The 55,288-nt window shown below is 63.6% G+C and carries 58 protein-coding genes, 1 tRNA gene and 2 pseudogenes (2 of these 61 cut by a window edge); 25 read left to right on the top strand and 36 right to left on the bottom strand.

The annotated features are described in order from the left end of the window. From feoB to WG900_RS17840, 4 genes are all read right to left on the bottom strand, one after another. On the bottom strand, positions 1-784 hold the 5' end (the start) of the coding sequence (gene feoB, locus WG900_RS17855) for a ferrous iron transporter B (protein WP_339969328.1). Its footprint begins 1,058 nt before the window's first position; the window shows 784 of its 1,842 coding nt (coding positions 1-784); the start codon lies at positions 782-784; the stop codon falls past the left edge of the window. Next, complete coding sequence (locus tag WG900_RS17850; protein WP_339969405.1) at positions 781-1,020, bottom strand: FeoA family protein; 240 nt, start codon at positions 1,018-1,020, stop codon at positions 781-783. Before WG900_RS17850 ends, feoB begins: the two co-directional genes overlap by 4 nt. 96 nt (positions 1,021-1,116) lie before the next feature. Then, the gene (locus WG900_RS17845) at positions 1,117-1,782 is read right to left on the bottom strand and encodes a COQ9 family protein (protein ID WP_339969327.1); all 666 of its coding nucleotides are present in this window, start codon (positions 1,780-1,782) and stop codon (positions 1,117-1,119) included. A gap of 6 nt (positions 1,783-1,788) precedes the next feature. Next, positions 1,789-2,367, bottom strand: coding sequence for an ankyrin repeat domain-containing protein (locus tag WG900_RS17840; RefSeq protein WP_339969325.1), 579 nt, complete (start codon positions 2,365-2,367; stop codon positions 1,789-1,791). A 139-nt stretch (positions 2,368-2,506) separates the two neighbouring features. Here WG900_RS17840 and WG900_RS17835 point away from each other — a divergent pair, with 139 nt between their 5' ends. From WG900_RS17835 to WG900_RS17810, 6 genes are read left to right on the top strand one after another with little or no spacing between them, the layout of a single operon-like run. Further along, positions 2,507-3,145, top strand: coding sequence for an SCO family protein (locus WG900_RS17835; RefSeq protein WP_339969323.1), 639 nt, complete (start codon positions 2,507-2,509; stop codon positions 3,143-3,145). Beyond that, entirely contained in the window at positions 3,133-3,582 is a 450-nt protein-coding gene (locus WG900_RS17830) for a YcgN family cysteine cluster protein (protein ID WP_339969321.1), read from the top strand. Before WG900_RS17835 ends, WG900_RS17830 begins: the two co-directional genes overlap by 13 nt. Before the next feature lie 8 nt (positions 3,583-3,590). Further along, positions 3,591-4,316: a M48 family metallopeptidase gene (locus WG900_RS17825; protein ID WP_339969319.1), complete on the top strand. Its 726-nt coding sequence runs from the start codon at positions 3,591-3,593 to the stop codon at positions 4,314-4,316. A gap of 40 nt (positions 4,317-4,356) precedes the next feature. Next, complete coding sequence (locus tag WG900_RS17820) at positions 4,357-4,800, top strand: hypothetical protein (protein ID WP_339969317.1); 444 nt, start codon at positions 4,357-4,359, stop codon at positions 4,798-4,800. Beyond that, on the top strand, positions 4,787-5,776 hold the full coding sequence (gene ribD / locus WG900_RS17815) for a bifunctional diaminohydroxyphosphoribosylaminopyrimidine deaminase/5-amino-6-(5-phosphoribosylamino)uracil reductase RibD (RefSeq protein WP_339969315.1): 990 nt from the start codon (positions 4,787-4,789) through the stop codon (positions 5,774-5,776). The genes WG900_RS17820 and ribD overlap by 14 nt, the downstream gene beginning before the upstream one ends. Beyond that, the gene (locus tag WG900_RS17810; protein WP_339969313.1) at positions 5,761-6,378 is read left to right on the top strand and encodes a riboflavin synthase; all 618 of its coding nucleotides are present in this window, start codon (positions 5,761-5,763) and stop codon (positions 6,376-6,378) included. The genes ribD and WG900_RS17810 overlap by 16 nt, the downstream gene beginning before the upstream one ends. Before the next feature lie 271 nt (positions 6,379-6,649). Here WG900_RS17810 and WG900_RS17805 read toward each other — a convergent pair. The 13 genes and pseudogenes from WG900_RS17805 to WG900_RS17745 form a co-directional block, all read right to left on the bottom strand. Beyond that, positions 6,650-6,775, bottom strand: a pseudogene (locus WG900_RS17805) (IS110 family transposase); the annotation flags it as partial. 177 nt (positions 6,776-6,952) lie between these two features. Then, positions 6,953-8,428 (bottom strand): aldehyde dehydrogenase, encoded by a 1,476-nt coding sequence (locus WG900_RS17800; RefSeq protein ID WP_339969311.1) that lies wholly within the window; start codon positions 8,426-8,428, stop codon positions 6,953-6,955. Then, on the bottom strand, positions 8,425-9,267 hold the full coding sequence (locus tag WG900_RS17795) for an HTD2 family dehydratase (protein WP_339969309.1): 843 nt from the start codon (positions 9,265-9,267) through the stop codon (positions 8,425-8,427). The genes WG900_RS17800 and WG900_RS17795 overlap by 4 nt, the downstream gene beginning before the upstream one ends. Next, the gene (locus tag WG900_RS17790; protein WP_339969307.1) at positions 9,264-10,232 is read right to left on the bottom strand and encodes an SMP-30/gluconolactonase/LRE family protein; all 969 of its coding nucleotides are present in this window, start codon (positions 10,230-10,232) and stop codon (positions 9,264-9,266) included. The genes WG900_RS17795 and WG900_RS17790 overlap by 4 nt, the downstream gene beginning before the upstream one ends. Continuing rightward, positions 10,229-11,107, bottom strand: a complete 879-nt coding sequence (locus WG900_RS17785) for an NAD(P)-dependent oxidoreductase (protein WP_339969306.1) — start codon at positions 11,105-11,107, stop codon at positions 10,229-10,231. The genes WG900_RS17790 and WG900_RS17785 overlap by 4 nt, the downstream gene beginning before the upstream one ends. A 19-nt stretch (positions 11,108-11,126) precedes the next feature. Further along, a complete protein-coding gene (locus WG900_RS17780; RefSeq protein ID WP_339969304.1) occupies positions 11,127-12,260 on the bottom strand; it encodes a CaiB/BaiF CoA transferase family protein in 1,134 nt (377 codons plus the stop codon). Further along, positions 12,257-13,369, bottom strand: a complete 1,113-nt coding sequence (locus tag WG900_RS17775) for a CoA transferase (protein ID WP_339969302.1) — start codon at positions 13,367-13,369, stop codon at positions 12,257-12,259. Before WG900_RS17775 ends, WG900_RS17780 begins: the two co-directional genes overlap by 4 nt. A 20-nt stretch (positions 13,370-13,389) precedes the next feature. Then, a complete protein-coding gene (locus tag WG900_RS17770) occupies positions 13,390-14,592 on the bottom strand; it encodes an FAS1-like dehydratase domain-containing protein (protein ID WP_339969300.1) in 1,203 nt (400 codons plus the stop codon). Positions 14,593-14,729: 137 nt separating this feature from the next. Next, a complete protein-coding gene (locus tag WG900_RS17765; protein WP_339969298.1) occupies positions 14,730-15,062 on the bottom strand; it encodes a TfoX/Sxy family protein in 333 nt (110 codons plus the stop codon). Positions 15,063-15,073: 11 nt separating this feature from the next. Then, positions 15,074-15,655 (bottom strand): cysteine hydrolase family protein, encoded by a 582-nt coding sequence (locus WG900_RS17760; protein WP_339969297.1) that lies wholly within the window; start codon positions 15,653-15,655, stop codon positions 15,074-15,076. Further along, the gene (locus WG900_RS17755; RefSeq protein ID WP_310534124.1) at positions 15,652-16,308 is read right to left on the bottom strand and encodes a GntR family transcriptional regulator; all 657 of its coding nucleotides are present in this window, start codon (positions 16,306-16,308) and stop codon (positions 15,652-15,654) included. The genes WG900_RS17760 and WG900_RS17755 overlap by 4 nt, the downstream gene beginning before the upstream one ends. Positions 16,309-16,332: 24 nt before the next feature. Then, positions 16,333-16,731, bottom strand: a complete 399-nt coding sequence (locus WG900_RS17750; protein ID WP_339969294.1) for a DUF6157 family protein — start codon at positions 16,729-16,731, stop codon at positions 16,333-16,335. A 6-nt stretch (positions 16,732-16,737) separates the two neighbouring features. Beyond that, the gene (locus WG900_RS17745) at positions 16,738-17,961 is read right to left on the bottom strand and encodes a CaiB/BaiF CoA transferase family protein (protein ID WP_339969292.1); all 1,224 of its coding nucleotides are present in this window, start codon (positions 17,959-17,961) and stop codon (positions 16,738-16,740) included. A 166-nt stretch (positions 17,962-18,127) separates the two neighbouring features. Between WG900_RS17745 and WG900_RS17740 the strand changes: the two are divergent. The 3 genes and pseudogenes from WG900_RS17740 to WG900_RS17730 form a co-directional block, all read left to right on the top strand. Beyond that, a pseudogene (locus WG900_RS17740) lies at positions 18,128-18,750 on the top strand (transposase); the annotation flags it as partial. Between the two features lie 330 nt (positions 18,751-19,080). After that, entirely contained in the window at positions 19,081-21,849 is a 2,769-nt protein-coding gene (locus WG900_RS17735) for a TonB-dependent receptor domain-containing protein (RefSeq protein ID WP_339969290.1), read from the top strand. Between the two features lie 27 nt (positions 21,850-21,876). Then, positions 21,877-23,235 (top strand): MFS transporter, encoded by a 1,359-nt coding sequence (locus WG900_RS17730; RefSeq protein ID WP_339969288.1) that lies wholly within the window; start codon positions 21,877-21,879, stop codon positions 23,233-23,235. On the opposite strand, the gene WG900_RS17725 is transcribed toward WG900_RS17730, so the two are convergent. Genes WG900_RS17725 through WG900_RS17715 form a run of 3 tightly spaced genes read right to left on the bottom strand, consistent with a single transcriptional unit; the run spans position 23,223 to position 25,414 of the window. Further along, complete coding sequence (locus WG900_RS17725) at positions 23,223-23,753, bottom strand: nuclear transport factor 2 family protein (RefSeq protein WP_339969286.1); 531 nt, start codon at positions 23,751-23,753, stop codon at positions 23,223-23,225. The genes WG900_RS17730 and WG900_RS17725 overlap by 13 nt on opposite strands. A 4-nt stretch (positions 23,754-23,757) precedes the next feature. Next, a complete protein-coding gene (locus tag WG900_RS17720) occupies positions 23,758-24,606 on the bottom strand; it encodes an alpha/beta fold hydrolase (RefSeq protein ID WP_339969284.1) in 849 nt (282 codons plus the stop codon). A 13-nt stretch (positions 24,607-24,619) separates the two neighbouring features. Further along, a complete protein-coding gene (locus WG900_RS17715; RefSeq protein ID WP_339969282.1) occupies positions 24,620-25,414 on the bottom strand; it encodes an IclR family transcriptional regulator in 795 nt (264 codons plus the stop codon). Positions 25,415-25,545: 131 nt separating this feature from the next. Here WG900_RS17715 and WG900_RS17710 point away from each other — a divergent pair, with 131 nt between their 5' ends. From WG900_RS17710 to WG900_RS17670, 9 genes are read left to right on the top strand one after another with little or no spacing between them, the layout of a single operon-like run. Further along, entirely contained in the window at positions 25,546-26,679 is a 1,134-nt protein-coding gene (locus WG900_RS17710; RefSeq protein ID WP_339969280.1) for an acyl-CoA dehydrogenase family protein, read from the top strand. 3 nt (positions 26,680-26,682) lie between these two features. Further along, the gene (locus WG900_RS17705; protein ID WP_339969278.1) at positions 26,683-27,630 is read left to right on the top strand and encodes an acyl-CoA dehydrogenase family protein; all 948 of its coding nucleotides are present in this window, start codon (positions 26,683-26,685) and stop codon (positions 27,628-27,630) included. 13 nt (positions 27,631-27,643) lie between these two features. Continuing rightward, positions 27,644-28,081 carry a nuclear transport factor 2 family protein gene (locus WG900_RS17700; RefSeq protein ID WP_339969276.1) on the top strand — a complete coding sequence of 146 codons (438 nt, stop codon included), beginning with the start codon at positions 27,644-27,646 and terminating at the stop codon, positions 28,079-28,081. Between the two features lie 54 nt (positions 28,082-28,135). Further along, positions 28,136-29,074, top strand: a complete 939-nt coding sequence (locus tag WG900_RS17695) for a TauD/TfdA dioxygenase family protein (protein WP_339969274.1) — start codon at positions 28,136-28,138, stop codon at positions 29,072-29,074. Positions 29,075-29,094: 20 nt separating this feature from the next. Continuing rightward, on the top strand, positions 29,095-29,778 hold the full coding sequence (locus tag WG900_RS17690) for a hypothetical protein (RefSeq protein ID WP_339969269.1): 684 nt from the start codon (positions 29,095-29,097) through the stop codon (positions 29,776-29,778). A gap of 35 nt (positions 29,779-29,813) precedes the next feature. Beyond that, complete coding sequence (locus WG900_RS17685; protein WP_339969267.1) at positions 29,814-30,788, top strand: formylglycine-generating enzyme family protein; 975 nt, start codon at positions 29,814-29,816, stop codon at positions 30,786-30,788. Further along, positions 30,788-32,161 carry an aromatic ring-hydroxylating oxygenase subunit alpha gene (locus WG900_RS17680; protein ID WP_339969265.1) on the top strand — a complete coding sequence of 458 codons (1,374 nt, stop codon included), beginning with the start codon at positions 30,788-30,790 and terminating at the stop codon, positions 32,159-32,161. Before WG900_RS17685 ends, WG900_RS17680 begins: the two co-directional genes overlap by 1 nt. A gap of 14 nt (positions 32,162-32,175) precedes the next feature. Further along, a complete protein-coding gene (locus WG900_RS17675) occupies positions 32,176-32,757 on the top strand; it encodes a carboxymuconolactone decarboxylase family protein (protein WP_339969263.1) in 582 nt (193 codons plus the stop codon). Then, the gene (locus WG900_RS17670; RefSeq protein WP_417598441.1) at positions 32,754-33,677 is read left to right on the top strand and encodes an SDR family NAD(P)-dependent oxidoreductase; all 924 of its coding nucleotides are present in this window, start codon (positions 32,754-32,756) and stop codon (positions 33,675-33,677) included. The genes WG900_RS17675 and WG900_RS17670 overlap by 4 nt, the downstream gene beginning before the upstream one ends. Positions 33,678-34,146: 469 nt before the next feature. Here WG900_RS17670 and WG900_RS17665 read toward each other — a convergent pair. From WG900_RS17665 to WG900_RS17650, 4 genes are all read right to left on the bottom strand, one after another. Then, positions 34,147-34,222: transfer RNA gene (locus WG900_RS17665), tRNA-Lys, on the bottom strand. Between the two features lie 17 nt (positions 34,223-34,239). After that, a complete protein-coding gene (gene folK / locus WG900_RS17660; protein ID WP_339969260.1) occupies positions 34,240-34,740 on the bottom strand; it encodes a 2-amino-4-hydroxy-6-hydroxymethyldihydropteridine diphosphokinase in 501 nt (166 codons plus the stop codon). 5 nt (positions 34,741-34,745) lie between these two features. Further along, a complete protein-coding gene (gene aguB / locus WG900_RS17655) occupies positions 34,746-35,597 on the bottom strand; it encodes an N-carbamoylputrescine amidase (RefSeq protein WP_339969258.1) in 852 nt (283 codons plus the stop codon). A gap of 16 nt (positions 35,598-35,613) precedes the next feature. Next, positions 35,614-36,465 carry a class I SAM-dependent methyltransferase gene (locus tag WG900_RS17650; protein WP_339969256.1) on the bottom strand — a complete coding sequence of 284 codons (852 nt, stop codon included), beginning with the start codon at positions 36,463-36,465 and terminating at the stop codon, positions 35,614-35,616. Between the two features lie 115 nt (positions 36,466-36,580). Here WG900_RS17650 and msrA point away from each other — a divergent pair, with 115 nt between their 5' ends. Then, positions 36,581-37,105, top strand: coding sequence for a peptide-methionine (S)-S-oxide reductase MsrA (gene msrA, locus WG900_RS17645; RefSeq protein WP_339969254.1), 525 nt, complete (start codon positions 36,581-36,583; stop codon positions 37,103-37,105). A gap of 47 nt (positions 37,106-37,152) precedes the next feature. Here the strand turns inward: msrA and WG900_RS17640 are convergent, their stop codons facing one another. Continuing rightward, positions 37,153-38,385, bottom strand: a complete 1,233-nt coding sequence (locus WG900_RS17640) for an RsmB/NOP family class I SAM-dependent RNA methyltransferase (RefSeq protein WP_339969252.1) — start codon at positions 38,383-38,385, stop codon at positions 37,153-37,155. Between the two features lie 242 nt (positions 38,386-38,627). Between WG900_RS17640 and WG900_RS17635 the strand changes: the two genes are divergently transcribed. Then, positions 38,628-38,798: a DUF1674 domain-containing protein gene (locus WG900_RS17635; RefSeq protein WP_339969250.1), complete on the top strand. Its 171-nt coding sequence runs from the start codon at positions 38,628-38,630 to the stop codon at positions 38,796-38,798. Here WG900_RS17635 and hemH read toward each other — a convergent pair. The 3 genes from hemH to WG900_RS17620 form a co-directional block, all read right to left on the bottom strand. Next, on the bottom strand, positions 38,795-39,808 hold the full coding sequence (hemH, locus tag WG900_RS17630; protein ID WP_339969248.1) for a ferrochelatase: 1,014 nt from the start codon (positions 39,806-39,808) through the stop codon (positions 38,795-38,797). The genes WG900_RS17635 and hemH overlap by 4 nt on opposite strands. Continuing rightward, positions 39,805-42,045 (bottom strand): molybdopterin cofactor-binding domain-containing protein, encoded by a 2,241-nt coding sequence (locus WG900_RS17625; RefSeq protein ID WP_339969247.1) that lies wholly within the window; start codon positions 42,043-42,045, stop codon positions 39,805-39,807. The genes hemH and WG900_RS17625 overlap by 4 nt, the downstream gene beginning before the upstream one ends. Before the next feature lie 187 nt (positions 42,046-42,232). After that, on the bottom strand, positions 42,233-43,201 hold the full coding sequence (locus WG900_RS17620; RefSeq protein WP_339969245.1) for an Mrp/NBP35 family ATP-binding protein: 969 nt from the start codon (positions 43,199-43,201) through the stop codon (positions 42,233-42,235). Positions 43,202-43,342: 141 nt separating this feature from the next. Here WG900_RS17620 and hflK point away from each other — a divergent pair, with 141 nt between their 5' ends. The 3 genes from hflK to WG900_RS17605 all read left to right on the top strand — a co-directional run bounded on the left by hflK (position 43,343) and on the right by WG900_RS17605 (position 47,020). Then, the gene (hflK, locus tag WG900_RS17615; protein WP_339969243.1) at positions 43,343-44,521 is read left to right on the top strand and encodes a protease modulator HflK; all 1,179 of its coding nucleotides are present in this window, start codon (positions 43,343-43,345) and stop codon (positions 44,519-44,521) included. 2 nt (positions 44,522-44,523) lie between these two features. Next, on the top strand, positions 44,524-45,375 hold the full coding sequence (hflC, locus tag WG900_RS17610; RefSeq protein ID WP_339969403.1) for a protease modulator HflC: 852 nt from the start codon (positions 44,524-44,526) through the stop codon (positions 45,373-45,375). A 112-nt stretch (positions 45,376-45,487) separates the two neighbouring features. After that, positions 45,488-47,020 (top strand): Do family serine endopeptidase, encoded by a 1,533-nt coding sequence (locus WG900_RS17605; protein ID WP_339969401.1) that lies wholly within the window; start codon positions 45,488-45,490, stop codon positions 47,018-47,020. A 271-nt stretch (positions 47,021-47,291) separates the two neighbouring features. Here WG900_RS17605 and WG900_RS17600 read toward each other — a convergent pair whose 3' ends face one another. From WG900_RS17600 to WG900_RS17580, 5 genes are all read right to left on the bottom strand, one after another. After that, entirely contained in the window at positions 47,292-49,355 is a 2,064-nt protein-coding gene (locus tag WG900_RS17600; protein WP_339969399.1) for a transglycosylase domain-containing protein, read from the bottom strand. 146 nt (positions 49,356-49,501) lie between these two features. Continuing rightward, positions 49,502-49,897, bottom strand: a complete 396-nt coding sequence (msrB, locus tag WG900_RS17595) for a peptide-methionine (R)-S-oxide reductase MsrB (protein WP_339969241.1) — start codon at positions 49,895-49,897, stop codon at positions 49,502-49,504. A 39-nt stretch (positions 49,898-49,936) separates the two neighbouring features. Beyond that, positions 49,937-50,386, bottom strand: coding sequence for an NfeD family protein (locus tag WG900_RS17590; protein WP_339969239.1), 450 nt, complete (start codon positions 50,384-50,386; stop codon positions 49,937-49,939). Continuing rightward, entirely contained in the window at positions 50,383-51,303 is a 921-nt protein-coding gene (locus WG900_RS17585) for an SPFH domain-containing protein (RefSeq protein WP_339969237.1), read from the bottom strand. Before WG900_RS17585 ends, WG900_RS17590 begins: the two co-directional genes overlap by 4 nt. An 87-nt stretch (positions 51,304-51,390) precedes the next feature. After that, the gene (locus WG900_RS17580) at positions 51,391-52,266 is read right to left on the bottom strand and encodes a dienelactone hydrolase family protein (protein WP_339969236.1); all 876 of its coding nucleotides are present in this window, start codon (positions 52,264-52,266) and stop codon (positions 51,391-51,393) included. A gap of 49 nt (positions 52,267-52,315) precedes the next feature. Here WG900_RS17580 and WG900_RS17575 point away from each other — a divergent pair, with 49 nt between their 5' ends. Next, entirely contained in the window at positions 52,316-52,795 is a 480-nt protein-coding gene (locus tag WG900_RS17575) for a protein tyrosine phosphatase family protein (protein ID WP_339969234.1), read from the top strand. On the opposite strand, the gene WG900_RS17570 is transcribed toward WG900_RS17575, so the two are convergent. The 3 genes from WG900_RS17570 to WG900_RS17560 form a co-directional block, all read right to left on the bottom strand. Continuing rightward, entirely contained in the window at positions 52,796-53,194 is a 399-nt protein-coding gene (locus tag WG900_RS17570; RefSeq protein ID WP_339969232.1) for a VOC family protein, read from the bottom strand. A 35-nt stretch (positions 53,195-53,229) separates the two neighbouring features. Then, the gene (locus tag WG900_RS17565; RefSeq protein ID WP_339969397.1) at positions 53,230-54,210 is read right to left on the bottom strand and encodes an NAD(P)H-dependent flavin oxidoreductase; all 981 of its coding nucleotides are present in this window, start codon (positions 54,208-54,210) and stop codon (positions 53,230-53,232) included. 96 nt (positions 54,211-54,306) lie between these two features. Further along, entirely contained in the window at positions 54,307-55,116 is an 810-nt protein-coding gene (locus WG900_RS17560; protein ID WP_339969230.1) for a LytTR family DNA-binding domain-containing protein, read from the bottom strand. A gap of 157 nt (positions 55,117-55,273) precedes the next feature. On the opposite strand from WG900_RS17560, the gene WG900_RS17555 reads away from it, so the two are divergent. Continuing rightward, positions 55,274-55,288, top strand: partial view of a DUF2306 domain-containing protein gene (locus tag WG900_RS17555; protein WP_339969228.1) — the beginning only. 528 nt of this gene lie beyond the right edge of the window; the window shows 15 of its 543 coding nt (coding positions 1-15); its start codon is at positions 55,274-55,276; its stop codon lies beyond the right edge, outside the window.

The following is a 55,288-nucleotide window of genomic DNA, read 5'->3' as shown; positions in this document are numbered from 1 at the left end:
GCGCGCCGCGCACCAGATCGCCCAGCGCGGCAACCCCGGCATCGAGTCCGTCGGCAAATGGCGCGGCTCCGGCAAACACCGCCTGAAACACCACGAACAGCAGCGCGAACAGGATCAGCGGGCCGATCCACGGATGGAGCAGCACCCGGTCGAGCTTGGCATGCAGCCGGTGGCGCGCGGTTTCGGACAGGATGGCGCCGTCTGCAATGGCATGGGCGGTCAGCCGCCGTTCGGGCAGAAATCCGTGCGGATGGCGTTTTTCCGGCTCGCGTGCTCCGGCCTGGGCAATCGCCTCGGCCAGTTCGCTCAGCCCGCGCCGCCGAACCGCCACGGTCGAAATCACCGGCACGCCCAGTTCGCTCGCCAGTGCCGCCGGATCGATCACCAGACCATCGCGCTCGGCCAGATCGACCATGTTGAGCGCCACCACGGTCGGCTTGCCCAGCTCGATAACTTCGAGCGCAAAGACCAGATGCTGTTCAAGGTTCGAGGCATCGAGCACGACGATCAGCGCATCGGGCGCTTGTTCGCCGGGAAATTCGCCCATGATGACCTTGCGGGTCACTTCCTCGTCAGGGCTGGTGGAATCAAGACCATAGGAGCCGGGCAGATCGACCAGTTCGATCGGCTGCCCCGAGGGCAGCAGCAGGCGGCCCGCCTTGCGTTCAACGGTGACACCCGGATAATTGGCGATCTTCTGCCGCGCGCCGGTGAGCGCGTTGAACAGCGCGCTTTTGCCCGCGTTGGGATTGCCGACCAGTGCGACCTTGCGAAGCTGGCTCATGCAGCCTCAACCGTCATCGCGCAGGCGTGGACGCGGCGCAGGGCCACCGTCATGCGGCCCACGGTGATCGCCAGCGGATCGGCCCCGGCAAAGACGCCGCGATGCGCGACGGAAACTTTCGCCCCGGAATCAATACCCAGCGCGCGTAAGCGCTTGCCTTCATCGGGGGCGAGCACGGACCAGTCCACCGCAGCGATGCGGGCGGTCTGTCCAACAGGGAGCAGGTCGAGCGTCATATTGGTCCAATGCGCTTGCATGGCGCGAGCCTAATTGCAAGTCATTCGCAATAGATTGATATGAGTCAAATCCTCACAAAACCGGAGAGGGCGTTTTTATTGGGGCGGATATCGCAACCGGCCGAGGAACCGCGCCGGGCTGAAATGCATGTCGCGATTCGCCAGCAGGCGGGCCTTGGCCTTTTCGAACTTCATCACGCCTTCGATCCGGCGGTCGAGGAAGGCGCGCGTTTCGGCGAGGTCCTCGCTGGTGTCATGAGCGAATACGGTCAGCGTCGCGGCATAGATGGAACCGAGAGTCGCGCGCTTGGTATAATGGTTGTAATCGGTCGCGACATCACCGGCGAGACGCCACATGGCATCGGCACTGCGCCAGCCAAGCTGAGCGGCGCGCGCCAGGTTCTGCGGCATGGCCATGATGGAAAGCGCGCGGCGCAAGGCCTCGCGGTCAGCGCCCACCGCGTCGAGCCGGAACTGGACGAGCCGGCGGATGCGTTCGCGGATCGGCAGGTTGCCGATCCGGCCGGCTGGCAGGACGTCGGCCATTTGCCCATCGACCGACAACGTCCAGGCATCGATCATGTCCATCGCCCCGCCGGGAAAGGCAATCCGCGCTTTACCGGGATCGACGCCCGTTTCCTGCGCCGCCATTTCCACGGCAGCCATGGTCCAGCCATCGAAAGCCGCCGCCCGCGCGATTTTCGGCGCGAGCAACAGGCGGACTTCCGCCAGGGTCAGGTCGGTTGTGAGGTCAGCAGTCATCACGGATTACAGCGAGGGACCGTAGGTTTTCGTCTTTTTCGCCTTCGCGGCCTTGCCCGCTGCCTCGATCTCGTTGCCGAGCACCGTGCCCTTGATCGAGAGCTGGGCGTAATCGACCGCGGTGCGTCCCGAATTGTCCGCCTTGTTGGCATCGGCCCCGGCGGTGATCAGCGCGCGGGCGAGTTCAAGGTTCTTCTGATGAACGGCGGCGATCAGCGGCGTTTCGCCTGCCGGACCGGGATCGTTGACCTTCGCACCGCGCGCGATCAGTTCCAGCGCACCATCGGTGAAGCTGGTGTTGACCGAAAGCCACAGCGGGGTGGTGCCCTGATTGTTGCGGATGTTCACATCGGCCAGGTTGCTGATCAGATAGCGCAGCCAGCCCATGTCGCGCCGCTTGATGACGACGTGCAGCGCCGCATCGCCAGTGGTAATGTCGCGCGCGTTGACGATGATGTTGCCCGGCGTGCTTTTCGCACCCGAGGAGCTGAGCATGGTCTTTGCGGCTTCAAGGTCTTTCTTGCGAACGGCCTCAAGGAATTTGTGCCCCTGCGAGACCTGCGCCTGCGCGGTGCCCGCCGTCATCAATCCTGCGGCCGGTACCATTACCAGCGCAAGTGCCAGACCCATCACCCTGTTTCGCACGTTTTTCGTCTCCTGCGGGGAACTGCCCGCCATCGCTGTCTTGCGCGCCGGGCTTTAGCAGAGCATGAACCGCCGCGCCATGAGCAACAATGCATCCCATCGCCCGATGTTCGCCCGCCCTTTCCTTTTGGCCCTGACGCTCGCGCTTTCGGCATGCGGCAGCGGGGGCAATGCCCCTGCCCAGCCCGACCTTTCCACCGCGCCATTGGCCGGTGCGCGGATCGGCGGCGATTTTGCCCTGACGGACTCCGCTGGCAAGACCGTGCGGTGGACCGATTTCAAGGGCAAGTGGCGGGTGGTCTATTTCGGCTACACCTATTGCCCGGATGCCTGCCCGATGGACATGACCGTGCTGTCGCAGGGCTTGCAGAAATATGCCGAGAAGAACCCAGCGCTCGCCGCGAAGATCCAGCCGATTTTCATCACCATCGATCCCGAACGCGACGACAAGACCCGCGTCGGTGAATTTGGCGCGGCGTTCAAGCCAGCGGTTATCGGCCTGACCGGCAGCCGCGCGGATATCAATGCCGCGGCCAAGGCCTTTGCCGTCTATCACGCCAAGGGTGAAAGCGTTCCCGGCGGCTACCTGATGGATCACAGCCGGGGGGCCAACCTGTTCGATCCCGATGGCAAGCCGATTGCCGTCCTGCCGATCGATCGCGGCCTGAAGGACGGTCCGGCCGCAGTCGCAGCGGAAATGCAGCAGTGGGTACGTTGAGGCCCGGCTTTATCGACATGCCGATCGAAGCGCTGACCCGTGAGGAATGGGAAGCGCTGTGCGACGGCTGCGGCCAGTGTTGCCGGCACAAGGTGGAGGACGAGGACACCGGCCGCGTCTGGCCGACCAACGTCGGCTGCCGCCTGCTCGACCTCAAGACGGCGCAGTGCAAGGATTACCGCAACCGGCGGAAATACGTGCCCGACTGCGTGCAACTGACACCGGCGCTCGCCGGATCGCTCAACTGGCTGCCCGCCACCTGCGCCTATCGCCGGCGCGCCGATGGCAAGCCGCTGCCCGAATGGCACTACCTGCTCTCTGGCGACCGCGAAGCCGTCCACCGTGCCGGCGTCGGTGTGCGGGGAAAGTTGCTGCATGAGGACCTCGCCGGCCCGATCGAAAACCACATCGTCTGGGATGAAGCCTATGACGACTAGGGCCCGTCATGCTTGACTGGCTGCGCTCCGATCCACGGCAGGACCCGACGATCGAGGTCGGCGGGGTTCTGCTGCCGGTGCAGGTTCGTCGCAATGCCCTTGCAAAGCGCCTCACCCTGCGCCTAGCGCCTGATGGCAAGGCCGTGCAGGTAACGATCCCGCGCTGGACCCCGACCCGCGAGGCGCTGGCCTTTGCCCGGCAGGGTGCGCCATGGCTGGAACGCCAGCTGGAAAGGGTCGTGCCGGCCCGGTCGATTGCCGATGGCACGATGATTCCGTTTCGCGGACTGCCCCACGCCGTCCGCCACGATCCCGCGCAGCCCCGCCGGGTGCGACTGGAAGAAGGCGCGTTCCTGCTCGGCGGACCGGCGGACAGCCTGGCCTCCCGGCTCGAACGCTGGCTGCGCGGCGAAGCGCTAACCAAACTGCGGGACGACCTCGATTATTACTGCGCCCGCGCTGGTCGCTCGGTGCCCGATCTCGGCCTGTCGAGCGCGCAGCGCCGCTGGGGTAGCTGTTCGACTACCGGTGTGATCCGCATCAACTGGCGGCTGATCATGGCGCCCGATGCCGTGCGCCGTTCGGTGGTCGCACACGAGGTCGCGCATCTGGAGCACTTCGACCATTCGCCCCAGTTTCACTCGGCTTTGCGCGCGCTGTTCGAGGACAATCTGCACGACGCCGACCGCTGGCTGAAGCGCGAAGGGCGTTCGCTCTATGCGCATTTCGGCTGAGGCTCTGGTCTTGGCGGTCAACAATGCCTAGGTTCAGACGATGAAACTCCGCCGATCCTATATGCAGCATATCAACCCGCGCGGGGCGATTGCCGACTTTCGCGAGGTGTTCCGCCAGGCCGGCAAGAACCGCTGGCGCATCACGATCGCCGCAATGGCGGTCACCGCCACGTTGTTCTGGGCATTGACCAAGGATTCGTGGCGCGTGCCGCCAGCCAAGCCGCAGATCACCTATATCAACTCGTTCCCGCTCGATCGCACGCCTGAAGAGACCAAGGCGTTTATCGAAAAGAACCAGAAGCTCAAGGACAAGGTCGAGGCGCGCGAAAGGGAAATCGCCGAAGAGAGCAAGGCGATCTACCGCAAGCTCGGCGAGATTTCGGGCATGGACGTGAAGAAGATCGAGCGCGAGGCCAAGGAAGCCGAGGCGGCAAAAGCGGCGGAAGCGGCGCGCAAGCAGCAGGCGCCGGTTGCCTCCCGCTGATCCTTCTGCAGACCGCCGCTGGCTTGAAGCTGCGGCGCGGCTGGCGGCGCGCGGGGTGCCGCTGTCGCGCCCCAACCCTTCTGTCGGAGCGATTGTGGTGCGCGGTGGCATGGTTGTCGGGCGCGGCTGGACCCGGATTGGCGGCCGCCCTCATGCCGAGGCGGTGGCGCTCGAACAGGCCGGAGAGCTTGCGCGCGGTGCCACACTCTACGTCACGCTCGAACCCTGCGCCCACACCAGCCCGCGCGGCCGGGCCTGCGCCGATCTCGTCGCGACATCCGGGCTGGCCCGCGTAGTCGTCGGCTGCCTCGATCCCGACCCGCGCACTGCCGGACAGGGGCTACCCCGGATCGAAGAGGCGGGAATTGCCGTTGATCTGTTGCGGAACAGGGCCTGCGAAGCGAGCCTTGCCGGTTACCTCTCGGTACGGCGACTGGGCCGGCCGCACGTGACGCTCAAGCTCGCGCTGTCGCAGGACGGCGCTTTGGCCCGGCCACCCGGTGAAAGCCAGTGGCTCACCGGCGAAATCGCCCGCGCCCACGTCCATGCCATGCGGTCAAGAATGGACGCCATCCTGGTCGGCGGCGGGACCCTTCGGGCGGACAATCCCCGGCTCGACGTGCGGCTTGCAGGCATCGAGGACCGCTCGCCCGAACGCTGGCTTCTAACCCACGGCGAGCCTCCTGCCGGGTGGAAGTCCATCGCTTCGCCAAACGAAATCAGCGCCATTCTACCCGCCCAGTACCTGATGGTCGAAGGTGGCGCGCAGACCGCGCGCGCCTTCCTCGCGGCCGGTCTGGTCGACCGCCTGCTGCTCTACCGCGCGCCGATCACCATCCCCGGCGATGTCCCGCGCCTGCCTGAACTGACCGCACCCATATTGGCCGGCAGCGCGGCGTGGCAGCACATCGACAGCCGCCCGCTTGGCAGCGACACACTCGACGTTTACGAGGCCATCCCATGTTCACCGGAATAGTCACCGCCATCGGCACCATCAGCGAAGTGAAAGGCGGCGGCGATATCCGCGCCGTGATCGCTTGCCCCTTCGATCCTGCAACGATCGCCATCGGCGCATCGATCGCCTGTTCGGGCACCTGCCTGACCGTGGTCGAGCGCGGCGGCAGCGCCGGCGATGCGTGGTTCGCGGTCGACATTTCGGGCGAGACCGTATCGCGCACCGTCCCTGGGCGCTGGACCGAGGGTACGGCGCTCAACCTTGAACCCGCGCTCAAGCTGGGTGATGAACTGGGTGGTCACATCGTCACCGGCCATGTCGACGGCGTTGGCGAAGTGGTCGGCATTTGCCCCGCTGGCGATTCGCGCAAGATCGGGATTTCGGCGCCGGCAGAGCTGGCACCGTACCTCGCGCCCAAGGGCTCGATCACGGTCGACGGAGTTTCACTGACAGTCAACGAAGTTGCGGATCAGGCCGATGGCACCTGCCATTTCAACCTCAATATCATCCCGCACACCGGCGACGTGACGACGCTTGGCGCGATGGAAGCAGGCAGTAAGGTCAACCTCGAGATCGACGTGCTGGCACGCTATCTCAAGCGAATGCAGTCGCTGCGCGGATAGGTGCAACGAAAAGGGCGCCCCGGTTTCCAGAAGCGCCCTCCCCTGTTTCGCGGTCTGAATGACTTTTGTGGTTGCCGCCCGTGATGCAAGAGGTTTCAGATTGAATGTGCATGTGATCGAGTGCGGTCTTGTGTAAGGCCTTTGAACGCGGCATTTTCAGAAGCCGCTAGCCGGTATGGTGATCTGCGGATCAAGTCCAAATCTAACCGTCGAGCTCTATGCTCTCACACCAACCGCGCGATTACTCTATGTGTGACAACCCTTGCTGTAGCCCATAGCCCGGCGCGAGCGACGTTATCAGCCAGGTCGACTTACTCAGTTCCAAAGAAACGAAGATCGCGCCAAGATCGACGCGTATAGCGGCAAGTGCCTCGGATTGATCAGTCGGCAAGAGCATAATTGGCCTCCACAGAGAGTTTTCTAGCGAACCCACTCTGCAACGGCGCAGGTCGCTATCTACTCCTCATGGGATCTGAAGTCGGAGGGGGCACTCCCCAAGGGGGGCCCTAAAAGTGACACTGACTTGCTAGAAGCTTGTCGCTCCAGCCAGCTCGCTTGCTCTCACAGACCGCCGTCAGAACTTCATCGAGAACGGGTCCCGCCGGTCGCCGGAATAGTCGATGAAAACGGTCTTGGTCTGCAGCCATTCCATGATTCCGGCAGCCCCGCGCACCCGGCCATAGCCCGAATCCTTCATGCCGCCGAAGGGAACCTGCGGTGCCGCCTGCCGGTAGGTGTTGACCCAGACCACGCCCGATCTCACCGCGCGCATCATCCGCATGCAACGATCGATATTCTTCGACCACACGCCCGAGGCAAGGCCATAGGCGGTATCGTTGGCGATGCTCACCGCCTCTTCCTCGTCAGCGAAGGGGATAATCGACAGGACCGGGCCGAACACTTCCTCGCGCGCGACCATCATGTCGTTGCGCACGTCGGCAAAGATCGTCGGCTGGACGAAGAAGCCCTTTTCCAGACCCGGACCATCGGCTCGCGCGCCGCCGGTGACAAGGCGCGCACCATCGCTTCTGGCGGCATCGATGAAGGACAGGATCTTGTTGAACTGCGGTTCGTTGGCCGCCGTCCCCATCTCGGTCGCGGCCAGCCGCGGATCACCCATGACGATCTGCCCGGCGCGCGCGGCAAGGCCTTCGACCATGCGGTCATAGATGCCGCGCTGGACCAGCAGGCGCGACCCGGCGATGCAGGTCTGCCCGGTCGCGCCGAAAATCCCCGCCAGCGCGCCGATCAGCGCCCGGTCGAAATCGCAATCGTCGAACACGATGTTGGGCGATTTTCCGCCCAGCTCAAGGCAGACCGGCTTGAGGTTCGCCGCCCCTGCCGCCGCGATGGCGCGGCCAATGCCGGGGCTGCCGGTGAAACTGATCTTGTCGACCCGCGGGTCCGAAGTCAGAGCTGCGCCGGTGTCGCCTGCGCCGGTGACCACTTGGAACACGCCCGCGGGAAAGCCCGCCTTCTCGGCCAGCCGAGCGATTTCCAGCGTGGTGACCGAGGCATGTTCGCTCGGCTTGGCGATCACGCAATTGCCCGCCGCCAGCGCGGCGGGCATCGTGTTGCACAGGATGGCGACGGGCGAATTCCACGCCGTGATGCAGGCCACCACGCCGAACGGCTCATGGACGACAAGCCCTGCCGTATCGGCGACATCAAGAGGCACGACATCGCCCGTGACCTTGTCGGCCCAGCTGGCGTAATAGCGGAACAGGCGGGCGGCATAGCCCATCTGGTTGCTCGTCTCGCGGATGACCTTGCCGTTGTCGGTCGTTTCCAGCAGCGCGAGCCGGTCGGCATCACCCTCGATCAGGTCGGCCAGCCGGTTCAGCAAGCTGGCCCGCGCACCCGGCAGCGTCCGGCCCCAAGCAGGTGCCGCTCGCCGCGCCGCTTCAACGGCATCGGCTACGTCACTGCAAGCCGCAACGCTGATCCGGGCGTGAACCTCCTGATTGTACGGATTGACCGCAGGCAAGGTCTCGCCGCCAGCGGCGGGGCGCCACTTGCCGTCGATGAACAGCTGATAGGTCTGCATCATGCCGCGTCATCTAGAGCCGCGGTGCCGACACTCGCCACCATGTTCTTCTCGCCGCCCTGCTGCGTCCAGACCTCCGCGCCGTCCTCGCCGGGATTGCCGCAAACGTGCAGCGGCGCGCCCGAGAAGGCAGGGACTTGTCCGCGAAAGGAAAAGCTGGTGACCGGCGCGCAGAGGTTCCTGCTGGCAATGTCGATCAACAGGGTCGCCTGCAAAGGTCCGTGGACGACGAGCGCGGGATAGCTTTCCTCGTCGATCGCATAGGGGCGATCGTAATGGATGCGGTGCCCGTTCATGGTCAGCGCCGAATAGCGGAACAGCAGGACCGGATCGGGCTCGACCGTTTCAGCCCATGCCGCAGCGGGCGCGGGTGCGGCAACAGGTGCGGGGAGCATTGCCGAAGCGGGATCGCGGTAGACAAGGTCCTGTTCCTCGCTGACCGCGAGCCCGGCATCGGTGCTAAGGTCATGGCGCACGGTGACGAAGACGAGCGTGCCGCTGCGGCCGGTCTTTTCGGTCACCGAGGTGATGGTCGAGATCTTGGTCACGCGGTCGCCAAGGCGGAGCGGGGCGAGGAACTTCAGCCGTCCCCCCGCCCACATCCGGCGCGGCAGCGGCACCGGGGGGAGGAACCCGCCCTTAGCCGGATGGCCATCGCTGCCCAGTTCGGCCGGGGGTTTCACGTCCCAGAAGTAGAGCCAGTGGTGGAGCAGCGGCAGGGCATCGCCCACCTGCAGGTTGCCCTTGTCGCCCATCGCCACGCGCAAGGCATTGCTGCGCGCCGGTTCCAGCACGTCGGTGGAGGTCTGGCTGCGGCCGATCCAATCGTTGAATTCGCTCACTGTGCAGGTTCCTTGGGTTTGCGTTGGTGCAGCAGGGGCAAGCCGGGTCGCGGCCAGTCCACCGCGATCAGCAGGCCGTGGCCGGAAACGGTGATATAGGCGGTGCGCATGTCCGGCCCGCCAAAGGCGATGTTGGTGCAATAGGGCTCCGGCCCCTGCCAGTATTCGAGCTTCTCACCCGTGGGCGAGAACACGGTGATGCCGCCGGTGACGAGCGTGCCGACGCAGATGTTGCCGCATTCCTCGACTGCCATCGAATCGAACCGCTGATAGCCGCTCGCCTGCCCGATCATCGTTCCGCCGTTGGGTGATGGCCAAGCCAGCTTGCCCACCTCGCCCCGCCCGGTGATCGGCCATTGCCACAGTCGCCCGGTCTCGGTCTCCGAAGCATACAGCGTGCCTTCGTCCGCCGAGAGGCCGACGCCGTTGGGCGTGAGCATCGGGAACACGGCCTGCCGGATGCGCGACCCATCAATAGCCGCGTGATAGATCACGCCCTGATCCATCACCCCGTCATAGGTCTTGCCGTGATCGGTGAACCACATGTCGCCCTGCGCGTCGAAGATGATGTCGTTGGGACCATTGATCGGCTTGCCATCGCAGTGGGTGTAAAGCGTGGTGACCTCGCCCGTGGCCAGATCGACCCGCTGGATCGAACCGCCGCTGTAATCGTGTGCGCGGCCGTGGGGGCGGTCGTATCCCTTCACGCCGAAGATGTCTTCCTTCAGCCAGTGGAAGCCGCCGTTCTGGCAGACGTAGCAGGCCCCGTCCGGGCCAATCGCCGCGCCGTTCGGCCCGCCGCCGAGTTCGGCCACAACGTCCTTACGGCCATCGGGCTGGACGCGGATCAGCCGACCGCCCTTGATCTCGACCACCAGCACCGATCCGTCGGCCATGGCGATCGGGCCTTCGGGGAAGATCAGGCCATCGGTGACCACGCGGTCGTCAAGCGTCAGGTGCTTCACGCCTTCCCCTCCACAAGCTCTATGATCGCCGGAAAGTACTTCGGCCCGATCCCGGCATCGATCGCCGCCTTGTAATACTCGGCCGCACGGTTCGCCATGCGCGGCTCGACACCCATCTCGCCGGCCAGTTCGATAGTATAGCCCATGTCTTTCAGCACGTAGTCCATCGGAAAGGCCTTTTCCGGAAAGGCGCGCGGGGCCATCGCCTTGCGTCCGTGGTTCTGCAGCGCGAAGGAATTGCCCGAGCCGAGGCCCACCGCCTCGATCAGCTTGTCATTGGTCACGCCCGCACGCTCGGCCACGACCATCATTTCGGCGAGCGCGGCGACCTGTTCAAACAGCAGGGTGTTGTTGATGAGCTTGACCACCTGCCCGCAGCCGACATCGCCGCAATGGGTCACGTCGCTGGCCATATAGGCGAGTAGCGGCTGGATGCGCGCGAACAGCGCATCGTCCGCGCCGACCATGATGGAAAGCGTGCCGTCAACCGCCGCCTGCCGCGCGCGGGCGACGGGAGCATCGGCAAAGGCGATGTCGCTCTGGGCCAGCCGCGCAGCCACGGCGCGGGCATCGGCAACCGCTGTCGTCGAGAGGTCGATGACCACCGCACCGGGCTGGGCGTTACTGGCGATCTCCTCGCAGACCGCCGCCACCTGCCGCCCGCCGGGAAGCGAAAGGAAGATAACCTCCGCCTCATGCACCGCTGCGCCGACCGAACCGGCTGCCGATGCGCCATGCGCCACCTGCGCCATGACCGCCTCGGGGTTGAGGTCGAACACCTCCACGCGCCCGCCATGCTTGCGGACCACGTTGGCACACATGCCCGATCCCATGGCGCCCAGGCCGATGAAGGCGGCGGGGGACTTACTGTTCATGGCCTTCCTCTCTTGCGGACTAATAAATCACTTCCGCATCTTCCAGCGCGCAGCGTTCATTCCGCCCGATCCCGAGCAGTTCGCCGTAAACGTAATCCTCATCCTCACCGAGCTGTGGCGTTCCGCGATGGATGCCCACTTCCGGCCCCTTCGACAAGCGCATCGGGACGCCGACTGCGGCGCGGGTGCTGCCGCCCGGCTCGTTCACCTCGACAATCGCCCGGCGCGCGCGGAGGTGCGGATCGGCAGCGATTTCGGGCGTGGTCCAGCTGGCATGGGCAGCGATGCCAGCGGCCTGCAGGATCGCCGCCGCCTCGTTTGCATCGCGGGTGCAGGTCCAAGCGGTGATCGCTTCGTCCGACAGGCCGCCGACGATGTCCTCAAGCTTTGTCAGTTCGGCATCGCTGCGCACGGCTATCGAGAGCCAGCGCTCCTCGCCCATGCAAGCGAAGACCCCGTGCGGTCCGAGCCCTTCGGCTGCGTTGCCCATGCGCCGGGGCTCGCCCCCAGCAGCACTGAGCAGCAACGCCTCGCCGCAGAGCATCGAGGCAACCTCTCGGGCGGCGACGTCGACATGAGCGCCTTCCCCTGTCGCACGGCGGCGGTGGAGCGCGGCCATCAGCGCAACGGCAGCGTGCATTCCGCAGGTGTGGTCCATCACGTGGCGCATCTCGACCGGCGGGCCGTCGGCAAACCCGGTGAGGTCGGACAAGCCGCCCCATGCGCCAAACAGCGGGGCATAGCCGGCGAAGTGCGAATCCGGCCCGTCCTGTCCGCAGGAGGATACCGAAAGCAGCACAATATCGGGCTTTACCGCCTTTAGCGCCTCGTACCCCAGCCCCAGCCGCGCCAGCACGCCGGCGCGAAAACTCTCCGCCGCGACATCCGACACTGCGACGAGCCGCTTGGCCAGGGCCACGCCTTCCGGCTTCTTCAGATTGATCCTTACCGACAGCTTGGTCGCGGAGACCTGATCGAAGGTAGCCGGCCCCTCGCGGCCATAGACCGGGTGCGGCTTGCGGAAGGCATCGGGGCGCATGGCGCTTTCGATCTTGATAATCTCCGCGCCAAGCTGGCTGAGCAGGTGCGTGGCAAAAGGCCCGGCGTTGTGCACGGTGAAATCGGCCACGCGGATTGCGGCGAGGGGTTTCACGCTGGCGGCCCTCCGGCCAGCACCAGCGGCGCGCCGTCAAAGTGATAAGGCGAAACGATCACCGGCAGCTCGCCTGCGTCCGGCACGGCGACCGTCTGGAACAGCCCGCGATGCGCCTCATGGGCATCGGCAAGTACTTCGTCAGGCGTGTAATAGCGCGCCAATGGCACCGACAGCTTCTGCCCCGCCGCGACGACTTCATCGACGCGGCGCTCAAGAAACCACGCCCGGATATGGCGGTTGATTTCCGCCCCCCGTCGGCTGCGCCCGGCGCTGTCCGCCAAGTCCGGGTCCTGCGCCCATTCGGGATTGCCGAGCAGTTCGACCAGCCCCGTCCACTGGCGCTGCTCGAGCGTCAGCAATTCGACGAAGCCATCCGCGCATTCTATCACCCCGCCAAAGCGGAAGCTGCGTTCGTAGCGGTCTTCGACCTGCCCGTCGCCCAGCCGCTGTATGGCGAATGCGCCAACCGCAAGGCCCGCATCCTGACACGAAATATCGACAAATTGCCCGCCCAGCTCCGGCCGCGCCCAAAGCGCCGAGAGCGCGCCCAGCGCAGCCGCCGTGCCGCCCTGCATCTCGGTGAAGTGGCCGTAGATCTTGACCGGCGGGCGGCCGGGAAACAGCTCGGTGGTGAGGCCGTTGGGCAGGAGATAGCCTTCGCCCGAGGCGTGGAGGACGTTGATCTCCTCGCCCTTCCAACCGGCCTTTGCGCCGAAGGCTCCGTAGGGCAGGACCGACACGTGGATAAGGTCCGCGTGCTGGCTGGCGATCGTTTGCTCGTCGAGGCCCAGCGCTGCGCGGTCTGCCACCGGCGTGTCATCGATGAAGATGTCGCTTCGGGCGAGCAAAGCGCCGAATTTTGCGCGGCCATCTGGTGAGGCGAGGTCGTGCGTCTCGGCGCTCATCCCGGCGCAAAGCGAAGCGAAGGCCGCAGAAATTTGCGTGCCGGGCAGGAAAGGCGCTTCACGCCGCAAGGGTGAACCCTCCCCCCCTTCCGCCAGCACGCAGGCAGCCCCCAAGGTCGCCAGCTGCCGCGCGGCATAGGCCGCCGCCACGCCGGACGCGTGGACGACGACCTTGATGCCTGCGAGGGGAGCGAGGGACATGCCTTCGGCTCCGCTTCGGCTCAGCGCACCACCGGCAGTTCAAGGTCGCAATTGCGGCCATCGAAGAACACGTTGTGCTGCGGATTGAGGCTGGGCAGCAGGACCGTGGCCAGGCCCGGCGTGGTCAGTTCGCCGCGCTGGTTTTCGCCCCGGATCTCGATATCGACCAGCGCGTTGCCGTCCTTGATGTACTTGCGCGTCACCTTGCCGCGGGCCCAGGTGCAATCGCCCATGATGTTGAAGCCGCGCATCTGGGTACGGACGCGTTTGAGGAAGCCGGCATCGCCCATCCAGTTGGTGACCAGGCTGGCCATCCACGACGAGCGCTGCGGGCCGTAATCGTAGACTCCGGGAACGCCCACTTCCTTGGCGGTCGATTCGCGGTGGTGGCCGATGCCGGTATATTCGATGCCGCCGCCCGCTTCCGGATTGCGGAAGAAGTGGCCGGGGTGCTTGACCGCGTTTTTGAAGATCACCCCGTGGGTGTGGCCGCGCCCCGATGCGACGAGGAAGCCCATGGTGTCCATCAGGCTGAGCGGACCGCGCACGATTTCGGGCAGTTCCTCGCCTTCCTGCACTTCGTCCCAATAGCGAACGTTGGTGCCGCGCATGTTCTTTTCTTCCATCAGGATCGCGTTGTCGATCTTGGCGAAATCCTCGGCCGAATATTCGTGGGTCTTGATGTCGTCATACTTGCCGGCATCGCGCGCCGCCTTGCGTTCGTGGCGGGTGCAGGTGCCAAGCGCCTTGGCAACGACATCACCGAACTGGTTGGCGAAGGTTGCTTCAACATACTGCATGACCAGCGTGCCCGAGAACTTCGATTCCTTGACGTCGATGCCAACCACGCGCTCGATTGCCGTGATGCGGTCGCCAGGGCGGACGTGGCGGAAGAATTCCCAGTCATTGCCGGCATAGAAGCCGTGAACGCCCGGCAGGCCCCAGCGGGTGCGGCCGATCCAGCCGAAGGCCATCGGGAAGTTCGGGTGGGCCACGATCGAGCCATAGCGCGACAGGCGGCCATGCTCTTCATCGCGGTAGAGTGGATTGAGATCGCCAATGCCGTTGCACCAGTTGCGCATCGTGTCCGCCGTGGCGTCCTGCAGATAGGGGCCTTCGGGGCGCAGCTGCATGCCGATCATGTTTTCAGCCGCCTTGATCGCCTCCGGGGTAATCTTGCCCTCTGCCGGCGCGCCGCCGACATCGTTGTCACTGGTGCTCATGTGATGGGTTCCTTGTTCTGTTGAATAATGGATAATGCATTATCCTGACGCGGGTCAAGCCGCGTGGGCGATGGCGGGTCGCGTGAACGTTGCGGCCGCCTTGCGTCTGCGTTGCAGTGGCGTTGCAAATGAGGGCCCTATTTCGCCCTTGGCTTCTTGGGTTTCGGCATCGGCAATTCATCTGCCGACAGGCGGATCAGTTCCGCCAGCCAATCGGCATCTTCCAGACCATCCGCCGAAATCAGAAAGCTGGGCTTCGCGCCCGGATAGGGCGGAGCCTCCTCGGGCGTGCCAATGAAAACCCGGCCCGCGTTGGTTGGCTTGACGAACAACTGGTCATCACAGATCAAGGCGACGATCTTGCCATCGCAATAGACGCCATATTCGCCGAACATGGGACGAGCGGAAACCGATCCTGCAGCGGCCATCTGTTCAACGATAAAAGCGACCGTGCCTGCCTGTGTGGACATGTGTTTTCCTGTCAGCTGGACCAGAGTAATTCGCGGCTGTTCACGATCGAAGCATAGCGAGCGAGGCAGGCAATCGCGTGCATGTGCTCATCCGCCGTCACGCCCGCGCAGCAGTCCTCAAGGATCACCACTTCGTAGTCCCGGTCGTGAGCTTCGCGCGCGCCCGAGTGGACGACGCCGTTGGTTGAAACTCCGCACATGACAATGCGCTGGATGCCATTGGCGCGCAGGATCGCTTCTAGCGAGGTGGCGTAGAACGGGCTGACCCGGTGCTTGACCACGTCGAAGTCCTGAGACTGCGGCGCGAGTGCGGGATGGACCTCAGTCCCCCAGGTGCCAAGCTGGAAAATGCCGTTGGTCCGAGCGCCGGAGAAGATCGGCGAGGCGGGCGGACATTCGCGGTAATCGGCGGAAAACCCGACACGAACAAAGCCCACCTGCGCGCCGGCAGCCCGGGCACAGGCGATGGCGGTGGCGGTGTTTTCCAGCACGCCGCGCTGCTTCACCTGCACAGCGTATGTGGCCTTGCTGAAGCCGTCTTCGGCGACAAGATCGTTCATCATGTCCATGACGAGGAACAGGGTCTTTTTCATTTTCCCACCTTTGACACGTCGGCTTTCAGCGAATCCCTGAGTTCGACAAACCCCGCCTCGATATGCTGGCGCGTGGCGAGCATGGCGGCGGCGGTATCGCCGGCGATGATCGCGGCCAGCATGTCGTCATGTTCCTGCGCGGCGCGGCTGACCCGGCCGGACAGGCGGTTGATCAGGTCAAAGGGATAGCGCGCCCACAGAATCTGCACGAAATGCAGGGTCTGGGGCATGGCGGCCACTTCGAACAGGCGGTGGTGGAAGCGGTAATTGGCGGCGCGCGCGGTCTCGTTGTCACCCGCGTCAAAAGCGGCGGCGAATTCCTCGGCCATGACTTTCAGTTCGGCAATGTCGGCGCCCTTCGCCCGCTCCACCGCGCCCTTTACCAGCTGCGTTTCCAGCAGGATGCGAAGGCTCAGAACCTCGCTCGACGCCTCGATATCGAAGGGTGCGACAACCGCGCCCTTGAAGCTGTCGCCAGCGACATAGCCTTCGGCCTCAAGCAGCTTCAGCGCCTCGCGCACCGGGGTGATCGAGGTGTTGAGCAGGGTCGCGATTTCCTGCTGCTTGAGCCGTGCACCGCGCGCAAAACGACCGGAAATAATCCCTTCGCGCAGGAAATCGGCGACCTGTTCTTCCTTGGTCTTGAACTGCATCGCGTGCTTGCTCCTTGCGCGCCGTCAGGCCCGGTTGCTGCGCATTCCGGGGATGACCTTAATGTCGTCGCACTGCAAGAAATGGCGATATTCGGCGCTTTCCACGCCGTAGAGCGCCACTTTGCCATCCTTGTCAAAGTGCAGGCCCCAGCCGTGTTGCTTGACCAGCGGCGATGCCCGCAGGCAGGCCTTGGACTTGGCGAGAAAGGACTCGCGTGCCGCGCCTTTCGCAGCGCCACCGATCCCGCTGCGCTGGCAATGAACGTCGAACAGCAACTCGTCGCTCGTGCGGGCATAGGGGTGCTGCGACAGCAGGACATATTGCAGCCCCGCGATCGTCTCGGGCTTTGCCGGCGGCACACCTTGGGCGGCCGTGGAGTCAGGCGAAGCGGTGATGAATGTCGAGAAATAGTCCGTCGTCATCGTCCCTCAATTCTTGTCGCGCACCGGTGCCCAGGCGAAGTCGCCTTCGTGATGGCCGCGCGCCGCGCCCGAGGCAAGCAGGGCTTCGGCTTCGGCAGCAGAATAGCCGAGTTCGGCGAGCAACGCCTGGGTATGTTCGCCCAGTTCTGGCGGCGGCAGGCCGGGTTCGACCGGTCCGGGAATGCCGGCGAATTCAGGGACTTCAAAGTGCAGACCGCGGAAGCCGACTTCGCGCAGCTTGCCGGGTTCGCGCGCCTGCGGAACTTCAAGCACGCGTTCGAGCGGCATCACCTCGTTATGGCCCAGCCCGGCAGCCTTGAGCCGCGCTTCGGCCTCGGCGAAAGTCAGCTTTGACACCGAAAGGCGCACCGCTTCCTCGACCACGTCGCGCGCCTTCTTGCGGTCGCGCAGCCTGGCGAATTCGGGGGCGCCGTCCTCGGGCATGTCGAGCGCCCGGGTCAGCTTGGCCCAGTGCGCGTCGGTGAGCACCAGAAGGTAGAGCCAGCGCCCATCACTCGTCAGGTAGGAGCCATAACCGGGCATCGAAAACTCGCCGCCGCCTTCTTTCTCCAGCCGGCCGAGCAGCTGCGTCTTGAGCTGCATTCCCGCAAGATCGCGCGCGGCGAGGTGGAGGCCGGTTTCGTAGAGCCCGATCTCGATGCGGCGGGCCTCCTCGCTGACATGGGGATCCATCATGGCGGCAAGCACGCGGATAACCGCATAGGTGCCGGCGAACTGGTCATGGTAGCTCGGTCCGAAGCGTGTCGGACGGCCATCGACGCGGTGATCGTCCATCGCCCCGGTCGCCGCTTCGGCAATGGGGTTGGTCATCAGGTCATCTGCTTGCGGACCGTGGGTGTAGCCCTTGATGTGGACGTGGACGATGCCGGGGTTTACCGCCATGCAATCGTCCGCTGTGACCGCCAGCTTGCGTGCGGCGGACGGCGCGAGGTTGTGGATCACGACATCGGCGCTGGCGACCAGCTTGCGGAACACCTGCTTGCCGCCCTCGGTCGTCAGGTCGAGGCAGATCGCCTGCTTGGAATGGCTGTAGGCAACGATCGTCCCGCTCGGCCCGCCGCGCACAAGCGCACGCGTGGTATCCCCGCTCGGCGGCTCGACCTTGATCACCTCGGCGCCAAGCTGGCTGAGGATGTGCGTGGCAAACGGCGCCGCGATCATGGTGCCAAGCTCAATGACACGTTTTCCGCTGAGAGGCTTGTAGGTCATGTGTCGATCTTAGTGATAATGCATTATCTGCTCAAGCATTCTTATAAAGTGAAGTTCTCGAAAAGCATGGCGTGGTGTTGGCCGCCTGACCTGCACCCGGGATCCTGGACCGTTTGGAGCTGGAAGATTCCAGTTATGATTGGAGGGCCAGGATACGGAGTGTGTGATGAAGAGATCGAAGTTCAGCGAGGCGCAGATAGCCTTCGTGCTCAAGCAGGTCGACGATGGAACGTCGGTGGGCGAGGTGTGCCGCAAGGCAGGGATCAGCGAGGCCACGTTCTACAACTGGCGCAAGAAATACGCCGACTTGATGCCGTCGGAGATGCGGCGGCTGCGCCAGCTTGAAGACGAGAACGCGAAGCTCAAACGACTGGTGGCAGACCTCGGCCTGGACAAGGCGATGTTGCAGGATGTCGTCTCGCGGAGCCGAAGGCGGCCAAGCGAAGCGCGGCCAACGCTCTAAGGCCTGATCGGCGGCGGCAACTGGTCGATGACGTACGCAGCACATGGCAGGTCCCCATACGCAGGGCTTGCAGCGTGCTTTGGTCGGAACGATCCAGCTACCACCACCGTGGCAAGGGCACCGATCAGGCCGACCTCAAACAACGGATCAAGGAGATCGCGGAGACACGGGTTCGGTACGGCTATCGCGGTATCCATGTTCTGCGTCGACGCGAAGGCTGGGAAATCAACAGCAAGCGGATTTACCCGCTTTACAAGGAGATGGGCCATGGGCTGCGCAAGAAAGCGCCCAAGCGGCGGGTGAAGGCGAAGCTGAGGGAAGGCCGCTGTGCATCTTCGGTCCTTCGTCACTACGACGAAGGCCTAAAGCTCATTAAATCACAACCTCAAAGATGTGCCATTGGTGCTGACGGGGAACACCTCATTCAATCCGGCGGTCTCTGTTTCCGAGTTTTCACAATATGATAAAAGTATCACCATTAATGAAGCATATGACGGGATACTACGAAATACAGCTCATAATTAGGCCACTTTCGACGCGATAATTTCACCATATGACATAATTTCCGAAGCGTACTTGATCTAATCCCTGCCCCATGTTCGCTGTCGCCCAGCGTGGATTGCGACGCTCAAGAACAGCTATTGGGGAGATATGGGATGGCCACTTCGAAGGCTTATTCAAGCGTCGTCCGGCGCAAGGCGCTGAATTCAACAATTCTCGGCACTGCGCTGCTATTGACCTCCCAAGTTGCAATCGCCGACGAGGCTGATGCAAACGGCGCGGAGGAGCAGGATAAGACCATCGTCGTGACCGGAACGCTGATCCGTGGCGTCGCGCCGACGGGTTCAAACGTCATTGGCGTTTCGGCCGAAGACGTGCAGCTGACTGGCGCTGCCACGACAAACCAATTGCTGCAGACCATACCGCAAATGGGCGCGTTCGGCGCCCTTCAGTTCCCCACCGGATTCGGCAACAGCGTGACGATCAATCGCCCGAACTTGCGCAATCTACCAGGCGTCAACACGGCAGGCGGGTCTTCAACGCTGGTTTTGATGGACGGCCACCGCATGGTCGGCATGGGGATCACCTCGGCCTCTCCCGACCCCGATGTTATTCCCTCCAGCGCCATCGAGCGCCTTGAAGTCGTTCCCGATGGAGGCTCTGCCGTCTATGGCTCCGATGCCGTTGCCGGTGTGCTCAATTTCACGACCCGCAAGAAATTCGACGGCATTCAGCTTGGCGGCAAAGTCGGATTTGCCGACAGTTACACGCAATACACCGCCGATGGCATCGTGGGCAAAGATTGGGGGTCGGGTGGCATTTACCTGTCCTACTCTTTCGTCAAGAACGACAATATCCGAGGTATCGATCGCGATTTTGTGCAGTCATTCCCGATCGCGGCCAACGGCCTGCTGCCTCTCAACTGCAATCCCGGCAATATCCAGATTACGGTGTCGGGAGTTACCACCAATTATGGCTTGCCCAGCCGCGCCGCCACGCCAACCACCTGTGACATCAGTGACGCGGCGGTGTTTTATCCCAGCCAGGAGCGGCATTCGCTGCTGGCCGGATTCACACAGGATCTGAGCGACGCTCTGACCGTGGACATCAAGGCATTCTTCACAAATCGCAACACTGGCGTCGGGCTGGGTGAGTTCCATCCGGGATCGACCACCCGCACAACGGCGAGTCCTTTCTTTGCCGCCAACAGGATTGGCGCAGAAACTTCGCACGCCGTGACCTATTCGTTCGGCGGCACCACAGCGACCGACCAGCGCATCAAACTGAACACATGGGGCTTCACGCCGACCTTCACTTACAAGCTTGGCGAAAACTGGCAGCTCAAGCTGCTTGGCAGCTACAGCGAAAGCGACACCGAGAGCCACACTGGCCATTTCAACAACACGGCGCTGACCAATGCGATCAATGCCGGGCTGTTCAACCCCTATGCTCCGAATTCGAGCGATCCGGCAGCAGTGGCAATCATCCGGAATTTCGAAACCTTCGGCAAGACCCGGCAGACTCTGAGCAATGTTCGCGCGGTTCTGGATGGCGAACTGTTCAAGCTGCCTGGCGGCGGCGTGAAACTGGCTGTCGGGGGCGAATGGTATCATGAAGGATTCAACGCGCAGTTCGGCGATGTCGTGCCCGGCGCGCAGAACGGCGGTGCAGCGGCGCAGCTGATCGGAGCTACGACAATTGCTCCCGCAGTCGCGGGCCTTCCCATCTATAATCTCGGACGCAACGTGAAGTCTGCGTTTGGCGAAATGGTTGTGCCGATCTTCGGTGCAGACAACGCGATGGGCGGATTCCAGGAATTGCGGCTTTCGGTCGCCGGTCGTTACGATGATTACGGCGGCCAGATCGGCGATACCTTCAACCCGAAAATCGGCCTCACCTGGAAGCCCATCGATGCGCTGACCCTGCGCGGCAACTGGGGCAAATCGTTCAATGCTCCCAGCCTCGCCGACGCACCCCAAGTAGGCGGCATCACCTTTATCTCGCGCACCACAGCGCAGTTTGGCCCCACGGCGGCGCAGGTTTCCAGCGGCGCCTATCCGGCTGTCCCGGCAGGTGCGGTAACCTACCTCCAGCGGGGCAATGCGCCAGGCATCCAGCCGCAAAAGGCCAAGACGTGGTCCTTCGGCGCAGACCTGGCACCCGCAGACGGGATCAAGCTGAGCGCGACCTATTACAACATCCGCATCGATGGCCTGATCGATCTGCCGAACACCACGCCATCGATCGCTTTTGCAGACTATCCGCACGTCATCACGCTCAACCCGTCGTTGGCGTTCCTTGACGCATTCGTTGCTTCGTCGACGACATTCAATGGCGCTCCCTGCCATCGTAGCGCGACACCTTGCACGGTCTATGCATTCGTTGACCTTGCCAAGAACAACCAAGGCAATTTCAAACTTCAGGGCATCGATTTCAGCGCAAACGTCCGGCGCGAACTCGGCTTCGGAACTTTGCTATTCGATGTGAATGCAAACTATGAAATCAGCCGCGAGCAGAGCACGTCGCCGGCTCGTCCGTTCACCAGTCAGCACAATCAGGCGACTGCGCTGCCCGGCGTATCGCAGCTCCGGGCGCGGACCTCGCTGGGGCTTGAAACCGGAGGGCTGCTTGCGCAGTTGAGCTGGAATCACACTGCTGGCTATGATCTCAAGCCGGCTGCGCCGTCGTTCGTCCCGCAAACGAGCGTGGAAAGCTTCAACGTGTTCAACCTGTTCTTCCGCTATGAAACGCAGGGTGAGGGCCTATTTAAGGACCTCAGCTTCACGCTGAACGTCGACAACGTCTTCGACACGGATCCCCCGGTGTGGCGCCTGTTTGACGCCAGCCGTTTTGCGCAGGAAGGCTACAATAACGGCAATACGATCGGGCGCTTCGTCCAGGTCGGCGTATCGAAGAAGTTTTAGCTTCAGTTTGGCAATTAGGCGCGGCGCATGGATGAGGGACTTGCGCCGCGTCGCCGGCTGATGGCGGCGATTTGTGTCTCGGCAGGGTCGATACTTTATACCCTAGATGCGAATATCCCCAATGTTGCCTTGCCAACGATTGCGGGTGCGCTTGGGATTGCACGCGGCGAAGCGGTGCTGCTGGTCTCCTCATACAACCTGATCCTGGCCATGGCTCTATTGCCTCTGGCAGCGGCTGGCGACCGCCTTGGCCACCGCCGGATATTTGTCGCCGGGTTCTCGATTTATATGCTGGCGGCCATTGGATCGCTCTTTGCAAATGGCCTGCCCTTCCTGATCGGAATCCGCGTGGTTCAGGCGCTGGCCGCCTCAGCGCTGCTCAGCGTGTCGCTGGCAATGGTGCGGTTCATCTATCCCGCGCAGATGCTCGGCCGAGGGATGGGTCTCAACACCATGATGGCGTCGCTCGGTGCCGCACTGGCGCCGGGCATCTGTGGGCTGCTGCTAAGCCATTTCGATTGGCGGGCGATCTTTGCAGCGGGCCTGCCTTTGGCTGTGGCTGGACTGGCCTTCGCCCGCGCCTTGCCTGATCCTGAAGTGTCAGCGGCGCCGTTCGACAAGAAAGGGGCCATGCTCTGCGCGGCAACGTTGGGCACGTTGATCGTTGGCTTACAGGGAATGGGCACCGGCATGCCGCACACCGTCGCGCTTGGCCTGCTGGCAGCCGGGTTGTTGCTAGGCGCAATATTCGTGCGGTTTGAAACCCGGCTTGCCCGTCCGGTCCTGCCGATTGACCTGCTCAAGGATCCGGCATTAGCGCTGTCGGTCGGCGGCGCGCTTCTCGCAGTGCTCGCCTCGACCCTCGCGTTGCTCTACCTGCCGTTCGAGCTGCATGAAGCCGGGATGAGCCCTGCGGCCGTTGGTGCTGCGCTGACCCCCTACGCATTTGCCGTGATCATCATAGCCCCAAGCTCCGGCATGCTGTCCGATCGATTCTCCCCGCAGTGGCTTGGATTGTGGGGGTTGATGCTCGCGCTCGCCGGACTTGTTGCCCTTGCGTTCATTCCAGACCACCCGCAAGTCATGGACGTGGCCTGGCGCGTTGCCTTGTGCGGGGCTGGGTTCAGCCTGTTCTTCTCGCCCAATGGCCGGCTGATGATTTCTTCGGTGCCGCGCTCGCGCACTGCTGGTGCGAGCAGCTTGCTCGCAACGACCCGGATGTTCGGTCAGGCTCTTGGCTCTGCGCTGCTGGGCTCGATGGTGGCGGCTCAGTTGGGCGCAGCGCCGATGCTGATCGCCTGTGCGCTGGGCGGGCTCGCCTTGCTGGCCACTGCGATCCGCCTGGCCTTGCCGCCGCCCTCTGCGGAACTGCGTCAGCCAGTGTGATGTGCGAGCTTTAATAAGGTTGCACCGGGGTCTGAGGCATTGCGGGTGCCTGCTGCGAGCCCATAGGTTGCCTGCATGTCTTCCTCGACGCGCAAGGTCAGCGATGTATCGCGAACGCAGGTCCGTCGGCGAATCTTCCATGCGCCGTCAACGCGAACAAGCTCGTCGACGAAGCGGCCTGCAAGCTGGTTCAGACGACTGACGCCATCCTCGTCTGGTTTCAGCCGCATCAGGCCGAGGAAGAAGGTTTCGGATACGGCTTTGTCGCCGTTCACCTTGATCAATGACTGGCCAAGGATATGCGAAACGGCGTCAGTTCGCAGGCGGACGAGGTCGGTCATCTGACGGGCATATTCCGGGCCGGCTGCCCGGACGAGGCCATGGTCGTCGAAGCTGTCAGCGCCGGAATAGCAGTCTGTCATCAGGATTTCGTCGGCCCTGTCGCAGGCATGGCAATAGGTTGCGAGCACTTGCCGGATTTCATGATGATCGAGCATTTCCTGGAGGCGCAGGTCCATGGCGTCAGCTCCGCACAAACTGGAGCACGCGCCGCGCGAGCAGCGGCCAGTCGCTGAACAGGCCCTTGCCGTCGCGCATGCGCTCAGCAAAAATGTCGATGTCCCAAGGCGGATCGATCAGCCGGGAATTGGGCAGGAGCGCCTCTACCTGCTCGCAGACCCATGCCGGGTGGTATAGGTCGCGGGGGCTGCCGCGCAGGACCTCGATCGGCATGGTCATGGCAGCGAAATCGGCGTGCGACAGGCCGCCGACCGGACTGTCGGGCGAGGGGATGTAGCCGCTGGCCCAGCGTTCCATCGTAGCGATGAACTCAGCCGGATCGAACTGTGCAAGGATCTCGTGGTTGCGCGGGTTCCTCCGCACCTGTTCGGCCCAGATCGGCATCGCCGCGACTGTTTCCATGCCCTTGAGGCTGGCCTCTTCTGCGGGCTCGCAGCAGTAGTAGGACCCCAGCCGCATCATCGAGACAAGGCCGCCACTGATCCAGCAGAGCATCATCCGCGAAACTGCTTCGGGATCTTCGTTGGCGGCGAACAGCGAGATACGAGCACCGGCCGAGCCGCCGACCAGTGCTGTCGGTCCGAGCCCCAGGGAGCGGATCAGGCGCACGAGGAACCGCGCCTGCATGCGCGATTCGCTCGGTCCGCCGAAATGCAGGTCGGATGCGCCGCAATTGGGGCGATCCCAGATCAGCACCCGCAGGCCGTCAGCGGCAAGCGCCTGCGCCAGTTGCGGGACTCCGGTGACGTCCTTCGAATAGCGCCCGCCAGGGGTCAAGGCGACAGCTGGTGCGCCTTCGGGGCCAAGCAGGTCATATTCGATCCCCACTCCGTCGATCTCGATCCGTGCCATTACTTGCCTCCCCTCAAGCCGCTCGGGCCTGGCCTCTGGCGCTGATCGCGGCTGCGATCGTTCCGGCAATCTGCCGCGCTTCGGCCGGGTCGAAGGACTCGGCCACTGCGGAGACGCTTATCGCCAACTGCAGCAGGCCCTGTCGCGGAACGATTGCCACACCGATTCCTGAAAGCCCTGACGCCACGGTTCCGCTGCTGATGGCAAACCCCGATGCGCGTGCCTGGGTCACGCGTTTCAGCAATTGCTCGCTGTCCGCACGTCCCCCGGGGAACAAGGCGCGGCGCTTGACCTGGTCTTCGATCAGGGGGCGGCTTTCCTCGTCGTCGAGCGTGGCAAGGATCGCCATGCTGCCCGCGCCGATTCCCAAAGGCAGCCGTTGGCCGACGTCCATTGGCATGGCCCGGATCATGGCAGCTCCCTGCACGCACAGCAGACAGACGGCATCATCGCCCGAACGCGCCATGAGGTAAGTGGTGAGCCGGGTGCGCTGGGCAATCTGCTCCACAACCGGACGCCAATAGTCCTGCACCTGCGAGCGCCCCTGCGTTGCGAGGCCGAGCTCGAAGGCGAGAAGTCCGAGATGGTAAGTCCGATTGCCTTCCTCGAAGTAGAGCATGCGCTCCTCGACCAGGGAGCGCAGGATGCGAAAGGCCGTCGACTGGTTGAGGTCAGTCGCCTTGGCCACCTTATTCAGCGTCGCGCCATGGCGTTGGAACTGGGCCACCGCGCGAATGACGTCCATCGCGCGCCGGATTGCCTGCGCCCCGCCAACCGCCTTCGCGCCTTCTTCCAATCCTTGTTTCACGAAGAAACTCCAATAGTTGCCATATTGTGAAACTCTTCGATGGTATGTGTTGACCGTTAATACCGTCTAATGTCCATCTGTCACTAGCAAATGCGAATCTACGTGTTTCAGAATGTGAGAGTCGTTTGGGAATGGATTTTGGTTGGTCAGAGCAGCAGGATGCCTTGCGCGGCAAAGTAGTAGAGTTCCTGCGCGATCACCTGCCTGATGGCTGGCAGGACATTGCCGCGCTAAGCCCCGGCTCGCAGGAAGTGACCGATTTCTCGCGCGAGTTCTGTCCGAAGCTGGCCGAAGCGGGACTGCTCGCTTCGCACTGGCCGCCCGAGTTTGGTGGCCGCGATGCGCCGGCCTGGGATCACTTCATCATCGGCGAAGTGATGTGGGAGGCCGGTGAGCCGCGCGGGCCGCAATATTACAACGTCAACTGGATCGGTCCGACCATCCTGCATTACGGCAACGAAGAGCAGAAGGCGCAGCACCTTTGCCGAATGATGCAGGGTGACGTGATCTGGTGCCAGGGCTTCTCGGAACCCTCGGGCGGGTCCGACCTTGCCGCCATGCGCACCCGCGCCGAGCGCGATGGCGATCGCTACCGGATCAATGGCCAGAAGATCTGGACCTCCTATGCGCGCCTTGCCGAGTTCTGTTTCCTCCTGGCCCGCACAGGAGCCGGAAAGCGGGACATATCGGTATTCCTGATTCCGATGGACCGGCCCGGCATAACCGTCCGCCCGATCGAAAGCGTAGTTGGCGACGGCGACCTTCACGAAGTCTTCTTCGACGATGTCGAGGCGCTGGAAAGCGAGCGTCTCGGGCCAGAGGGCAAGGGCTGGGATGTGGTTCGCTATTCGCTCAATTTCGAGCGGGTCGGCATTCCCCGCTATGCGCTCGCGCTGCGCACGCTCCATGCGGCGGTGGCCGATCTGGAAGCGAGCGGTTCGTTCACCGAAACCGCGCGGCTGGCAGCGGCCCTCGCCATGTCTTCATGCGAGGCCGCACGGATGCTGGTCTATGAAGCGGTCGATCAGCGCAGCAAGTCAGCGCCCGGAACCGGCATCGCCTCGATGGCGCGTTATGCTGTCGTGCTCGCCGAGCGGCAGGTCGCGGATTTCGTGCTCGACTGGACGCCGCACCTGTTCGTCTCGGAAACGAACCCCATGGTGGCAACGCACCACAAACGCGCCATCGCTGCCGGCCTCGCTGCGGGAGCAGCGGAAATTCAACTCAACCTTGTCGCGCGCGACATGCTCGGCCTCGGGACCTGAACGATGGATTTCGATTTTTCCGAAGACCAGCAAATGCTGATGACTGCTTTCGAGGGGCTGCTCGCCCCCTGGACGCAGGCACCGCAAGGGCTGCACGGCTACACGGTTTACAGCGCCGAACTGCAGGCGGAGATTGCCGCTGCCGGTTTCATGGAGATCGCAGCGCAGCCGGGCTTCAGCCTGCTTGATGCGGCGCTGCTCGTCGAAGCGGGTGCGGCTTGTCCGGTCAGTGTCGAACTGGCCTCATCCATGATGATTGCGCCGCTTCTGGCGAACGCGGAAGGACCGCTCGCCGTGGCCAGCGCGCTCGGCCAGCCAGTGCGCTACCTGCCGGTCTCACAGTCGGTCTGCCTGTTCCACGATGGCGATGTCTGGCAGGCTCCCGTAGCGAGCGCGCAGATCGAGGTGCTCGACAGCGTGGCCGCTTACCCCTTGGGAAGGCTCGCCAGGGTCCCCAATGCTGCGAGCAAGTTGAGCAGTGACCTGGCAGGCACGATCCGCCGCCGCGCGCTGATCGGCATTGCCGCCGAAGCCGCCGGACTGATGCGCGGCGCGATCGATTGCACGGTCGCCTATGTCCGCGAACGCCAGCAATTCGGCCAGCCGCTCGGCCACTTCCAGGCGATTCAGCACCGGCTTGCGGAATCGGCACAGCTTGCCCGCGCCTCCCGCTGGCTCGCCTTCCGCGCGGCCGATAGCGAGAGAGAGAGCGACGCGGCGACAGCTTGCCTTTACGCGCAGGAATCGATGCGCAAGGTCATTACCGATTGCCACCAGTTCACCGGGGCAATGGGGCTGACGCTGGAATGGCCGCTGCACTTGTGGACCTATCGCATGAAGGTCCTGCAGGGCGAGTTCGGCGGCAAGGGTGCGCAGGCCCGGCGGCTGGCGCAGTCTGCCTGGCCCGAGACTGCCACAGAGGCAGCCGCGCTTCCCGAAATGGCGATGTGAGAGGAAAAAGACGATGGCGCGTGAGATGATTTCGCAGGGCAACGGGACTTTCGAGTTCACCCCCCAGCATCACCATAACAACGATGTGAAGACGCGCTTTGTCGATGCGCTGTTCCGGGGTGACTGGGACACGATGGCCACGCTAGTCCATCCCGATTTCGAACTGCGCGAACCCGATGCCTTGTCCTACGGCGGCATTTACAAGGGTATCGAAGGCTTCAAGCGCTGCTGGGATCTGATCCCGCAGGCCGGACTTCACACCGAATACCTCAACACGCTGCGCTGCTTCTTTACCGAAGACCCGAACTCGATCGTGGTCGAGCTCGATACGCGCGGCACCGTCACTTCGACGGGTGAGAAGTTCGCCAGCAAGGTAATGGAACAGTTCGATTTCACCGACGGGCTGATCAGCGCAATCGTGCTCTACTGGTTCAATATTCCGCGTTTCTGAATCGATTTGCAGGCTGCGACCGGCAAGGTCTGCAGCAATAATGGAGAGGTGCCCATGAGTGCCATCAAGGTAAGGCCGCTGGCAGACGATCTGCCCTTTGGAGCGCGCATCACCGGCGTGACCCAGGCGAATTCGACCGACGGGGACGTGCGGGCCGAGATCAACGCCGTGTTCGAAGATCGCGGCATGATCGTGTTCGAGGACATGGAACCGAGCAACGCCATGCAGGTGGCACTGAGCAAGGTGTTCGGCGAGCTTGAAGGCCATGCGCTCAGCGACGTTCCCATGGCCGACGACCATGTCCCAGGCATGACCGACTTCGACTACCAGGACGTGTTCGAGGTCGATGGCAAGGAAGTTTCAGGCTGGATCCCCTGGCACATCGACGCCTGCTACGCCGAGAAGCTCAATCGCGGCGGCATCCTGCGCGCGATCACCATTTCGCCCGAAGGCGGGATGACCGGGTTTGCCGATGGCATCCAGCTATACAAGGCGATCGACCCGGCGCTGCGCGACCGCTTCGAAGACCTGAACATCGTCTACCACTCGTTCCTGATGTTCCATAACCTCAAGTTCGGGCGCCCGAAGAGCTACAACGGCATCAAGGTGCGCCAGATGATCACCGACATGGTTGAGGCGACACGCAATGTGCCTCGCTCGGTCCATCCGGCGATCTGGACCCGCGCCACCGGCGAAAAGGTGCTCCATGTCTCGCCGTGGCAGGCTGCCGGTATCGAAGGGATGGAAACACCCGAGGGGGACGCCCTGCTCGAAGAGTTGATCGCCGAAATGAACGCCAAGATGGCCACCTATTTCCACACCTGGCGGCCGACCGACATGGTCATCTGGGACAATTGGCGCTTCATGCACAGCGCCAGCGGCAACCCGCCGCAATATCCGCGCCGTATGCAGCGCACGACGATCAAGGGCGACTACGGTCTGGGTCGGCTCGAGATTCCGGGTTCGGTTGCGCCAATCGGCGTGGACGTCTGATTTCAGTGAAGGAACAGAAAATGAAGAAAGTCCTCTGGGGAGCGTTCGCGGTGCCGCTTGCACTGTTTTCAGCGGGCGCGGCGCAGGCTTCTCCCTGCCGCGTTACCGACTTCACTGACAAGCCGCTGTCTGCGCTGAGCGAAGTTCAGCGCCTGGCAATCGTCACGGAGATGACGCGCACCGAGTATGACCGGATCAAGGCGGCCCCCGCCGGGTCACCTGGATATTACAAGCTGGTTGCCGACAGCGCTGACATCAGTGCCGCACGCAAGGCCGCAAACGACCGGCTCGCGACGATGAAGCTGGATCATGTCGACGACTACCGGGTGACATGGGGCAGCGATTTCCTCACCGACGAACAGCTGCGCAAATATGCCAACTGCATCACCCAGCGCCAGCCCGGCCTCGTCGCGCTTGGCAGGTTCGAGGACCCGTCGACCTTCAACCTGACCTATTCGCACATCACTCCGATTGGCATCGAGAAGATCAGGACCCAGCTGATTGCCTCTTACAATATCGCCAATGCCAAGGAACTCGAGGCTTCGTTTGCCGAGCTTGGACCCAAGGACAATTACGCTGCGCGGACGTTCTCGCTGAAACTCGAGGACCCGACCAAGCGCGCAGTTCTTGTGCTGCGCGCCGGCTGGGAATCGCCTCGCTTCGTCTTCGTTCCCACACCCGCGATGTCGGAAGCGCTCAAGTAGGCGCACCCGGGGTTCAATTTTTCAAGGATACGAGAATGCGCAAATTTTCGATGTTCGCCATTGCGGCGCTCGCAGCACTCGCCGGCAGCCACACCGCTTTGGCCAAGCCTGCTCCGGTCAGGACCCCGGCAGTGGGTGCAGCAGTCAAGGACTGTTCGTCTTGTCCGGAGGTCATCCGCGTTCCCGCCGGCTCCTTCATCATGGGAGCAAGCATCGAGGAAGAGCGGCGCCACGGCATGTCCGAGGCCAATCTTGGCCGATCAATGCCGCTGCGCAAGGTGACCTTCGCCAAGGGGTTCGCCATGGGCAAAACCCCGGTAACTGTGGCCCAGTTCCGCTCCTTTATTGATGAAACCAAACACCCGACGTCCGAATCCTGCTTCAATCAGCGGTATAATGACGGCCACTTCATCTACGAAAAGGCGCGCGGCTATAACTGGCGCTCGCCTGGGTTCCCGCAGGATGACAGGCACCCGGTCGTCTGCGTCTCAGCCGAAGATGCGGAGGCTTACGTGAAATGGCTGAGCAAAAAGACCGGCAAGCGATACGCTATCCCGAACGAGGCTCAGTATGAGTATGCGCTGCGCGCGGGCACAACCACTTCGTTCTTCTGGGGCGATAACCAGGATGCCACGGCCTGCCTCTATTCGAACCAACCGGACTTCGATCAGGCCGATGAGCTGAAAGCACCGCGCGGCCCTGAATACCGCTTCCAATGCTCGGACGGCTATGCCTGGACCTCGCCGGTCGGCATTTACAAGCCCAACCCGTGGGGGCTCTACGACATGCAGGGCAACATCTGGGAATGGACAGCGGATTGCTGGAACAACGATTACAACGGCGCGCCCACCGATGGATCGACCTGGACCACCGGTGACTGTGATGCCCGGCCATCGCGCGGTGGTTCATATGGCAACGCTTCGCATTCGGCCTTTGCAGGCATCCGCGCGCCGCGCAGTGCCAGCTATACGGGGCACTCGTGGGGCTTCCGCGTGGTGAGGCTCGACTGATGGTGGATTCCGCCCACCTCATCACTCAGCGTGATCGTATCCCTTCGGCCCGCTATTACGACGAAGCCTTCTTCGCCTGCGAAAAGGACCAGCTGTGGCAGCATGTCTGGCAACTCGCCGCACGGCTCGATTCCATTCCCAATATTGGTGACTGGATCGAATACCGCATCTTCGAAAAAAGCGTGCTGGTCGTCAATACGAAGTCCGGGGTGAAGGCATTCCATAATGCCTGCCGCCACCGCGGTGCCCGCCTTGGCAAGGATCATGGCAATTGCGCCAAGACCGGGTTCATCTGCCCGTTCCACGGCTGGCGCTGGGACATGGAGGGCGAAAACACTTTCGTTTACGGTCGCCACATGTTCGCCGAGGATGCGCTGGACCCGCAGGATCTCAGGCTCCCCGAAGTACGCAGCGAGATCTGGGGCGGCTGCCTGTTCATCAACTTCGATGATGCCGCGCCCGGCTACCGCGAAACAATGGGGCCGATCCTCGACCGCTTCGATGCGCACAACGCTTCCGACCTCAAGACCGAGTGGTGGTTCGCGACCGAGCTGCCGGCCAACTGGAAGGTGGCAATGGAAGCCTTCATGGAGGGCTTCCATACCATGAAGACCCACCCGCAGCTGCAGCGAGCGGCGCCGGTGATCTACAATTCGATGTATGGCAACGACACCGGCGGCCTCGGCCTGCCGATCGATCCGTCGATGAGCGTTCGCGAGAATGTCGCCAGCCAGATCCGTCACATGGAGCTGCTCAGCGAAGGCATGGCCGGCATGATCCATGCCAAGGAAGTGGAAATCGCCCGCAGCCTTGCCGACGTCGACTTGCCCGATGACCTCCAGACAGGGGTGATGACCTGGTATGGGATGTTCAACGCCGAAGTGACCCGCCGTCTCCGCGAGGCCGGGGAGGATGTTCCCGACCTCAACGCGGTGAAGGTGTCGCACTATGTTCACCCGATCGAGTTTCTCTTCCCGAACTTCTTCCTGCTGCCGATGGCCTCCAGCATGTCTTCCTATCGCATCCGGCCGCTGACCGCGGAGACCTGCGTATTCGAGATCTGGTCGCTGACCCACTTCCCCAAGGATAGCGATCACGTTTCCCCGCGCCAGCCGACGGTTTTGCCTTGGGACAGCAAGGAATTCCCTCCGATCCCGCAACAGGACTATGCGAACATACCCGAACAGCAAATCGGCCTGCATGCCGGAGGCTTTGACTTCATGCGACTGGGCGAAAACATCGAAGGGCTGATCGCCAACTACCAGAAGATCATCGACGGCTACCTGACCGGCGTGCCGCCGGAAAAGCGCACCGCGGCAATCCACCAACTGTGCAACAACTTTGATGGTCCGGTCCTGGACTTCGGGTTCTGAAGAGAGGCGTTGCGTTGACCGACAAGCCAAAGATGCCAATGGGCTCCCAGCGCCAACCGTCGATCGCGCGCGAGGAATGGACGGACGAGGTGCTTGACCTGTTTGGGGTGCTGGAAGGTGATTGGGGGCGTGAGAACGGGTCCAAATACAACTACACGCACTGGCTCGCTAATCACCCGGTGCTGGGCACAAAATTCATGCAGTTCAATCTCGAACTGACCACGGGCGTGTTCCAGCCTCGGCTACGTGAGCTGATTGTCTTGCGGGTCTCGAACCGCTTCAAATCCGAATACGAATGGAACCTGCACGTCCAGATTTCTGCCCAATATGGCATTGGGCCAGAGCAAATCGCGGCAGTGCAGGTCGGTCCGTCCGATCCGCTTTGGACCGAGGCCGAGCGCCTGTGCCTCAGGGCCACCGATGCCCTGTGCGACAAGAACGATATCGACGATGATCTGTGGGCTGCGCTTGCTGCCGAGTTCGACCGGAAGGAATTGATCGAACTCCTGTTCCTGGTCGGCACCTATTCGATGCTTGCATGGATTCTGAAGTCCGTGCGGCTCCCATCCGAGGATTTGAAGGCAGCATGGCACTGAACGAAAAGCGCTTCGATGGGCGGGTCGCCATCATCACCGGAGCAGGCGGCGGCCTTGGCCGCGACTATGCTTTGTTGCTGGCGTCGCGCGGAGCACGGGTTGTGGTCAATGACCTGGGTACCAGCCGTCAGGGCGAAGGCGCTGACATCGGCATGGCTGCAGCCGTGGTTGCAGAAATCCGCGCTGCGGGCGGTGAGGCGGTCGCGAATGGTGACAGCGTCGCTACAGCAGTAGGCTGCGCCGGGATCGTCAAGACTGCGTTAGATACCTGGGGCAAGGTCGACATCCTGATCCACAACGCCACGATCAATCGCCGCGGCCCGTTCCGGGACCTGTCCTTTCAAGATTTTTCTGCCGTGCTCGACGTGCACCTGTCGGGCGCGTTCCACCTCGCCAAGGAAGTCTTTCCGAGGATGTGCGATGCCGGCTACGGTCGGATCGTCTTCGTCGCCTCGATCGCCGGCCTCTATGGCGAACGCAATGTTGCCGCCTATTGCACGGCCAAAGGCGCGATCAACGGTTTGTCGAACGCGCTCGCGCTAGAGGGCCTGGATCACGGCGTCGGCGTCAACTGCATCGTCCCAGCTGCGAAAACGCGGCTGGTCGAAGGCCGTGATGTTGAGGGCTTCCCACCATGGGGACCAGAACTGGTTGCGCCGGCCTTGGCTTGGCTGGCTCACGAAGACTGCAAGGCTTCGGGCAAGCTTCTGGTCTCGCTGGCTGGGCGCATGGCTGAGGCGTTCCCTGCGGAAACGCGCGGCGTGTTCCAACCCGAATGGTCGATCGAGGATGTTGCTGCGCGGTCCGACGAAATCTTTGACCGAGCTCACGTCGAAACCTTCAGCTCTGTGCCCAGGGGCTTCCACGAGCACCTGGGCTTCAGTTTCGAGATGGCGCGCGCTGGGACAGCGAACGACTGATTGGACTTGGAATTGGCGATGTCACCGACATAGGTGTGGCAGGCGAAGGCATTGCAACGAATTGCGCACTCGATCTTTGCATGAACCCGTCTTTCCAAGCCCGCAAAGGGTCTTTTTGGTAAGCCAGATCGGGCCAAGGTCTATAGAAGTCCACGTGACGAGTGGTCCTCATTTGACGGACGAAATTCTCACTTTTTTCGGACCACTTTCCACCCGCATCCAAGCAGCGAACAAGTCAAGGTGCACTCACCAACATCAACGTGAGTCAGCACATGAGCACCAATCTCTTTCTTGCCTTCAGCCCTGAATCTTCGGTTCCCCTGCACATCGTGGCGCGCGATCTGAACGAAGCCGCTCAAGCATAGCGGACACCGTCGCCATTAGCTCATGACGGGAGCAGAAGCATATGTGATACAATGCTGCGATACAAAACAAATAATTGGCGCATAAGTCATTGTATTTTATAGTGTGGTGAGCCCTGCTGGGTTCGAACCAGCGACCTACTGATTAAAAGTCAGTTGCTCTACCGACTGAGCTAAGGGCCCTTACCACGCGGGTTGCCCTAGGGGAGTGGGCGGGGTCGGGTCAAGCGGCTGTGGAGGTGCCGAAGCGTCAATATGCTGATTGGGTCGCGCCAAGTGGGCGCGAGCAACATTCCGGGGCCCAGTACGAAGGGGCGCGCGCGCAGGTGGATGTGGGGGATGGTGAGGCCGGGGACGTCATAGGCGCCGCCGCTCCACATGGCGATGTCGAGATCAAGCACCCGTGATCGCCAGGCCTGGCCCATGCGGCGGCGGCCGAAGGATTTCTCGATGGTGTGGAGATGGCCCAGCAGGTCCTCCGGAACCAGCCGCGTTTCGATCAAGGCGGCGGCATTGGCATAGCGGCGCAGCGATGGGCCGACGGGGGCGCTGTCCATCACCGGCGATGCGGCGAGCAGTTTGAGCCCCTTCCCGTCCAGCGCGGCAAACGCGGCGGCGAGTACTCTGCGCGGCGAACCGTGAACCGGATGGCGCTGATTCGAGCCGAGCGCGATCAGGTAGCGCTGCGCCGCGCTGCCCATGTGCTTCAGATGTCCTGCGCGATGCGGGTGTAGAGTTGCGGCCGGCGATCGCGGAAAAAGCCCATGCCGGCACGGTGCTTTGCAGCCCGCGTCAGATCGAGCGTGCGGACCAGCACACCGGATTCCTGCGCGCCGAATTCATCGGTCAGGTCGCCCCATTCGTCGCTGATGAACGAGTGACCGTAGAACGCCTGCCCGCCTTCGGTCCCGATGCGGTTGGCCGCGACCACCGGCATGCAGTTCGACACGGCGTGCCCCTGCATCGCGCGGCGCCACATGCGACTGGTGTCCAGATCGGCGTCATAGGGTTCAGAGCCGATGGCGGTGGGATAGAACAGCACTTCGGCACCCATCAGCGCCATTACGCGGGCGCATTCGGGATACCACTGGTCCCAGCAGATGCCTACGCCGACTTTGGTACCGAACAGGTCCCACACCTTGAACCCGTCATTGCCGGGGCGGAAATAGTACTTTTCTTCGTAACCCGGGCCATCGGGGATGTGGCTCTTGCGGTAAGTGCCCTGCACCTGTCCGTCCGGGCCGATCATCGCCAGCGTGTTGTAGTAATGGTGCCCGTCGCGTTCGAAAAAGCTGGTCGGGATGGCCACCTTGAGCTTGGCCGCCAGCGCCATCATCGCCTTGACCGAGGGATGTTCGGCCGTGGGCCGGGCGAGCGCGAACAGGGCCTCATCCTCGACGGTGCAGAAATAGCGGCCGGAGAACAGTTCGGGCGGCAAGATTACCTGCGCGCCTTTGGCAGCGGCTTGCTCCACCAGCGCGGAAACGGCGGCAATGTTTTCGCCCTCATCGGCGGAACCGAGCGGCAATTGCAGGGCGGCGACAGTAAGCGTGCTCATGCCGCCGCCCCTAACATTACTTGCGCTTGCGGAACAGCAGGGTCATGCGGTCGCTCTCACCGATGGCCTGGAGCCGCACCTTGTCCGCTTCGCTGGCTCCGTCGAGCGACGGCGGCAGGGTCCACACACCGCCGGGCCAGTTGGCCGGGTCCCGGCGGTTGGCATTCGCCTCGCTCTTACCGACGAAGGTGAAGCCGTTGACTTCCATAAATTTGATCACGTCCGCTTCGCGCAGATAGCCTTTCGACCCATCAGCATAGCTGAAGGGTGCGTCAGGCCGGGCGCGGTGCTGTTCGATGCCGATCATGCCATCGGGCTTGAGCAGGTCGCGCATCGCCTTGATCTCGCGGTCGGCAATGTTCCAGCGCATCAGGTTGTGCATCATGCGCATGACCAAAATCCGGTCAAAGGTGCCCTTTTCGCTGTCTGGCAGCTTTTCGAGCGTCATCGCGGCGAAGCGTTCAGCCGGAAGCCCGGTGGCAGCGGCAACATCGGCGGGGTACTTCGCTGCCCCCGCGCGAATGCCTGCCTGGCTCTTTTCGTTGAACTGCCCCGAAGTGGGATCGAAATAGAGCCCGACGAGCTTGCCCCTGCCGCCGAGGTACAACCCCAGCATCCGCGAATACCACTCACCGCCTGGGGCATATTCGCCCACCTTCATGTCCGGAGCGACCTGAAAGAAGGTCAGCGTCTCGGCCGGGCGGCGATACTGGTCGCGCGCACGGTCCTTGTCACGCAGCGGGCTGGCGACGGCAGCAGCCAGTTCTGCCTTCATCGCCTTGACCTGAGCCGGAGCGGGCTGGGCAAGAGCAGTCGCAGCAGGAAGGCAAAGGGCGGAGGCAGACAGGGCGATAAGCAAGCGGCGCATGGAAACTCCCTAGGTTTTTTGAACGCCCCCTGTTTAGTTGCAGCCGCAACGATGACAAGCACCAAGCTGCTCCCTATCTATCTGTCAGTCAGGACGAAAAAGGATCGAACGCGCAATGGCTGAAGCAATTTTCGCAGGCGGCTGCTTCTGGTGCACCGAGGCGGTGTTCCGCTCGATTGCCGGGGTCAGCGGTATCGAAAGCGGCTATATCGGTGGCGCGCCAGCAAACCCGACGTACAAGCAGGTGTGTAGCGGCCAGACCGGCCATGCCGAGGCGATCCGTATCGAATTCGATCCTGAAATCGTGACCTACGCCGACCTGCTCGACATTCACATGGCGACTCACGACCCGAGCCAGCTCAACCGGCAGGGCAACGATGTCGGCACGCAATATCGCTCGGCGCTTTTTCCGCTGGGTGATGACCAGCGTGCCGAGGCGCAGGCCGGGATTGACCGCTGGAATGCCAGCCATGGTGGCACTGCGGTGACGACCATTGAAGGGCCGGCCACGTGGTATCCCGCCGAGGATTATCACCAGGAATACTGGGAAGGCGAAGGCCAGCGGAACCCCTATTGCCTCGCCGTGATCCCACCCAAGCTGGCCAAGTTGCAGGCTGGTTTTTCAGACAAGCTGAAGTAGGCGCAACTGAATCCTGCCCATTTTCACGAAGTGCGAATGGGGAGGATTTATTTGCGCCAGCGGGCGATGAAGAAGCCGTCCATGCCGCCCTGTTCGCAGAGCATTCCGGGATCGGTGCGAAGCCAGCCGTCGGTGCTGGCGGCGATGCCGGCGGGCAGCTCGTCCGCCGTGATCGGCCACGGATCAAGGGCCACACTGCGCGCTTGTCCCTCGCCCTCGTCAACTTCGAGCGAGCATACAGCATAGACCAGCACGCCGCCGGGCTTCACCCTTTCAATAGCGCGGGCGATCAGGCGGGCTTGCAGTTCAGCCATTTCGGCAATGTGGCGCGGGGCGATGCGGTGGAGCACGTCGGGATGGCGGCGGCAGGTGCCGGTCGCGGTGCACGGTGCATCCAGCAGCACGGCGTCGAAGTGCACATCGGGCTGCCAATCCAGCGCGTCAGCCGTTACCAGCTCAGCCTCCAGGCCCACGCGGGCGCAATTTGCCTCAACCCGTTCGAGCCGCTTGGCGCTGATATCCAGCGCGGTGACTTTCCAGCCAGCGGCAGCGAGTTGCAGCGTCTTGCCCCCCGGGGCCGCGCAGAGATCGAGCACGCGGCGGCCTTCTCCCGCACCCAGCAGGCGTGCGGGCAGGCTGGCGGCGAGGTCTTGCACCCACCATGCGCCCTCGTTGAACCCTTCAAGGTTCTCGATCGCATCGCCGCGAGGCAGGCGGACTTGGCCGGGCATGAGCGACACGCCGCCGAGCTTCTCGGCCCATTCGGCAGTGGTTGAAGCATCGCGTAAGGTCAGATCGAGCGGCGGCGGGTTGCCGAGCCCCTTGGCAATCGCATCGGCCCGCGCGCCCCAACGCTTGGCCACTTCGGCCGGCAGGCTCGGCACATCGGGCAGCGCCGCGCCGCGCTTTGACAGAGAGGAGAATACGCCGTGCGCCAGCCTGCGCGGCCCGCCGGTCAGCAGCGGCAAGCCCGTGGCGATCACCGCATGCGGCGGCGTTTCGAGCCGCAGCCAGCCGGCGATCATCAACCGCAGCACGGAGCGCACCTTGGTGTCTTCGTCCAGCGTCTGGTTGGTCGTGCTGTCAATCAGCGCGTCGAGATCGGTCAGCCAGCGCAGCGCCTCGCTCGCCAGGGCGATCGCCAACGCCCGGTCAGGCCCGCCGACGATGCCCTGACAGGCATTGTGCGACGCCTGCTCAATCGTCTCCCCCCGGCGCAGGACGGCATCGAGAAGCTTGAGCGCCGCGCGGCGGGCGGGAAGGCCGGGAATATCAGACATGGGCTGGCCCTAGGGGAGATTGGCCCGCGAGATAAGCCCCTCCCTCGCCTATTCGTCATCCTGAACTTGTATATGGATCCATGGCGCACAACGCGCGCAAGCCTTGTTGCGGTCAACAACCGAGCCGTTGCACTTCTCTTCTTGCACCTTGCGCCAGGCCTGATGGAACCTGCAGCACGAAGACGTGCTTGCACAAACAAGTTCAGGATGACGAGTGAATGGTGAGGTGGTAGCCTGCCTCCATGACCCAACGCGCCACCCAACGCCCGGCCGACTTCGTGAAGCCCGCGCACTGGACCAACGAACCCGCGCCGAAACCCGCTCCATCAAAGCAGCAGGGCCCGGAACCCGATGGCCTGTCCCCCACCCGCTACGGCGACTGGGTGAAGGACGGGATCGCGATCGACTTCTAGATCCACCCGGCCAGTTCGCGCCTGACAAGCGCCTCGATCATCGCCATGCCCGGCTCTTCGGCGTTGAGGCAGGTCAGCACGGCATAGTCAGTCCCGCCCGCCGCGACGAAATCTTCGCGGCCGCGGATGCCGAGTTCCTCGATGGTTTCTAGGCAGTCGGCAGAGAAGCCCGGCGCGGCCAGCGCAATGCGCCTGGTGCCCTTCTTCGCTTCCTCGATCAGCACCAGATCGGTCGCCGGTTCCAGCCACTTGGCCTTGCCGAAACGCGACTGGAACGTGACTTCGACGCGCACGTCGCCCCAGTCCTTCGCCAGAGCTTCCGCCAGCAGGCGCGCGGTCTTGCGGCATTGGCAATGGTAGGGATCGCCAAGGTGGAGCGTGCGCTCGGGCATGCCGTGGAACGACAGCAGCAGTACCTCCGGACGGAACGGCAAGGCCGCAAGCTGCTGCGAGGTGTCCTTCGCAAGAGCCTGAATATGCAGCGCATCATCGTAATAGGGCGGGAGGGAGCGGATCGCCGGCTGCCAGCGCATCGCCTTCAGCGCCGCGCCGACCGCGTCCATCGCGCTTGCCGTGGTGGCCCCGGAATACTGCGGGTACATCGGCGCGACGAGGATGCGGTCGCAGCCTTGGTCCTTTAGCTGCTGAATCTTTGCCGGAACCGATGGATTGCCATAGCGCATCGCCCAGTCGACCTGCACGCCCTGCCCCATCCGCGCCTGCAGCGCCTTGGCCTGCGCGGCGGTGATCGCGGCGAGCGGCGATCCGGCGTCGGTCCAGACCTGCGAATAGGCATGGGCAGACTTCTTGGGCCGCGTGTTGAGGATGATCCCGTTGAGGATCGGCCACCAGACGAGGCGCGGAATTTCCACCACGCGCGGGTCCATCAGGAATTCGCCGAGGTAGCGCTTCACCGCCTTTGGCGTCGGCGCATCGGGTGTGCCGAGATTGACGAGCAGAACACCGACGCGGCCAAGCGCGATGGGGGGGTGGCCTTCGGGCAGGGTCATTCGGCTTCCTCAAGCAGCGGCAGGCGGCGGAAACGGTAGCCGGTGGCCGAGAACAGGGCATTGGCGATGGCAGGGGCGATGGCGGCGACGCCCAGTTCGCCGGGATCGGCGGGCGGCGCGGTACTGTCGAGCAGGTCGACCTCGATCGTCGGCATCTGGCCGAGCAGCGGCAGGCCGAGGCCCGACAGCCGCCCGACCAGCGGCAGCCCCTCGGCATAGGCGGTCGACGAACCGACCGTGAGACCAAGGCCGTAAACCAGTCCGCCTTCGATCTGCTGCAGGGCAATGTCGCGGTTGATGACGCGGCCAATGTCGACTGCGGCGGAAATCTTGTCGACCAGCACGCCGCCTTCGGGATTGCGCCGCGCAGTGACGATCACGGCGATGCGTCCGCCGTGATCGCCGCCGATGTGGTGACAGGCGAGGCCTTGGCCGCTCGCATCGTGCCCACCGTTCCAGTTGGCGAGGCTGGACACGCGCAGCAGGCAGGCAGCAAGGCGCGGGTCGCCGCCCAGCATCTCCATGCGATAGGACAGCGACTCGCGCTTGGCGGCGTGGGCCAGTTCATCGATGAAGCATTCGGTGAAGAACGCGGTGTAGCCATGCGCCTGCCCGCGCATCCGGCCTGCCGGTAGACCCGTGGCCACGGGCACGTGATCGAGCGAAAAGTTGGCCAGTGCATAGGGAGGCACGCCGCCTTCGACTGCCATGGCGTCCGCCGCGCCGTCGCTCTCGCGCATCGCGGTCTGCGGGCTTTCGCCGTCGAACAGGCGGCGACCGAAGGCCTTGCCAGTTGCAGGAGCAGCGATGCGGGTTTTCCAGCCGGTGATCTGTCCGCCCGGTTCAGCGAGCTTAGCCCAGAGCACGGCAGCCGCTGGCGTGCGTGGCAGGGTGGCCAGATGTTCCTGCCAGCGCGACCAGGTCAGTTGAACCGGCTTGCCGACCTCCCTAGCGATCAGCGCCGCCTGCACCGCATGGCGATGATCGAGCCGCGCATCGAAGCTGCCGCCGGCCGGGACCGGATAGACGATGACGTCGAGAGGCTTGATCCCGAGAGCCTTGGCCACTGCCTCGCGCGCGGTCTGCGGGGCCTGTGCGGCGATCCACAGTTCGCAGCGACGATCTCGCAGCCGCGCAGTGCAGCTTGCGGTTTCGAGCGTGCCGTGAAGCGCGGGCGAAACATCGTAACGGGCAACGAGGCTAGGCTTGCCCCCGATGGCATCGTCGGGGTCGCCCTCGATAAAGATACGCTCGGTAATGCCCTTGCGAACAGCCTTGTCGAGCGCGGTGAACAGGGCTTCGCTTTCTACCGCACTCCGCGTGGCGAAACGGGGCGAGAGCACTTCAAGCGCGTGGTTGGCCGCCCACCAGTTGGTCGCCACCGCCGCCAGCCAGTCCTCGCCCGGTCCCTTGATCAGCCGAATGTCACCGGAGAGGCCTTCGATCCGCTTGGTGTCGTATCCGGCAAGCCGCGTCTCGCCGACCGGGCCATGCGCCACTGCAGCAAAGACCATGTCGGGCAGGCGCACATCGCCGGCGAAATTCGCCATGCCTGTGACCTTGCTCGGCCCGTCGAGCCGAGGGAAGCGATTGGCCTCGCCCAGCGCCCGGCCCGCGCCGCGTTCATTGGGCAGTTCGGTGCGGACGGTCGGGCTGGACGGCGGGGAAAGCGCGGCGGCGTCCTCGGCCAGTTGCCCAAAGCCCAGCCGCTGCTTGCCGTGACTGGCGAACCCGCCCTCGATCTTCACTTCTTCCGCCGAAACGCCCCAGGTGTTGGCAGCCGCTTCGGCGAGCATTTCGCGTGCGGCTGCGGCGGCGATGCGCAGCGGCTCTTCATAAGCGGTGACGCTGGTGCCTTCGGCCGTCACGGTGAACTTCCCGCGTTCGGCGAAACTGCGCGCAATCGCCGGATCATCGCCCTTGGCGAGACCAGCGACGGCCGGCATCCACAGCTCGGCCCACTGCGCGGCGAGCGGCACATTGGCATAGGCACCGCTTGGCGGGGCGGGTTCGACGGCGACCTGACGCCAGTCCGCGCCAAGCTCCATCGCGGCGATCTGGGGCAGCAGCGAGGTCACCCCCTGCCCCATTTCCAGCTGCGGCACCGCGACCGAGACCATGCCGTCCTTGCCGATCTTGAGCCATGCGCCAAAGGCCCATTCGCCCTCGCGCGGTTCGAGCGGCAGGGGAAAGGTTCGCGGCATCAGCGCATAGGCGACGATCAGGCCGCCGCTCACCGCTGCTCCCGCCAGAATGCCCCGCCGCGTTACCACTCATCACCCCCGAATTCGTCATTGCGAGCCGCAGGCGAAGCAATCCAGAGCCGTTGCACGCAGCCGCTCTGGATTGCCTCGTCGCTCCGCCCCTCGCAATGACGAAACGGAGGATGACTGATCAGCATCGAGGCCGACGCAAGATCAGGCATCAGCTGTTATCAAGCCATGTCAGCACGCGTCTGGCAATGGCGAGGAAGGCCTGCCCCTCGGGACTATCCCCGGCGGCGGGGGGCTGACCGGCGTCGCTATCCTGCCGGATCTTGATGGTCAGCGGGATGCGGCCAAGGAACGCCTCGCCCAGCCGTGCCGCTTCGGCCTCAGCCCCGCCCGAGCCGAACGGATCGGACACCTCGCCGCAGTGCGGGCACATATAGCCGGCCATGTTTTCGACCACGCCGATTATCGGGACGCCCGCCTGGTTGAACAGCTGCATCGCGCGGGTGGCGTCGATCAACGCGAGGTCCTGCGGGGTCGAGACGATCACGGCGCCCACGGGCTTGTGCCGCTGGAGCATGGTCAGCTGCACGTCACCCGTGCCGGGCGGCAGGTCAACGATGAGAATCTCGGTATCGCCCCAGTCGGCATCGATCAGCTGGCCCAGCGCGCCGCTCGCCATCGGCCCGCGCCAGGCAATTGCCTTGTCACCTTCGATAAGGTTGCCCATCGACAGGACGCCGAAACCGAACGGGCTTGGCACCGGGAACATCTTGCTGTCCTTGGCACGCGGCTTGATTCCTTCGGTCTGCAGCAGGCGCGGCTGCGACGGACCGTAGATATCGGCATCGACCAGCCCGACCTTGCGCCCCAGCCGCGACATGGCGACCGCAAGGTTGGCCGACAGCGTCGACTTGCCGACCCCGCCCTTGCCCGATCCGACCGCGATGATGCGGCGCTGGACCTTGTCCGCCGTCATGGCAACACGCACTTCGCTGACTCCCGGCTGGCCCATCAGAGCCTCTCGCAGGGCAGCCTCGGTGCGCTCGCGCTCTATGGCGTCGAGACCCGATACGTCGGCCACCACGGTCGCCACGCCATCGGCCAAGCGCAGCGCGGTGACGCGCGCCTGCAGCGCGGGCGGCAGGGCTGCCTTGAGTTCGTCGCCAGTGCTGCCGGTCATTGTCACGCCTTTTTTGCTATCCGGACCTGCCCTTAGCCGCAGAATGATATGCTTGGAACTGCCCGAAGGGGCAAAATACCCGTGCAAAAATCGGAAGCCATGCCCCTGTTAATTCCGCAGGCTCTTCCTATAACGAATGCCATGAAGATCATAAGCGATGCAATCGCGGGGGCACGTCTGGCCATGGCCGGCCGCAAGTCCCCTTGGGGTTCGGGAAATCCGGGTGGAGGCGATGGCGATGGGACGCCGCCCCCTTCCGGCGTCGATGGCGCGCCCGAGGCTCCGCCTGAAGGCCCGAAGGAAGCCCCCAAGGGCCCGCGCAATCCGTGGTTGCCGCCTGCTGGCGCTGACGAACCGCGCCGCTCGGCCAGCATCGAAGACATCCTGCGCCCCCGCAAGGGCGGCGGCGGCGGAAAGGGCCCCGGCGGCTTCAATTTCCCGCCCCTGCCCCAGCGGCCTGACGGCAAGTCCTGGGCCAAGCCGGCGATCATCGTGGCGCTGGCCATCTGGCTCTTGTGGTCCACCACGCACCAGCTCGATTCCAAGCAGCAGGGCATTGTCACCACGCTCGGCAAATATTCGCGAACCGTCGGCCCCGGCATTTCGATGACTTTGCCCTGGCCGATCGAAACGATGGCGGTTGAGGAAGTGACCTCGATCCGCAACGATCTGATCCCGACTGGCGAAGATGAAAAGCTGATGCTGACCAGTGACCAGAACCTGGTCAACATCTCGTACCTGGTGCGCTGGAACATCAAGGATCTGAAGCTTTACACTTACCAACTCGACAAGCCGAACGAATCGGTGCGCGAAGTGGCTGAGGCCGCGATGCGCGCCGCCGTGGCCGAAGTGCCGCTGAAGGATGCGATGGGCGGTTCGGGCAGGCAGGCGATCGAAGGCCAGGTGCTCAGGCGGATGCAGCAGATTCTCGATGCCTATCACTCGGGCATCCGCATCCTTGGTGTCGAAATCAAGAAGACGGACGCGCCTGAAAAGGTGATCGAGGCCTTCCAGCGAGTCACTGCCGCACAGCAGAACGCCCAGCAGGAAGTCACCAGCGCGCGCCAGTGGGCGCAGCAGGTGATCAACCAGGCCCAGGGCAACGCGGCTGAATTCGACAAGGTCTATGAGCAATACAAGCTCGCCCCCGAAGTGACCCGCCGCCGCCTCTATTACGAGACCATGGAGCGGGTGCTGTCGAACAATGACAAGGTGATCCTCGAATCGGGCGGGGTAACGCCTTACCTGCCGCTTCCCGAAGTGCGCCGGGTCCAGCCCGCCACGCCCGCCACACCCGCCACGCCGCAGGGAGCCCAGTGATGCTGAACCGCCTGTTTCAGGAGCAGAAGGCGCCGCTGATCGCGATCGTCCTTGCCGCAGTCGTGGCGCTGTCAACGATCGTCATTGTCCCCGAAACTCAGCAAGCCGTGGTCATGCGGCTTGGCGAGCCCAACCGCGTGATCAACCGTTTCGAACCCGGCATGGACTTCGGCAACACCGGTGCCGGCGTCACATGGCGTCTGCCCTTTGCCGAAACGGTCATGCGCGTGGACAAGCGCATGCTGACCGTGCCGATGGAGCGCCAGCAAGTATTGTCGATCGATCAGCAGCCGCTGGTGGTCGATGCCTACGCCCGTTTCCGCATCATCGATCCGGCGCGCATGGTGCGTTCGGCCGGGTCGACCGACCGCGTGGTGCTGCAGCTCCAGCCGATTTTCTCGTCGGTGCTGCGCCAGGAACTGGGCAAGCGTACGTTCCAGTCGCTGCTCACGGCAGAGCGCGGCCAGGCGATGATCAATATCCGCAACAACCTTGACAAGCAGGCCCGCGAATACGGCGCGCAGGTGGTCGACGTGCGGATCAAGAGCGCCGATCTGCCCGATGGCACTCCGCTCGATTCTGCCTTTGCCCGCATGACCGCTGCCAAGGATACCGAGGCGACGACGATCATCTCGCAGGGTCAGAAGAACGCCCAGCTGATCCGCGCCGACGCACAGGCGCAGTCGGCGCAGATCTATGCCAATTCGTTTGGCAAGGACCCGGCGTTCTACGATTTCTGGCGCGCCATGCAGAGCTATGACGCGACCTTCTCCAACCAGAAGAACGTCGGCCGCTCGACCATCCTGCTTTCGCCCGACAGCGATTACCTGCGCCAATTCCGCGGAAAACAGTAAATCTGCGGCAGGCAATAACCGCAGTCATTCAATGTGCGTTCATCGTTGTCGGCGTGAATCCGGCGTTGGGGACACGAGACAAAGACGAAGGAAACCAGAGGACGTGAAGCCCGTGAAATGTGTCTATGGAGTGACGTCGGCCCTGCTGCTTGGCGGCGCCGCGATTTCGCTGGCCACCGGCGTACCCGCCGGGGCGCAGGTTGCCCAGAACGATGCCCAGCAGATGGGCCAGATCGTGCCGCGCGCCGGGGCTCCCGGCAGCTTCGCTGAACTGACGCAGCAGTTGCAGCCTGCGGTGGTCAACATCTCCACCCGCCAGAAAGTGCGTGTGGCGACTACCAATCCCTTTGCCGGCACGCCCTTCGGTGACTTGTTCGGCGGCGGACAAGGCAATGGCCCGCAAACGCGTGAAGCGCAGTCACTGGGTTCGGGTTTCATCGTTTCGGCCGACGGTTTTGTCGTCACCAACAACCATGTGATCAGTGCCGAGGGCGCAGGCGGTCAGGTTGAATCGATCACCGTCACCATGCCCGATGGCACCGAATATCCGGCCAAGCTGATCGGCAAGGATGCGCAGTCCGATCTTGCCGTGCTCAAGATCAGCGCGGCCAAGCCGCTGCCGTTCGTCAAGATGGGCAATAGCCGCGATTCCCGCGTGGGTGACTGGGTGATCGCTATCGGCAATCCCTTTGGCCTTGGCGGCACGGTCACGGCCGGTATCGTCTCCGCGGTCTACCGCAACACCGGGGCAGGCGGCGCCTATGACCGCTACCTGCAGACCGACGCCTCGATCAACCGTGGCAATTCGGGCGGGCCCTTGTTCGACATGAAGGGCCAGGTGATCGGCATCAACAACGCCATCTTCTCGCCCACCGGCGGGTCGGTGGGCATCGGTTTTGCCATCCCGACAGAGATTGCTCAGCCGATCATCGACAAGCTGATCAAGGGCATTGCCATCGAGCGCGGCTATCTGGGCGTGCAGATCGCCCCGGTCACCGAGGACGTCGCCGATTCGCTCGGCATTGCGCACAAGCGCGGTGAAATCATCCAGGGCGTGGTTGCCGGCGGCGCTGCCGCCGCAGCCGGGCTGCAACCGGGCGATATCGTGCTCAAGGTGGCCGGCAAGGACGTAACGCCAGAACAGACGCTTTCCTACATCGTCGCCAACACCGCGCCGGGCACGCGCATCCCGCTGGACATCATCCGCGAGAACAAGCGCATGACGCTGACCGTGACCGTCGGCAAGCGCCCGACCGAGGAACAGCTCGCGCTCGAGAACTTCGGCCAGCAGGGCGGCGATGCGGCCGATCCCTTCGCTCAGGGTGACAAGCAGGGCGACAGCATCATCCAGAAGGCGCTCGGCCTTGCCGTGGTGCCGGTGACCCCGCAGATCGCCACCCAGCTTGGCGCAGCGCAGGGTACGCAGGGTCTGGTCATCACGGCGGTCGATGGTTCGTCCGACGCAGGTTCAAAGGGTCTGCAGCGTTTCGACATCGTACTTAGCGCCAATTACCGCCCGGTCACCACCGTCGCCGGTCTGGAAGCGATCATTACCGAAGCCAAGGCATCGAACCGCAACGCCGTGCTGCTCCGCATCCAGCGTCGCGGCCAGCCAGCGGCCTATATTCCGATCCGCCTGCGCTAGTTACCAGCGCAGCCGAAAAATGACCCCCTCCCCGCAACGGGAGGGGGTTTGTTTTTATGGCCTGGATGTGGGTGATCAAAGCATTTCACCCGCCTCGCTTGCCGTCGTCCCCGCACAGGCGGGGACCCATCCAGGCAGGCGTTTCACAATCCCAGTTACTCAGATGGCTCCCCGCCTGCGCGGGGGTGACGGATTATGCGAAGGCCAGGCAGGTTGAGATAGCCAACCCCCTCTGACCCTTTTGAAGCACCTCGCCACCGTGCGAGAACCCTCAATTCCCCGGTGGCGGCTGCTCACCCCGGCGGACGCGGACGCCTTCCTTGCCGGTTGCCTCGTTGAGGAAGTCATCGTTTGCCGCGCGCGGCGGCAGGCCGGCGTCTTCGGGGCGGCCGGGTTCATCACCCGGGCGCGGGCGCTGGTTTTCCTGCGGCTCGATAAGGTTGCCCTGCTCGTCGACAAAGGAATAGTCCGAAGGCGCGGCGAGGATCTGTTCGTCATCGGGCTCAAGCTGCCAGGCCGGCAGTTTCAGCTCTGTATCGAACTTCTCGACCGGGCGCTTGGCCACGGCGAACTTCATGAACTGGGCAAAGGCGCGCGCCGGAGCGGTGCCGCCCTGCAGGCCAGCGACCGGCTTGGCATCGTCGCGCCCCATCCACACACCAGTGGTGATCCCGCTGGAGAAGCCAAGGAACCAGCCATCCTTGTTTGACGTGGTGGTGCCAGTCTTGCCAGCGACAGGCCGGCCGATCTGAGCAGCGCGGCCAGTGCCGATGCTGACGGCGGACTGCAGCAGGTCGGTGATGCCGGCGATGACATATTGCGGCACGATCGGCTGGGCGGTGGGTGCGGCGCGTTGATAGATTGTGCGGCCGTCAGTCGTCACCACCTTGCTGATGCCATAGGGATCGATCGGCACGCCCTTGGCCGAGACTGTGGCAAAGGCGCGGGTCATGTCGATCACGCGCACTTCGGACGATCCGAGCACCATCGAAGGCATGGTGTTGGTCGGCGTGGTGATGCCGAACCGGCGGGCGACCCCGGCAATCGCGCCAAAGCCAACCTCGTTGCCCAGCTGCGCGGCGACGGTGTTCTTCGAATAGGCAAAGGCGGTGCGCACGTCGATCTGTCCGGCAAAAGTGCCGCCCGAATTGCGCGGCGTCCAGCCGTCGATCGTCACCGGTTCATCGACCACGGAATCGTCAGGCTTGTAGCCGGCTTCAAGCGCGGCGAGATAGACGAACAGCTTGAACGCCGATCCAGGCTGGCGCACAGCCAGCGTCGCGCGGTTGTAGTTCGAGGTTACGTAATCCGTACCGCCGACCATCGCCAGAATTGCGCCGTCGCGGTCCATCGAAACCAGCGCACCTTGTGCGCCCTTCGGCACATTGGCGATGATCGACTTGGTCGCCACCTCCTGCATTCCGGGATCGAGCGTGGTCCACACCTCGATCGGGTCGGTATTTTCCGGCACCAGGATGTCGAGCTGCGGCAGTGCCCAGTCCGTGAAATAGCGCACCGAATTCTTGCCGCCCTCAGGCGCGAACTTGATTGCGGCGAGGTCGAGCGAACTGGCCTGCGACGCAGTGATCGCCTGGTTTTCAACCATGGTCTGCAGCACGACCTTGGCGCGATCGACTGCGGCCTTGGCATCGGCAGTGGGCGAATAATGCGACGGCGCCTTGACCAGGCCGGCGATGATCGCCGCTTCGGGCAGGGTGATCTCTTCCGCCGCATGGCCGAAAAACTTGCGGCTGGCGGCATCGATGCCATAGGCGCCGCCGCCGAAATAGACCTTGTTGAGGTAAAGCTCGAGGATCTCGTCCTTCGAGAACTTCACCTCCAGCGCCATGGCCCAGACTGCTTCGTTCAGCTTGCGGGTCATCGTGCGGCTGTTGTTGAGGAACAGGTTTCGCGCCAGCTGCTGAGTGATCGTCGATGTGGCGCGCATCGATTTGCCGCTGGTGATCGAGACATAGACCGCGCGCATCAGGCCGAGCGGATCGATGCCAAGATGGCTATAGAAACGCCGATCCTCGACCGAAGTCATGGCTGCCGGCATCACCTTTGGGATCGACCCCATCGGGACCCATTTGCCATAGCTGGGACCCATGTTGAACAGTTCGCTGCCATCGCGCGCGCGCACCAGAATGGTCTGGCCGGACTGGCTGCGCTTGAGTTCCTCATAGCTGGGGATCGATTTCGCCGTCACCGCCACGGCCACGCCAAGGAAGATCGCTCCGAGCAGCGCCAAGGCAAAACCCCAGATCAGCAGCTTGCGAAACCAGCCGCGCTTTTTCTTCTGCTTGCCCGGCGGGTGCGGAGGGGGCGTGGGCATACCGGGTGCACCGAAACGTTGCCTGATGGCGCTGCGTGCCATATTTTCGTGCGTTCCCTACCTCTGGCGGAAAAAGTGCCGCCCGTCCCTGCCCCCTACCTAGGGCAATCGCAACGTAGCGTTAATTGCAAATCGTCTCGTTCAGGTCATTCTGGCTCGAAATCGAGGCTGGCCGAATTGATACAATAGCGCAGCCCATTCGGTCCCGGCCCATCGGGGAACACATGACCGAGATGGCCTTCGCACTTGGCGCAGCGCACTTCGGTGCGGACCATGCCGTGCGCGGTATCGCGCAGTTCCTCGACCGCATCGCCTTCGACCGGCGCGGTATAGCTGGGCCAGCCGGAGCCGGAATTGTACTTCGTCTCGCTGGCAAACAGCGGCGCGCCGCAACCGGCGCACTTGTACAGGCCCGATTGCTTGTTGCTTTCATACTTGCCGGTGAAGGCGCGTTCGGTGCCGCCTTCGCGCAGCACGTGGTACTGTTCGGGAGTCAGCTTTTCGCGCCATTCGGCTTCGCTGAGATTTGCCTTGTCCGTCATCGTCGTCTCCGCGGCCTACCGCCAGCAAGCCATATGGGATCAGTGGAGATGCTCGACAACCAGCACGGCGCCATCATGGCCGGAAATCCGCATCTTGGTGCCGGGCGCCGCGTCAGGACCCTTGACCAGCCATTCGGTATCGCCGTGGCTGGCGCGGCCGGTGCCGTTGTCGATGGCGTGGGTGATCTGGACGATCTCGCCAATCAGTCGCGCACCGCGATCGTTCATCGCCGGGTCCGCGCCTTCGATTTCGTTCGTCTTGAGCCAGCGCCGCGCCGCCATGACGAAACCTAGCGCAAGAACAGCGAACAGCAGCACTTGCAAGGCAATCGAGATCGGCATGATCCAGACCACCAGCCCGGTAATCACTGCCGCCCCTGCCAGCCAGATCAGAAAAAACCCCGGAACCGCGATCTCCGCCGCCGCCAGGACAAGGCCTATGGCCAGCCATGTCCAGTGCGGGTCGAGGCTGTTCAGCCAGTCGGTCATGGCTTGTCCTTCGGTGAACCCAGCGCATCGCGCACCAGTTCACCAACCCCGCCAAGCGAGCCGATCAGCTGTGTGGCCTCAACCGGGAACAGGATCGTCTTGGCATTGGGCGAATTGGCGAAGGCGGCAACCGCCTCGGTATATTTCTGCGCCACGAAGTAGTTGAGCGCCTGGGTGCCGGACGTAGCAATCGCCTCGGACACCACACGGGTTGCGGCAGCTTCAGCCTCGGCTAGTCGTTCGCGCGCTTCGGCATCGCGGAAGGCGGCTTCCTTGCGGCCCTCGGCCTGGAGAATCTGGCCCTGCTTCTCACCCTCGGCGCGCAGGATCTCGCTGGCGCGCAGGCCCTCGGCCTCAAGGATGTTGGCGCGCTTTTCGCGTTCGGCCTTCATCTGACGGGCCATGGCGTTGGAAATGTCGGCGGGCGGGCGGATGTCCTTGATCTCGATGCGGGTGATCTTCACCCCCCACGGCGCGGTGGCGTGATCGATGACGATCAGCAGCTTGGCGTTGATCTCGTCCCGCTTTGACAGCGTTTCGTCGAGGTCCATCGAACCCATCACGGTGCGCAGGTTGGTCGTCGTCAATTGCATGATCGCGACATAGAGGTTCGACACCTCGTAAGCCGCCTTGCCGGCATCGAGCACCTGAAAGAACACGATGGCATCGACCCCGACCATCGCATTGTCCTTGGTGATGATCTCCTGCCCAGGGATGTCGAGCACCTGCTCCATCATGTTGACCTTGTGGCCAACCCGGTCAACGAAGGGCACGATGACGTGCAGCCCGGGCTGCGCGGCGAGCGTGTAGCGGCCGAGCCGCTCGATCGTATAGACATAGCCCTGCCGAACGACGCGCACACCCATCAGCAGGAACAGGAACACCAGAACCAGCAGGGCCAGCAAGGTTTCGCCCATCACGCTCTCCTCCGTTGCATCACGCCCGCCATGCTAGCGCCGGCGCTTAGCCCCGCAAGCGGAATCGGAAAGGCAAGAGCGCAGCGTTTACAGTTTCTCGTAGAGCGCCAGCAGCCGCTCAAACGCATGGTCAGCCGCGGCCTTGTCATAGACTGGCGAGTCGGGGACGGTCCAGCCGTGGTCGCCGGCATAGACTTCAATCTCTGCCGGACGTCCGGCCTTGGCCGCGGCTTCCTTCAGCGCATCCTTGTCCCTGGGGGAGCGGGCATCGTCATTGCGGGCAATGGCGAAAAGGTAGCTGGCCTTGGTCTTCGCCAGCAGCTTACTGGGGCTATCGGGCTTGTCTCCCACCAGACCGCCGCCGTGGAACGATGCAGCGGCGCGCACTCGGCCCGGGTTGGCCGCGGCCGTGCGGACAGTGAACGGCCCGCCCATGCAATAGCCCTCGCTGCCGATGCCGCGCTTCTTGTCGACTGCCTTTTGCAGGTCGAGCCAGGCGACGAAGACCTTGCTGTCGAGCGAAACGCCCTCTGCTGTGACCGTGGCGATCATCGGCTTGAGTTTGGCCTGACCTTCGGGCGTGCGCCATTCGGAGAACGAGGCCAGCACCGGGCTCTTGCCCGCGCGGTAATACTGGTTGACCGCGATCACGGCAAAGCCCTGCGCCGCCAGCCGCCGCGCCATCTGCTTCTTGGCATCGCGCAAGCCGCCGATGTCGGGCCAGAAGATCACGCCGGGATGCTTGCCCTTGGCGGGATGGACGAAGAACGCATCGCAGATGCCATCGGGTGTCGGAATTTCGACCATGCGTTCGGTCAGGGCCACGCCGCCCTTGGCGATCCTGAATCCAGCCTGTGCCGCCGTCGCATAGCCCGCCGTGACCACCGCCGCGCCGCCCATGATGCCGAACTTGCGCCGAGAAAGCGCGGCCTTATCCGCTTCAAGGGTGAAATCATCGCACATGGCCAGTCTCCCGATGGAACAGCCATCAACATATGGTAGTGCGAGGCATATGCAAGACGGCGCAAACGATCCCGGCGACCCGGTGCACATCGCCTGCTGGCAGCGCCTGTCGGAGGAGGTGACCACGTCCGGCCATCTCGAACCGGCGGACTTCGATGCGCTGGCTGCGCTCGGCGTGCGGCACGTGGTCAATCTGGCGATGGGCGATCACCCGCAGGTCCTGCCCGATGCGGCGGAGCGGTTTGCGGCGCGCGGCATGGGCTACAGCCATATCCCGGTGCCGTTCGATGCGCCGGAAGATGTCCACTTCGCGGCGTTTCGCGAAGCCGTGGAAGCCGCCCCCCGCCCACTCCACGTGCATTGCATCATGAACTGGCGTGTATCGGCCATGTTTTATCGCTGGCACCGCGACGTGCTGGGCATGGACGAAGGCAAGGCCCGCGCCATGATGAAACGTCAGTGGGAGCCGGAGACGAACGATTACCCCGGCGCGGCGGCATGGGCGCGGTTTATCGAGGCGGGTGGGTAATCAGTCGCCGGGAAAGTTCATCTCGACGAGGATGCCGTTGGGATCGGTGAGCACGATCTGGCGAAGGTTGTAGTTCCCGTCATTGACCGCAATGTCGAGGCCCTGATCCCGCAGCCGCGCAATTGTCTCGTCAAAGCCACGGCATCGGAACGCAACGTGGTGCACCGCACCGGTCGGCTGGCCGACGATGTAGGTATCATAGGCAGAACGGGTGCCGTCCTTGACCACGACGTGGACAATTGGCCGCCCCTCCGGATCGCGCAGCCAGGTTCCGGCCATGCCGATGCCTGCCAAGACTGTTGGATCGCTGATCAGCCCAAGCACGTCATTATAGAATGCGATTGTCGCTGGCAGGTCTTCGGTGAGGATATTGACGTGATCGAGGCCGAGGGCGGTCATGGAATTTCTCCCTGCCCGCCAGTCTGGCGCAGAACTCAGCGGCGGGCCAGCGCCGCTTCACACTCTTCCATCAGCGCGGCGATGATTTGCGCGACCGGCTCTTCCGAGGTGACCATGCCGACCGACTGCCCAGCCATCAGCGAGCCATTCTCGACATCGCCGCCGATCACCGCGCGGCGCAGCGCGCCGGCCCAGAAGTGTTCGATCTGCAGCTGCGCCTCGCCCATGTCGACCTTGCCCTCGTCGAGCAGCTTGGCCACTTCGACCTGCTTGGCGGTGAATTCCTCGGTACCCTTGTTCTTGAGCGCGCGCACCGGGATCACCGGCAGGCGCGGGTCGACCTGGACCGAGGCAACCGCATCGCGGGCATTGGCGCGGAAAAAGGCCTTCTTGAAATCGGGATGGGCAATGGATTCGGTCGCACAGGCAAAGCGCGTGCCGAGCTGGACGCCGCTTGCGCCCATTTCAAGGTAGGAGGCGATCATATCGCCCCGGCCGATGCCACCCGCCACGAAGACCAGATGGTCACCGGAAAGCTCGGGCAGGATTTCCTGTGCCAGCACGCTGGTCGAAACCGGGCCAATGTGGCCGCCGGCTTCCATACCCTCGATCACCAGCGCGTCGGCGCCCGAGCGCAGGTACTTCTTAGCCAGTGCCAGGGTCGGCGGAATGCAGATGGTCTTAGCGCCGGCTTCCTTCAGCGCCTCGATGCTGCCTTTGGGCGGGATGCCGCCGGCAAGCACGACATGGCCGATCTGATGCCTGGCGCAGATCGCGATCAGGTCGAACAGCCCGGGATGCATGGTGATCAGGTTGACGCCAAAAGGCCTGGAGGTCAGCGCCTTGGTCGCGGCGATTTCCGCATCGAGCAGTTCAGGCGTCATCGCGCCGCAAGCGATCACGCCGAAGCCACCGGCATTGCTGATCGCCGAAACGAGATTGCGTTCAGATACCCACGACATGGCGCCGCACAGGATCGCGTGCTCGCTGCCCAGGAATTCGATGCCGCGCTGCATCAGCGCATGGGTCTTGTCGTACACTTAGGTCCCCCTGATCGTCGTCGCGCGCCTATAGGCAAGCATTGGCCCCGCGCCTAGCCCTGCTCCAATTGTTCACAGCCAGCCTGCTGTCTTGAGCACCGGCACCATGTTGCGTGCGACGGGGGCGCTCAACCCGCGCGCCAGGGCGAGGCGGACATTGCGGCCATCGCGCTCCACGCCGTGAACCGCGCCGCGCGCCACCCACCAGCTGCGATGGACCTGAACGCCGTCAATGCCATCAAGTTCAGCCACGGCATCGCGCATCCGCAGCAGGATGAGGTCGGACCCCAGCGCGGTGTGAACGCGCAGGTAATGGTCCTCCATCTCCAGCGCGACGAGATCGGTCCCCAGCCCCGGCGGCAGGCGTTCGAACAGGCGCGGCTGCGGCGGGGGCGCTGCAACCTCTGCGACAGGCAACGGCTGCGGCATGGCGGAAGGCGCAGGCTCAGGCGCGACGGGCTTCGACTGGACGAGGTAGAACACCATCGTCACCATGCCGCCAATCGCCAGCACATAGCCATAGGTTTCGATCCATGCCCCCGCCGGTGGCACGACCAGCGGCCCCGGCATGGCACTGACCAGCCAGACGACGATCGTCATCGGCACGGTCGCGATCAGGCAGGCGATCAGCCACAGCGACCATTCGGGCAGGTCAAGCACCGGGCCCAGCCGCGCGGTCAGCCCACCAATCGGCCGGTAACAGGCATAGCCCGCCCAGGCGAGGCCGAGCCAGTAGATCAGCCGCTGCGGAAACGGCGCGGCAAAGCTGCCGAACGGCCCGATCAACGCCAGCACGAAACCGATGAGCGTCATCACCGCAAGGTCGATGATGACCTGCCGCGCGGGATGCGGTGCCTTCGCTGCGGTGGAACTGTCGGTCATCCCAGCCAGAACTAGCGCCCGTTCGCGCTTCGTAAAGTGGCAAGCGCCAGGTTTCCCGCACCATTCGCGCAAGGCGGGGAACCTTTCCCGCAAGCGCGCTTGCCCGCGAACGGCAGCGCGGCAGGACGGGTTCGCCACCTGACCGGAGAGCCTGACCATGACCGCCACCATT

Source organism: Novosphingobium aquae (assembly GCF_037572715.1).
Lineage (GTDB): Bacteria > Pseudomonadota > Alphaproteobacteria > Sphingomonadales > Sphingomonadaceae > Novosphingobium > Novosphingobium aquae.
This window is presented reverse-complemented; position numbering and strand designations above follow the sequence as displayed.

Excerpts from the sequence above, each read along its gene's own strand:
- WG900_RS17850 (WP_339969405.1), bottom strand. The coding sequence starts at position 1,020 with ATGACGCTCGACCTGCTCCCTGTTGGACAGACCGCCCGCATCGCTGCG.
- WG900_RS17845 (WP_339969327.1), bottom strand. The coding sequence starts at position 1,782 with ATGACTGCTGACCTCACAACCGACCTGACCCTGGCGGAAGTCCGCCTG.
- WG900_RS17840 (WP_339969325.1), bottom strand. The coding sequence starts at position 2,367 with ATGACGGCGGGCACCGCGCAGGCGCAGGTCTCGCAGGGGCACAAATTC.
- WG900_RS17835 (WP_339969323.1), top strand. The coding sequence starts at position 2,507 with ATGAGCAACAATGCATCCCATCGCCCGATGTTCGCCCGCCCTTTCCTT.
- WG900_RS17825 (WP_339969319.1), top strand. The coding sequence starts at position 3,591 with ATGCTTGACTGGCTGCGCTCCGATCCACGGCAGGACCCGACGATCGAG.
- WG900_RS17820 (WP_339969317.1), top strand. The coding sequence starts at position 4,357 with ATGAAACTCCGCCGATCCTATATGCAGCATATCAACCCGCGCGGGGCG.
- WG900_RS17810 (WP_339969313.1), top strand. The coding sequence starts at position 5,761 with ATGTTCACCGGAATAGTCACCGCCATCGGCACCATCAGCGAAGTGAAA.
- WG900_RS17800 (WP_339969311.1), bottom strand. The coding sequence starts at position 8,428 with ATGATGCAGACCTATCAGCTGTTCATCGACGGCAAGTGGCGCCCCGCC.
- WG900_RS17785 (WP_339969306.1), bottom strand. The coding sequence starts at position 11,107 with ATGAACAGTAAGTCCCCCGCCGCCTTCATCGGCCTGGGCGCCATGGGA.
- WG900_RS17775 (WP_339969302.1), bottom strand. The coding sequence starts at position 13,369 with ATGTCCCTCGCTCCCCTCGCAGGCATCAAGGTCGTCGTCCACGCGTCC.
- WG900_RS17770 (WP_339969300.1), bottom strand. The coding sequence starts at position 14,592 with ATGAGCACCAGTGACAACGATGTCGGCGGCGCGCCGGCAGAGGGCAAG.
- WG900_RS17765 (WP_339969298.1), bottom strand. The coding sequence starts at position 15,062 with ATGTCCACACAGGCAGGCACGGTCGCTTTTATCGTTGAACAGATGGCC.
- WG900_RS17760 (WP_339969297.1), bottom strand. The coding sequence starts at position 15,655 with ATGAAAAAGACCCTGTTCCTCGTCATGGACATGATGAACGATCTTGTC.
- WG900_RS17755 (WP_310534124.1), bottom strand. The coding sequence starts at position 16,308 with ATGCAGTTCAAGACCAAGGAAGAACAGGTCGCCGATTTCCTGCGCGAA.
- WG900_RS17750 (WP_339969294.1), bottom strand. The coding sequence starts at position 16,731 with ATGACGACGGACTATTTCTCGACATTCATCACCGCTTCGCCTGACTCC.
- WG900_RS17745 (WP_339969292.1), bottom strand. The coding sequence starts at position 17,961 with ATGACCTACAAGCCTCTCAGCGGAAAACGTGTCATTGAGCTTGGCACC.
- WG900_RS17735 (WP_339969290.1), top strand. The coding sequence starts at position 19,081 with ATGGCCACTTCGAAGGCTTATTCAAGCGTCGTCCGGCGCAAGGCGCTG.
- WG900_RS17730 (WP_339969288.1), top strand. The coding sequence starts at position 21,877 with ATGGATGAGGGACTTGCGCCGCGTCGCCGGCTGATGGCGGCGATTTGT.
- WG900_RS17725 (WP_339969286.1), bottom strand. The coding sequence starts at position 23,753 with ATGGACCTGCGCCTCCAGGAAATGCTCGATCATCATGAAATCCGGCAA.
- WG900_RS17720 (WP_339969284.1), bottom strand. The coding sequence starts at position 24,606 with ATGGCACGGATCGAGATCGACGGAGTGGGGATCGAATATGACCTGCTT.
- WG900_RS17710 (WP_339969280.1), top strand. The coding sequence starts at position 25,546 with ATGGATTTTGGTTGGTCAGAGCAGCAGGATGCCTTGCGCGGCAAAGTA.
- WG900_RS17705 (WP_339969278.1), top strand. The coding sequence starts at position 26,683 with ATGGATTTCGATTTTTCCGAAGACCAGCAAATGCTGATGACTGCTTTC.
- WG900_RS17700 (WP_339969276.1), top strand. The coding sequence starts at position 27,644 with ATGGCGCGTGAGATGATTTCGCAGGGCAACGGGACTTTCGAGTTCACC.
- WG900_RS17695 (WP_339969274.1), top strand. The coding sequence starts at position 28,136 with ATGAGTGCCATCAAGGTAAGGCCGCTGGCAGACGATCTGCCCTTTGGA.
- WG900_RS17690 (WP_339969269.1), top strand. The coding sequence starts at position 29,095 with ATGAAGAAAGTCCTCTGGGGAGCGTTCGCGGTGCCGCTTGCACTGTTT.
- WG900_RS17685 (WP_339969267.1), top strand. The coding sequence starts at position 29,814 with ATGCGCAAATTTTCGATGTTCGCCATTGCGGCGCTCGCAGCACTCGCC.
- WG900_RS17680 (WP_339969265.1), top strand. The coding sequence starts at position 30,788 with ATGGTGGATTCCGCCCACCTCATCACTCAGCGTGATCGTATCCCTTCG.
- folK (WP_339969260.1), bottom strand. The coding sequence starts at position 34,740 with ATGGGCAGCGCGGCGCAGCGCTACCTGATCGCGCTCGGCTCGAATCAG.
- aguB (WP_339969258.1), bottom strand. The coding sequence starts at position 35,597 with ATGAGCACGCTTACTGTCGCCGCCCTGCAATTGCCGCTCGGTTCCGCC.
- WG900_RS17650 (WP_339969256.1), bottom strand. The coding sequence starts at position 36,465 with ATGCGCCGCTTGCTTATCGCCCTGTCTGCCTCCGCCCTTTGCCTTCCT.
- msrA (WP_339969254.1), top strand. The coding sequence starts at position 36,581 with ATGGCTGAAGCAATTTTCGCAGGCGGCTGCTTCTGGTGCACCGAGGCG.
- WG900_RS17640 (WP_339969252.1), bottom strand. The coding sequence starts at position 38,385 with ATGTCTGATATTCCCGGCCTTCCCGCCCGCCGCGCGGCGCTCAAGCTT.
- WG900_RS17635 (WP_339969250.1), top strand. The coding sequence starts at position 38,628 with ATGACCCAACGCGCCACCCAACGCCCGGCCGACTTCGTGAAGCCCGCG.
- hemH (WP_339969248.1), bottom strand. The coding sequence starts at position 39,808 with ATGACCCTGCCCGAAGGCCACCCCCCCATCGCGCTTGGCCGCGTCGGT.
- WG900_RS17620 (WP_339969245.1), bottom strand. The coding sequence starts at position 43,201 with ATGACCGGCAGCACTGGCGACGAACTCAAGGCAGCCCTGCCGCCCGCG.
- hflK (WP_339969243.1), top strand. The coding sequence starts at position 43,343 with ATGAAGATCATAAGCGATGCAATCGCGGGGGCACGTCTGGCCATGGCC.
- WG900_RS17600 (WP_339969399.1), bottom strand. The coding sequence starts at position 49,355 with ATGCCCACGCCCCCTCCGCACCCGCCGGGCAAGCAGAAGAAAAAGCGC.
- msrB (WP_339969241.1), bottom strand. The coding sequence starts at position 49,897 with ATGACGGACAAGGCAAATCTCAGCGAAGCCGAATGGCGCGAAAAGCTG.
- WG900_RS17590 (WP_339969239.1), bottom strand. The coding sequence starts at position 50,386 with ATGACCGACTGGCTGAACAGCCTCGACCCGCACTGGACATGGCTGGCC.
- WG900_RS17585 (WP_339969237.1), bottom strand. The coding sequence starts at position 51,303 with ATGGGCGAAACCTTGCTGGCCCTGCTGGTTCTGGTGTTCCTGTTCCTG.
- WG900_RS17580 (WP_339969236.1), bottom strand. The coding sequence starts at position 52,266 with ATGTGCGATGATTTCACCCTTGAAGCGGATAAGGCCGCGCTTTCTCGG.
- WG900_RS17575 (WP_339969234.1), top strand. The coding sequence starts at position 52,316 with ATGCAAGACGGCGCAAACGATCCCGGCGACCCGGTGCACATCGCCTGC.
- WG900_RS17570 (WP_339969232.1), bottom strand. The coding sequence starts at position 53,194 with ATGACCGCCCTCGGCCTCGATCACGTCAATATCCTCACCGAAGACCTG.
- WG900_RS17565 (WP_339969397.1), bottom strand. The coding sequence starts at position 54,210 with ATGCAGCGCGGCATCGAATTCCTGGGCAGCGAGCACGCGATCCTGTGC.
- WG900_RS17560 (WP_339969230.1), bottom strand. The coding sequence starts at position 55,116 with ATGACCGACAGTTCCACCGCAGCGAAGGCACCGCATCCCGCGCGGCAG.